This is a genomic window from Pseudomonas sp. CF161 (assembly GCF_000416215.1).
In the GTDB taxonomy this organism is placed as follows: domain Bacteria; phylum Pseudomonadota; class Gammaproteobacteria; order Pseudomonadales; family Pseudomonadaceae; genus Aquipseudomonas.
On record NZ_ATLP01000057.1, the window covers coordinates 1 to 55,711 of the forward strand.

Annotated in this window: 58 protein-coding genes and 2 tRNA genes (1 of these 60 cut by a window edge); 23 read left to right on the top strand and 37 right to left on the bottom strand. The window is 61.5% G+C overall.

Going from position 1 to position 55,711, the window contains the following annotated elements; translation table 11 throughout:
- Both CF161_RS10340 and pdeM read left to right on the top strand, forming a co-directional pair.
- On the top strand, nt 1–2,221 hold a 2,221-nt coding region (locus CF161_RS10340; RefSeq protein ID WP_020296525.1), incomplete at its 5' end, for a ligase-associated DNA damage response DEXH box helicase.
- Nucleotides 2,218–2,874, top strand: a complete 657-nt coding sequence (gene pdeM / locus CF161_RS10345) for a ligase-associated DNA damage response endonuclease PdeM (RefSeq protein WP_020296526.1) — start codon at nt 2,218–2,220, stop codon at nt 2,872–2,874. The genes CF161_RS10340 and pdeM, both read left to right, overlap by 4 nt.
- 37 nt (nt 2,875–2,911) lie before the next feature.
- On the opposite strand, the gene CF161_RS10350 is transcribed toward pdeM, so the two are convergent.
- Together CF161_RS10350 and dcd are read right to left on the bottom strand one after the other, a co-directional pair.
- The gene (locus CF161_RS10350) at nt 2,912–3,121 is read right to left on the bottom strand and encodes a hypothetical protein (RefSeq protein ID WP_020296527.1); all 210 of its coding nucleotides are present in this window, start codon (nt 3,119–3,121) and stop codon (nt 2,912–2,914) included.
- 105 nt (nt 3,122–3,226) lie between these two features.
- The gene (dcd, locus tag CF161_RS10355) at nt 3,227–3,793 is read right to left on the bottom strand and encodes a dCTP deaminase (protein WP_017129950.1); all 567 of its coding nucleotides are present in this window, start codon (nt 3,791–3,793) and stop codon (nt 3,227–3,229) included.
- A 352-nt stretch (nt 3,794–4,145) separates the two neighbouring features.
- On the opposite strand from dcd, the gene CF161_RS10360 reads away from it, so the two are divergent.
- Nucleotides 4,146–4,355 (top strand): cold-shock protein, encoded by a 210-nt coding sequence (locus CF161_RS10360; RefSeq protein ID WP_002554837.1) that lies wholly within the window; start codon nt 4,146–4,148, stop codon nt 4,353–4,355.
- A 123-nt stretch (nt 4,356–4,478) separates the two neighbouring features.
- Here CF161_RS10360 and CF161_RS10365 read toward each other — a convergent pair whose 3' ends face one another.
- Entirely contained in the window at nt 4,479–5,486 is a 1,008-nt protein-coding gene (locus CF161_RS10365; protein ID WP_020296528.1) for a DUF481 domain-containing protein, read from the bottom strand.
- Nucleotides 5,487–5,647: 161 nt separating this feature from the next.
- Here CF161_RS10365 and CF161_RS10370 point away from each other — a divergent pair, with 161 nt between their 5' ends.
- The 4 genes from CF161_RS10370 to CF161_RS10385 all read left to right on the top strand — a co-directional run bounded on the left by CF161_RS10370 (nt 5,648) and on the right by CF161_RS10385 (nt 10,427).
- Complete coding sequence (locus tag CF161_RS10370) at nt 5,648–6,001, top strand: MGMT family protein (protein ID WP_020296529.1); 354 nt, start codon at nt 5,648–5,650, stop codon at nt 5,999–6,001.
- Nucleotides 6,002–6,043: 42 nt separating this feature from the next.
- A complete protein-coding gene (locus CF161_RS10375) occupies nt 6,044–7,609 on the top strand; it encodes an AmpG family muropeptide MFS transporter (protein ID WP_020296530.1) in 1,566 nt (521 codons plus the stop codon).
- Between the two features lie 129 nt (nt 7,610–7,738).
- Nucleotides 7,739–9,454 carry a proline--tRNA ligase gene (locus CF161_RS10380; protein ID WP_020296531.1) on the top strand — a complete coding sequence of 572 codons (1,716 nt, stop codon included), beginning with the start codon at nt 7,739–7,741 and terminating at the stop codon, nt 9,452–9,454.
- Nucleotides 9,455–9,473: 19 nt separating this feature from the next.
- Nucleotides 9,474–10,427 carry a hypothetical protein gene (locus CF161_RS10385; RefSeq protein ID WP_020296532.1) on the top strand — a complete coding sequence of 318 codons (954 nt, stop codon included), beginning with the start codon at nt 9,474–9,476 and terminating at the stop codon, nt 10,425–10,427.
- Nucleotides 10,428–10,476: 49 nt separating this feature from the next.
- On the opposite strand, the gene dinB is transcribed toward CF161_RS10385, so the two are convergent.
- Complete coding sequence (gene dinB, locus CF161_RS10390; protein ID WP_020296533.1) at nt 10,477–11,538, bottom strand: DNA polymerase IV; 1,062 nt, start codon at nt 11,536–11,538, stop codon at nt 10,477–10,479.
- Nucleotides 11,539–11,833: 295 nt separating this feature from the next.
- Between dinB and CF161_RS10395 the strand changes: the two genes are divergently transcribed.
- The 5 genes from CF161_RS10395 (at nt 11,834) to CF161_RS10415 (ending at nt 17,143) form a co-directional block, all read left to right on the top strand.
- Nucleotides 11,834–11,910 (top strand) — tRNA-Met (locus CF161_RS10395).
- A gap of 207 nt (nt 11,911–12,117) precedes the next feature.
- Nucleotides 12,118–12,194 (top strand) — tRNA-Met (locus CF161_RS10400).
- A gap of 281 nt (nt 12,195–12,475) precedes the next feature.
- On the top strand, nt 12,476–15,124 hold the full coding sequence (mprF, locus tag CF161_RS10405; protein WP_020296534.1) for a bifunctional lysylphosphatidylglycerol flippase/synthetase MprF: 2,649 nt from the start codon (nt 12,476–12,478) through the stop codon (nt 15,122–15,124).
- Nucleotides 15,124–16,407 (top strand): virulence factor family protein, encoded by a 1,284-nt coding sequence (locus CF161_RS10410; protein WP_020296535.1) that lies wholly within the window; start codon nt 15,124–15,126, stop codon nt 16,405–16,407. Before mprF ends, CF161_RS10410 begins: the two co-directional genes overlap by 1 nt.
- Nucleotides 16,408–16,867: 460 nt before the next feature.
- Nucleotides 16,868–17,143, top strand: coding sequence for a DUF3077 domain-containing protein (locus CF161_RS10415; protein WP_020296536.1), 276 nt, complete (start codon nt 16,868–16,870; stop codon nt 17,141–17,143).
- 166 nt (nt 17,144–17,309) lie between these two features.
- Here CF161_RS10415 and CF161_RS10420 read toward each other — a convergent pair whose 3' ends face one another.
- A complete protein-coding gene (locus CF161_RS10420; RefSeq protein WP_371106521.1) occupies nt 17,310–19,151 on the bottom strand; it encodes a potassium transporter Kup in 1,842 nt (613 codons plus the stop codon).
- Nucleotides 19,152–19,519: 368 nt separating this feature from the next.
- On the opposite strand from CF161_RS10420, the gene rimO reads away from it, so the two are divergent.
- From rimO to tsaA, 6 genes are all read left to right on the top strand, one after another.
- Nucleotides 19,520–20,857 carry a 30S ribosomal protein S12 methylthiotransferase RimO gene (gene rimO, locus CF161_RS10425; RefSeq protein ID WP_020296539.1) on the top strand — a complete coding sequence of 446 codons (1,338 nt, stop codon included), beginning with the start codon at nt 19,520–19,522 and terminating at the stop codon, nt 20,855–20,857.
- Nucleotides 20,858–20,977: 120 nt separating this feature from the next.
- Nucleotides 20,978–21,451, top strand: coding sequence for a GNAT family N-acetyltransferase (locus CF161_RS10430; protein WP_020296540.1), 474 nt, complete (start codon nt 20,978–20,980; stop codon nt 21,449–21,451).
- Between the two features lie 82 nt (nt 21,452–21,533).
- On the top strand, nt 21,534–22,244 hold the full coding sequence (locus tag CF161_RS10435; protein WP_020296541.1) for an rRNA pseudouridine synthase: 711 nt from the start codon (nt 21,534–21,536) through the stop codon (nt 22,242–22,244).
- Between the two features lie 72 nt (nt 22,245–22,316).
- Nucleotides 22,317–22,784, top strand: a complete 468-nt coding sequence (locus CF161_RS10440) for a DUF1456 family protein (RefSeq protein WP_020296542.1) — start codon at nt 22,317–22,319, stop codon at nt 22,782–22,784.
- Nucleotides 22,785–22,914: 130 nt separating this feature from the next.
- A complete protein-coding gene (locus CF161_RS10445; RefSeq protein WP_020296543.1) occupies nt 22,915–23,685 on the top strand; it encodes an SDR family oxidoreductase in 771 nt (256 codons plus the stop codon).
- 73 nt (nt 23,686–23,758) lie between these two features.
- Nucleotides 23,759–24,454 carry a tRNA (N6-threonylcarbamoyladenosine(37)-N6)-methyltransferase TrmO gene (gene tsaA, locus CF161_RS10450; RefSeq protein WP_020296544.1) on the top strand — a complete coding sequence of 232 codons (696 nt, stop codon included), beginning with the start codon at nt 23,759–23,761 and terminating at the stop codon, nt 24,452–24,454.
- Between the two features lie 67 nt (nt 24,455–24,521).
- Here tsaA and fpr read toward each other — a convergent pair whose 3' ends face one another.
- The gene (fpr, locus tag CF161_RS10455; RefSeq protein ID WP_003443014.1) at nt 24,522–25,301 is read right to left on the bottom strand and encodes a ferredoxin-NADP reductase; all 780 of its coding nucleotides are present in this window, start codon (nt 25,299–25,301) and stop codon (nt 24,522–24,524) included.
- A gap of 135 nt (nt 25,302–25,436) precedes the next feature.
- Here fpr and CF161_RS10460 point away from each other — a divergent pair, with 135 nt between their 5' ends.
- The gene (locus CF161_RS10460; RefSeq protein ID WP_043229099.1) at nt 25,437–26,363 is read left to right on the top strand and encodes a LysR family transcriptional regulator; all 927 of its coding nucleotides are present in this window, start codon (nt 25,437–25,439) and stop codon (nt 26,361–26,363) included.
- Here CF161_RS10460 and CF161_RS10465 read toward each other — a convergent pair.
- A complete protein-coding gene (locus CF161_RS10465; RefSeq protein WP_020296546.1) occupies nt 26,360–26,722 on the bottom strand; it encodes a diacylglycerol kinase in 363 nt (120 codons plus the stop codon). The two genes, CF161_RS10460 and CF161_RS10465, sit on opposite strands and share 4 nt — an antisense overlap.
- Before the next feature lie 77 nt (nt 26,723–26,799).
- Nucleotides 26,800–27,450, bottom strand: a complete 651-nt coding sequence (gene erdR, locus CF161_RS10470; RefSeq protein WP_020296547.1) for a response regulator transcription factor ErdR — start codon at nt 27,448–27,450, stop codon at nt 26,800–26,802.
- Between erdR and CF161_RS32805 the strand changes: the two genes are divergently transcribed.
- Nucleotides 27,443–27,664, top strand: a complete 222-nt coding sequence (locus tag CF161_RS32805) for a hypothetical protein (RefSeq protein WP_156882676.1) — start codon at nt 27,443–27,445, stop codon at nt 27,662–27,664. The two genes, erdR and CF161_RS32805, sit on opposite strands and share 8 nt — an antisense overlap.
- A gap of 25 nt (nt 27,665–27,689) precedes the next feature.
- Nucleotides 27,690–28,601 (top strand): DMT family transporter, encoded by a 912-nt coding sequence (locus CF161_RS10475; RefSeq protein WP_020296548.1) that lies wholly within the window; start codon nt 27,690–27,692, stop codon nt 28,599–28,601.
- Here CF161_RS10475 and CF161_RS10480 read toward each other — a convergent pair.
- Nucleotides 28,573–29,295, bottom strand: coding sequence for a tRNA-uridine aminocarboxypropyltransferase (locus CF161_RS10480; RefSeq protein WP_020296549.1), 723 nt, complete (start codon nt 29,293–29,295; stop codon nt 28,573–28,575). The two genes, CF161_RS10475 and CF161_RS10480, sit on opposite strands and share 29 nt — an antisense overlap.
- Nucleotides 29,296–29,483: 188 nt before the next feature.
- Here CF161_RS10480 and CF161_RS10485 point away from each other — a divergent pair, with 188 nt between their 5' ends.
- Entirely contained in the window at nt 29,484–29,909 is a 426-nt protein-coding gene (locus CF161_RS10485; RefSeq protein ID WP_020296550.1) for a PA3611 family quorum-sensing-regulated virulence factor, read from the top strand.
- Nucleotides 29,910–30,460: 551 nt separating this feature from the next.
- Nucleotides 30,461–31,579 carry an LOG family protein gene (locus tag CF161_RS10490; RefSeq protein ID WP_020296551.1) on the top strand — a complete coding sequence of 373 codons (1,119 nt, stop codon included), beginning with the start codon at nt 30,461–30,463 and terminating at the stop codon, nt 31,577–31,579.
- 43 nt (nt 31,580–31,622) lie between these two features.
- On the opposite strand, the gene recX is transcribed toward CF161_RS10490, so the two are convergent.
- The 28 genes from recX to CF161_RS10630 form a co-directional block, all read right to left on the bottom strand.
- Nucleotides 31,623–32,087: a recombination regulator RecX gene (gene recX / locus CF161_RS10495; protein WP_020296552.1), complete on the bottom strand. Its 465-nt coding sequence runs from the start codon at nt 32,085–32,087 to the stop codon at nt 31,623–31,625.
- Nucleotides 32,088–32,095: 8 nt separating this feature from the next.
- Nucleotides 32,096–33,148 (bottom strand): recombinase RecA, encoded by a 1,053-nt coding sequence (recA, locus tag CF161_RS10500; protein ID WP_020296553.1) that lies wholly within the window; start codon nt 33,146–33,148, stop codon nt 32,096–32,098.
- An 83-nt stretch (nt 33,149–33,231) separates the two neighbouring features.
- Nucleotides 33,232–33,732 carry a CinA family protein gene (locus tag CF161_RS10505; protein ID WP_020296554.1) on the bottom strand — a complete coding sequence of 167 codons (501 nt, stop codon included), beginning with the start codon at nt 33,730–33,732 and terminating at the stop codon, nt 33,232–33,234.
- 83 nt (nt 33,733–33,815) lie between these two features.
- A complete protein-coding gene (locus CF161_RS32170) occupies nt 33,816–34,352 on the bottom strand; it encodes a lysis system i-spanin subunit Rz (RefSeq protein WP_084471697.1) in 537 nt (178 codons plus the stop codon).
- Nucleotides 34,334–34,897, bottom strand: coding sequence for a glycoside hydrolase family 19 protein (locus tag CF161_RS10520; protein WP_020296556.1), 564 nt, complete (start codon nt 34,895–34,897; stop codon nt 34,334–34,336). The genes CF161_RS32170 and CF161_RS10520 overlap by 19 nt, the downstream gene beginning before the upstream one ends.
- Before the next feature lie 47 nt (nt 34,898–34,944).
- Nucleotides 34,945–35,307, bottom strand: coding sequence for a tail fiber assembly protein (locus CF161_RS32175; protein ID WP_084471699.1), 363 nt, complete (start codon nt 35,305–35,307; stop codon nt 34,945–34,947).
- Nucleotides 35,304–37,091 (bottom strand): phage tail protein, encoded by a 1,788-nt coding sequence (locus CF161_RS32180; protein WP_020296558.1) that lies wholly within the window; start codon nt 37,089–37,091, stop codon nt 35,304–35,306. Before CF161_RS32180 ends, CF161_RS32175 begins: the two co-directional genes overlap by 4 nt.
- 282 nt (nt 37,092–37,373) lie before the next feature.
- Nucleotides 37,374–37,730 carry a tail fiber assembly protein gene (locus CF161_RS32185; RefSeq protein ID WP_084471701.1) on the bottom strand — a complete coding sequence of 119 codons (357 nt, stop codon included), beginning with the start codon at nt 37,728–37,730 and terminating at the stop codon, nt 37,374–37,376.
- Nucleotides 37,727–39,562, bottom strand: a complete 1,836-nt coding sequence (locus CF161_RS32190) for a phage tail protein (RefSeq protein WP_084471703.1) — start codon at nt 39,560–39,562, stop codon at nt 37,727–37,729. The genes CF161_RS32185 and CF161_RS32190 overlap by 4 nt, the downstream gene beginning before the upstream one ends.
- Nucleotides 39,563–39,576: 14 nt before the next feature.
- The gene (locus tag CF161_RS10545; RefSeq protein ID WP_020296562.1) at nt 39,577–40,176 is read right to left on the bottom strand and encodes a YmfQ family protein; all 600 of its coding nucleotides are present in this window, start codon (nt 40,174–40,176) and stop codon (nt 39,577–39,579) included.
- Nucleotides 40,164–41,204, bottom strand: a complete 1,041-nt coding sequence (locus CF161_RS10550; RefSeq protein WP_020296563.1) for a baseplate J/gp47 family protein — start codon at nt 41,202–41,204, stop codon at nt 40,164–40,166. The genes CF161_RS10545 and CF161_RS10550 overlap by 13 nt, the downstream gene beginning before the upstream one ends.
- On the bottom strand, nt 41,194–41,592 hold the full coding sequence (locus CF161_RS10555) for a phage GP46 family protein (protein ID WP_020296564.1): 399 nt from the start codon (nt 41,590–41,592) through the stop codon (nt 41,194–41,196). Before CF161_RS10555 ends, CF161_RS10550 begins: the two co-directional genes overlap by 11 nt.
- A gap of 2 nt (nt 41,593–41,594) precedes the next feature.
- On the bottom strand, nt 41,595–42,146 hold the full coding sequence (locus tag CF161_RS10560) for a phage baseplate assembly protein V (RefSeq protein ID WP_020296565.1): 552 nt from the start codon (nt 42,144–42,146) through the stop codon (nt 41,595–41,597).
- A gap of 126 nt (nt 42,147–42,272) precedes the next feature.
- The gene (locus CF161_RS10565) at nt 42,273–43,313 is read right to left on the bottom strand and encodes a phage baseplate assembly protein (RefSeq protein ID WP_020296566.1); all 1,041 of its coding nucleotides are present in this window, start codon (nt 43,311–43,313) and stop codon (nt 42,273–42,275) included.
- Nucleotides 43,314–43,316: 3 nt separating this feature from the next.
- Nucleotides 43,317–44,561: a DNA circularization protein gene (locus tag CF161_RS10570; RefSeq protein ID WP_020296567.1), complete on the bottom strand. Its 1,245-nt coding sequence runs from the start codon at nt 44,559–44,561 to the stop codon at nt 43,317–43,319.
- Complete coding sequence (locus CF161_RS10575) at nt 44,554–46,278, bottom strand: hypothetical protein (protein ID WP_020296568.1); 1,725 nt, start codon at nt 46,276–46,278, stop codon at nt 44,554–44,556. The genes CF161_RS10570 and CF161_RS10575 overlap by 8 nt, the downstream gene beginning before the upstream one ends.
- Nucleotides 46,279–46,408: 130 nt before the next feature.
- A complete protein-coding gene (locus tag CF161_RS10580) occupies nt 46,409–46,705 on the bottom strand; it encodes a phage tail assembly protein (RefSeq protein ID WP_020296569.1) in 297 nt (98 codons plus the stop codon).
- Entirely contained in the window at nt 46,702–47,049 is a 348-nt protein-coding gene (locus tag CF161_RS10585; RefSeq protein WP_020296570.1) for a phage tail tube protein, read from the bottom strand. The genes CF161_RS10580 and CF161_RS10585 overlap by 4 nt, the downstream gene beginning before the upstream one ends.
- A 66-nt stretch (nt 47,050–47,115) precedes the next feature.
- Nucleotides 47,116–48,612, bottom strand: coding sequence for a phage tail sheath subtilisin-like domain-containing protein (locus CF161_RS10590; protein WP_020296571.1), 1,497 nt, complete (start codon nt 48,610–48,612; stop codon nt 47,116–47,118).
- Nucleotides 48,612–48,794 (bottom strand): DUF2635 domain-containing protein, encoded by a 183-nt coding sequence (locus CF161_RS10595; protein ID WP_020296572.1) that lies wholly within the window; start codon nt 48,792–48,794, stop codon nt 48,612–48,614. Before CF161_RS10595 ends, CF161_RS10590 begins: the two co-directional genes overlap by 1 nt.
- The gene (locus CF161_RS10600) at nt 48,791–49,375 is read right to left on the bottom strand and encodes a hypothetical protein (RefSeq protein WP_020296573.1); all 585 of its coding nucleotides are present in this window, start codon (nt 49,373–49,375) and stop codon (nt 48,791–48,793) included. Before CF161_RS10600 ends, CF161_RS10595 begins: the two co-directional genes overlap by 4 nt.
- 187 nt (nt 49,376–49,562) lie before the next feature.
- Entirely contained in the window at nt 49,563–50,201 is a 639-nt protein-coding gene (locus CF161_RS32195; RefSeq protein WP_084471705.1) for a hypothetical protein, read from the bottom strand.
- A gap of 200 nt (nt 50,202–50,401) precedes the next feature.
- The gene (locus tag CF161_RS10605) at nt 50,402–51,445 is read right to left on the bottom strand and encodes a phage late control D family protein (RefSeq protein ID WP_020296574.1); all 1,044 of its coding nucleotides are present in this window, start codon (nt 51,443–51,445) and stop codon (nt 50,402–50,404) included.
- A gap of 61 nt (nt 51,446–51,506) precedes the next feature.
- Nucleotides 51,507–51,713, bottom strand: a complete 207-nt coding sequence (locus CF161_RS10610; RefSeq protein WP_020296575.1) for a tail protein X — start codon at nt 51,711–51,713, stop codon at nt 51,507–51,509.
- Complete coding sequence (locus tag CF161_RS10615) at nt 51,688–52,533, bottom strand: phage tail protein (protein WP_020296576.1); 846 nt, start codon at nt 52,531–52,533, stop codon at nt 51,688–51,690. The genes CF161_RS10610 and CF161_RS10615 overlap by 26 nt, the downstream gene beginning before the upstream one ends.
- Before the next feature lie 9 nt (nt 52,534–52,542).
- Nucleotides 52,543–55,104 (bottom strand): phage tail tape measure protein, encoded by a 2,562-nt coding sequence (locus CF161_RS10620; RefSeq protein WP_020296577.1) that lies wholly within the window; start codon nt 55,102–55,104, stop codon nt 52,543–52,545.
- Between the two features lie 141 nt (nt 55,105–55,245).
- Nucleotides 55,246–55,551 (bottom strand): phage tail assembly protein, encoded by a 306-nt coding sequence (locus tag CF161_RS10625; protein WP_020296579.1) that lies wholly within the window; start codon nt 55,549–55,551, stop codon nt 55,246–55,248.
- 13 nt (nt 55,552–55,564) lie between these two features.
- Nucleotides 55,565–55,711, bottom strand: the 3' end of a protein-coding gene (locus tag CF161_RS10630; protein ID WP_020296580.1) for a phage major tail tube protein. It continues 363 nt past the right edge of the window; 147 of the gene's 510 nt are visible here — the last part of the coding sequence; the start codon falls outside the window, past its right edge — the gene reads right to left on this strand; its stop codon occupies nt 55,565–55,567.

The following is a 55,711-nucleotide window of genomic DNA, read 5'->3' on the forward strand; positions in this document are numbered from 1 at the left end:
CGCCGACAGCGCCCGTGCGCTGCAGGCGCCCCTGCCCGCCCTGGGCATTGCCTGGAGCGTCGGCCTGCGCACCGGAGATACCAGCCCCGGCGAACGCGCACGCCAGGGCCGACGCCTGCCCACGGCGCTGATCACCACCCCGGAAAGCCTGACCCTGTTGCTGGCCCGCGCCGATGCCGAAAGCGCGCTGGCGACCTTGCGCATGGTGGTGGTGGATGAATGGCACGAATTGCTTGGCAACAAGCGTGGCGTGCAGCTGCAACTGGCCCTGGCCCGCCTGCGCCAATGGCACCCGGAGCTGATCGTGTGGGGCGTTTCCGCGACCCTGGGCAACCAGGCTTATGCCGAACAGGTGCTGATCCCCCAGGGGCCGGCCCTCAGCGTGCAAGGCGACAACCGCAAGCCATTGCAGGTCGACACCCTGTTGCCGGCGGTCATCGAGCGCTTCCCCTGGGCCGGGCACATGGGCCTGCGCCTGCTGCCCCAGGTGGTGGCAGAAATCGACACCAGCCCCAGTTGCCTGGTGTTCACCAACACCCGCGCCCAGGCCGAGGTCTGGTATCAGGCGTTGCTGGAAGCACGGCCGGACTGGGCCGGGCTGATCGCCCTGCACCACAGCTCCCTGGCCCGGGAAACCCGCGATTGGGTCGAGCGCGCGCTCAAGGATGGGCAACTCAAGGCGGTGGTCTGCACCTCGAGCCTGGACCTGGGGGTGGACTTCCTGCCGGTGGAGCGGGTGCTGCAGATCGGTTCGGCCAAGGGCGTGGCGCGCCTGATACAGCGCGCCGGCCGCTCGGGCCATGCGCCGGGGCGCGCCTCGCGGGTGACCCTGGTGCCGACCCACAGCCTGGAACTGATCGAAGCCGCCGCCGCACAGGACGCCGTGGCCCAGCGCCGACTCGAGCCGCGCACCTCGCCGCACAAGCCGCTGGACGTGTTGGTGCAGCACGTGGTGAGCATGGCCCTGGGCGGCGGTTTCGAGCCGGCGCAACTGCTGCGGGAAGTGCGCAGCACCTGGGCCTACCGTGACCTCAGCGACGCTGAATGGGCCTGGGCCCTGGCCTTTGTGCGCCACGGCGGGCTGTCCCTGACCGCCTATCCCGATTACCGCCGGGTGGAGCCGGACGAACAGGGCATCTGGCGCGTGCCGGATGCACGCCTGGCCCGCCGCCATCGCATGAGCATCGGCACCATCGTCAGCGACGCCAGCCTGCAATTGAAGTTCTGGAGCAAGGGCGGTGGCGGCAAGACCCTGGGCAATGTCGAGGAAGGTTTTATCGCCCGCCTGCGCCCGGGAGATGGTTTTTTGTTCGCCGGCCGCCTGCTGGAACTGGTGCGGGTGGAAAACATGACCGCCTATGTACGTCGCAGCACCGCGAAAAAGGCCGCCGTACCACGCTGGAACGGCGGGCGCATGCCGCTCTCCGGGGAGCTGGCAGCCGCCATGATCCAGCGTTTTGGCGAAGCCGCCCAAGGCCAGTATCGCGGCCCGGAAATGCAGCGGGTGCAGCCCCTGCTAGAGCTGCAGCAACGCTGGTCGAGCCTGCCGACGCCGCAGACCCTGCTGGCCGAAACCCTGAAATCCCGCGAAGGCTGGCACCTGTTTCTTTACCCCTTCGCCGGCCGCCAGGTGCACCTGGGGCTGGCCAGCCTGCTGGCGTGGCGCATCAGCCAGCGCCAGGCCATCACCTTTTCCATCGCGGTCAACGACTACGGCCTGGAACTGCTCAGCGCCACGCCCATCGACTGGCATCACTCATTCAACGATGAGTTGTTAAGCCGTGAGCACCTGCTGCCCGATGTGCTGGCCAGCCTCAATGCCGGGGAGCTCGCCCAACGGCGCTTTCGCGAAGTGGCGCGCATTGCCGGCCTGGTGTTCGCCGGCTACCCCGGCGCGCCGAAAAGCACGCGTCAGGTGCAGGCATCCAGCAGCCTGTTCTTTGAAGTGTTCAAGCAATACGACGCCGGCAACCTGCTGCTGGCCCAGGCTGCCGAGGAAGTGCTGCGCGAAGAACTGGATGTGCAGCGCCTGGAGCAGACCCTGGCCCATATCAGCCAGTTGCGGCTCGACCTGCATGCCATCAAACGCGCGACGCCCCTGGCCTTTCCGTTGCTGGTGGAGCGTTTCAGGGAAAGCATGAGTTCGGAAAAACTCGCCGACCGTATCGCGCGGATGGTCAGCGATCTGGAAACCTCGGCTGACCGCGCAGGCCGATCATGAGCGCGCATTGCCCGGTCACCCTGGCTGGCGAAAGCCTGTGGTTGCTGGCGGAAAAAGCCATCTACTGGCCCGCCCAGCGTTGCCTGCTGATTGCCGATGCGCATTTCGGCAAGGCCGCCGCTTATCGCAGCCTGGGCCAGCCGGTGCCCCGGGGCACCACCGCGAGCAACCTGCGGGTGCTAGAAGGCCTACTGGCCAAGCTGGACTGCGAGCGGCTGATCTTTCTCGGCGACTTTCTGCACGGCCCGGGCTCCCAGGTCGAAGCCACCCTGGCGCCCTTGCGCGCCTGGCGTCAGCGGCATCCGGCATTGCGGGTGACCTTGATCCGCGGCAACCACGACCAGCGGTCTGGCGACCCGCCGGCCGACCTGGGTATCGAGGTGGTCGACGAACCGCTCAGCCTAGGGCCGTTCGCGCTGTGCCACGCCCCCGTCCCACGCCCCGGCCAGCATGTACTCGCCGGCCACGTGCACCCGGTTTATCGCTTGCAGGGCAAGGGCCGGCAAAGCCTGCGCCTGGCGTGTTTTCAACTGGGGCCTGAGGTCAGCCTGCTGCCGGCGTTCGGCGCCTTTACCGGCGGCCATCGCATAGCGCCGATGCCGGACAGCCGGATCTACGTGGTGGGTGAGCAACGGGTCTGGCCAGTCAGTTGAGCGTGCGACGCAGCGCCTGACTGGCCATCGACCGGCCTCAGGCCACAGGGACGGGAGGCGGTTCGTCCGGCAGGGTTGGTTCGCCGGGTTCGGTGGGCTGGTTGGGTTGCGGGGTATCGGGATCAGGCTGGCCAGGGATGCCGCCTGCCATGTTGGCCGGATGGGCCAGCAGAGACCAGGCCAGTACACCGACCTGATTGGGTTCAAGCCTCGCCAATTCGGCGCTTATTCGCGGATCGATCTTCATAGGACACTCCTGAGCTAAGCGCGGCCCGCCTTGCGCGAACCGGGGCAGTACACCCATAGAGTGCCTGCCGGCTCAGGAATTCCCACAGCTCGTCAGATCAATGCCTCAAGTACGCGGCAGGGTCACGCCACGCTGGCCCTGGTACTTGCCGCCACGGTCCTTATAGGACACTTCGCATTCTTCATCGGATTCCAGAAACAACATCTGTGCCACGCCTTCGTTGGCGTAGATCTTCGCCGGCAGCGTGGTGGTGTTGGAGAACTCCAGGGTCACGTGGCCTTCCCACTCGGGTTCCAGCGGGGTCACGTTGACGATGATCCCGCAGCGCGCGTAGGTGCTCTTGCCGAGGCAGATGGTCAGCACATTGCGCGGGATGCGGAAGTATTCGACGGTGCGCGCCAGGGCGAAGGAGTTCGGCGGGATGATGCAGACGTCGCTTTTGATATCGACGAAGCTCTTTTCATCGAAGTTCTTCGGGTCCACGGTGGCCGAATTGATGTTGGTGAACACCTTGAATTCATCGGCGCAACGCACGTCGTAGCCGTAGCTCGAGACACCGAAGGAAATCACCCGGTCGGCGCCTTCGCCACGCATCTGGCGCTCGACGAAGGGTTCGATCATCCCGTGTTCTTGCGCCATGCGGCGAATCCACTTGTCCGATTTGATGCTCATGGCGGGTGTCCTGAAATAGCGAGGTGGAAAAATTCTGTCCGGCATCTTACCGGGGCAGGTCGCCGGGTTCAAAGTCTCGGGCGTTTTTCTCGCTAATCCCCGCAATCCCTGGGGCTTGCAGGACTTGCCCGACACCGTCAGTCACGAAAACAGAGAAACCTTCGCAAAGACCATTGGCACGTTCCGGAAAAAGGGTTAAGGTGGCGCCACTGTGCTGCTTGTGTCACTGAGAATCTCTACACGATGTTGAATTTCGATCCAACCATCTCCAAGAATTTTTCCTGCTCTTTGCACTCAGTCTCGGCCAGGGCTTTTCCTGAGTCGCAGTTAACTTTGTCCAAGGAGATACACCATGTCTAATCGCCAAACCGGTACCGTTAAGTGGTTCAACGATGAAAAAGGCTTCGGCTTCATCACTCCACAATCCGGTGACGACCTGTTCGTACACTTCAAAGCAATCCAATCCGACGGCTTCAAAAGCCTGAAAGAAGGCCAACAGGTTTCTTTCATCGCTACCCGCGGTCAGAAAGGCATGCAAGCTGAAGAAGTTCAAGTTATCTAACTTGTACTGATCCAGTAAAAAGCCCCGCCCTCAAAAGCGGGGCTTTTTTGTGCCCGTCTGTTTTGTCTGCAGTGCTGCAACTCAAGACGGACCGAACCCTCAGGCCCGCCTTGAATCAGCGAACTACCAGGTGACGCCAAAGCCTGCGGTGTACCGAGTCTTGCTCAGGTCGCTGTCTTCGGTGCCACTGATCACATCTTTCTCAGCCTTGAGATTGAGGGAAGCCCAGTCGGTGACCTTGTACCGCAACCCCATCTCGGCATCCAACGCGTAATCCGCCACGCCCGACAACGGCCTGCCTACCTCGCCCGTGGTGAAGAACTCGACGCGCTTGCCGATCAGGAAGCGGTTGTAGTCCCACTTCATGGCCAGGGAATAGAAGTTGTCCTTGCCGCCATCGGAATATTCGTAATCGGTACGGTTGAGCAGCGAGCCCAGGGAGAATGCACCCAGCTCGTCATCCCAGAACTGGTAACCCGGACCGGTACCCACCACCCGCTGACGAGACAGGTCTTCAACCTTGTCGCGCTTGTAAGTCAGCCGCCCCTGCCAGAACCACTGGTCCGTGATAAAGCGATCCAGCGCGTACTCCGCCCGCCAGTTGTCCGTGGTCACCACGTCATCCTGGAACTCGCGGTTGTACTCGCCTTCGGCGGTGTGCCGCCATTTGCCATGACGGGCCGAGGTCTTGAAATCGACGTCGTAGTCGTCGGTATCCTTCTCCGCGCGCTGATAATCCAGGGCCACGTCGACATGCCCTTTCCAGATCAGATCCTCAACCACCGGCTTGGGCTTCACGATCTGCTGGATACTGGCCAGCTCGACCGTGCGCGGCGCCTCTCCATTGGCTAATACCACCTTGCCATCATCGGCAGGTTGCAGCGATTTGGCCTTCTCGCCGGTGTAGGCGTCCTGTTTGACCAGCAGCTCCTGATCGCTTTCCAGGGTCTTGACCTGTTTCCAGTCGATCGGGATCGCCCCGGCGTAGTCGGTCTGGATCAACAGCTTTCCGCCGTCGAACACCTTGATCTTGCCGCTTAACCGGTCACCGTTCTTCAACCAGACGGTGTCGGCCAGCAAGGGCGTGGAGGCGCTGAAGACAGCGAGGCACAGCAGGGTTCTTGGCAACATAAGCAAATACAGGGCTCGAGTTTGCGAAAAAAAGCGGCATTATCCCGTTGGATCAGGCCTTAGCTAGGACTGACCCAGGCATTTATAGTGAGTTCAATTCTCACTCTCTATTAAATGACTGCCCCGACCAACGACCGGCAGGCAGATCAGGAACCACAAACGTGACCGAACCGAGCGAAGCCGCTGAAAGCCCCGCGCAAATCCGACGCACGGCACTCTACCTGACCCTGGCCCAGGTGCCAGCCGGCAAGGTCGTGAGCTACGGCCAACTGGCGGACCTGGCCGGCCTGGGGCGAGCGGCGCGCTGGGTCGGACGCACCCTCAGTCAATTGCCGGCCGACACCCGCCTGCCCTGGCACCGGGTATTGGCCGCCGGCGGGCGTATCAGTTTGCCAGCAGGCAGCCCCTCGGGCGATGAACAGCGTGCACGCTTGCGCGACGAAGGTGTCGTTATCCTGAACAATCGGGTGGATATTCGGTGCCATGGCTGGCGCCCGGTAGAGCACAGCGGTTAGAGTGCGCGCTTTGTTTCCGCAACCTGAGGCAGACTCCAGCCCATGCCCCGTAAAACCTGGCGCGCCGCGCTCGCCGCCTATGCCAGCCCCTCGACGCTCGTGCTGTTGCTGCTTGGTTTCGCCGCCGGCTTGCCATACATGCTGGTGTTTTCGACCCTTTCCGTCTGGCTGCGTGAGGCCGGTGTGGCCCGCGAGACGATCGGCTATGCCAGCCTGATTGGCCTGGCCTATGCCTTCAAGTGGGTGTGGTCCCCCCTGCTCGATCAATGGCGCCTGCCGCTGCTGGGTAAACTGGGCCGCCGCCGCTCCTGGCTGGTGCTGTCCCAGACCCTGGTGATTCTCGGCCTGATCGGCATGGGCTTCTGCGACCCGCAAAAACATTTGTCCTGGCTGATCGCCATTGCCGTGGTCGTGGCCTTCGCCTCGGCCACCCAAGACATCGCAGTCGACGCCTATCGCCTGGAAATCGCCGATGACAGCCGCCAGGCCGCCCTGGCTGCCAGCTATATGTCCGGCTACCGAATTGCCGCGCTGCTGGCGACCGCCGGCGCGCTGTTCTTCGCCGAAGGTTTCGGTTCCACCGGCTTCAACTACAAGCACTCGGCCTGGACCGGCACCTACGTCCTGTTTGGCTTGCTGATGGTGCCGGCCCTGCTGACCACCCTATTCATGCGCGAGCCCCCGGTGCCGCTGCGCACTCAGCTGTCGGCCGGGCGCTACAGCTTTGTCCATCAACTGATGTCGGTGTTCGTGCTGATCGTGCTGCTGGTCTCGGTGCCGGCCATGTTCACCCAGCTGTACAACACCGACTTCGCCAGCGTGTTGTTTGGCGGCGCCAGCCCGCTTGACCTGCTGCTGGACGACCGCGCCTTCCTGCGGGCGATTCTTTACATCATCCTGACCACCCTGTGCCTGTCCACCATGGGCCGCCGTGGCCTGGCGCCGGTACTGACACCGGTCAACGACTTTATCCTGCGCTACCGCTGGCAGGCCTTCCTGCTGCTGGGCCTGATCGCCACCTACCGCATGTCCGACACCGTGATGGGCGTGATGGCCAACGTGTTCTACATCGACCAGGGCTTCACCAAGGACCAGATCGCCAGCGTGAGCAAGATTTTCGGGCTGATCATGACCCTGGTTGGCGCCGGCATGGGCGGCCTGCTGATCGTGCGCTTCGGCATTTTGCCGATCCTGTTCATCGGCGGCGTCGCCTCGGCGGGCACCAACCTGCTGTTCCTGATGCTGGCCGACATGGGCGCCAACCTGCAGATGCTGGTGGTGACCATCTCTCTGGACAATTTCAGCTCGGGCATGGCCACCTCGGCGTTCGTCGCCTACCTGTCGAGCCTGACCAACCTCAAGTTCTCCGCCACCCAGTACGCCCTGCTCAGCTCGATCATGCTGCTGTTGCCGCGCCTGATCGGCGGCTACTCCGGGGTCATGGTGGAGAAGTTCGGTTACCACGACTTCTTCCTGATCACCGCCCTGCTCGGCGTGCCGACCTTGATCCTGATCGCCCTGCACTGGTTCCAGGAAAGCCGCCGCTCCGGGCCCACTGCCACGCCGGAACCCGCCACGGCACCTGCCGCCGCCAGCGAAAATCCATAGCAAACCCCGGGGGTTGCGGGCTTTGGCCAGCCTCCCCCGACCGGCCCGGCCACACGCCTGTACGCCAGCGGATCTCGCCCGTACAATGCTCCGTCATTTCTCGTCATCAGCAACCGACAACGGCCAACCATGCGCACCAGTCAATTTTTGCTCGCCACACAGAAAGAAACGCCTTCCGACGCGGTCGTCATCAGCCACCAGCTGATGCTGCGCGCCGGCATGATCCGCAAACTCGCCTCGGGCCTGTACACCTGGCTGCCGATGGGCTTGCGAGTGATGCGCAAGGTCGAAGCCGTCGTTCGTGAAGAAATGAACGCCGCCGGCTCGCTTGAAGTGTTGATGCCGAGCACTCAGCCGGCTGAGCTGTGGCAGGAATCCGGGCGCTGGGAAGAGTACGGCCCCGAGCTGCTGCGCTTCAAGGATCGTCACGGCCGCGACTTCTGCGCCGGCCCGACCCATGAAGAAGTGATCACCGATCTGATGCGCAACGAGTTGAGCAGCTATAAGCAGCTGCCGATCAACCTGTACCAGATCCAGACCAAATTCCGCGATGAGATCCGCCCACGCTTCGGTTTGATGCGCGGCCGCGAATTCATCATGAAGGACGCCTACTCCTTCCACGCCGACCAGGCATCGCTGCAAGTCACCTATGACCGCATGCACCAGGCCTACTGCAACGTCTTCACCCGCCTGGGCCTGAAATTCCGCCCGGTTGAAGCCGACAACGGCTCCATCGGTGGCGCCGGCTCCCACGAGTTCCACGTACTGGCCGAATCCGGCGAAGACGACATCGTCTTCAGCAACGGTTCCGACTACGCGGCGAACATCGAGAAAGCCGAAGCCGTGCCACGGGAAACGTCCCGCCCCGCGCCAAGCGAAGAGCTGCGCCTGGTCGACACCCCGGAGACCAAGACCATCGCGGCCCTGGTGGACAAATTCAATCTGCCGATTGAAAAGACCATCAAGACCCTGATCGTGCACGCCGAAGAAGAAGGCAAGCTGATCGCCCTGGTGATCCGTGGCGACCACGAACTCAACGAAATCAAAGCCGCCCAGCAGCCAGGCGTGGCCAGCCCGCTGGTCATGGCCTCGGACGCCGAACTGCGTGACGCCATCGGCGCCGGCGCCGGTTCCCTGGGCCCGCTGAACCTGCCACTGCCGATCATCATCGACCGCTCGGTCGAGCTGATGAGCGACTTCGGCATCGGCGCCAACATCGACGACAAGCACTACTTTGGCGTCAACTGGGAACGCGACCTGCCGGTTCCGACCGTTGCCGACCTGCGCAACGTGGTGGCCGGCGATCCGAGCCCGGATGGCAAGGGCACCCTGGAAATCAAGCGCGGCATCGAAGTCGGGCACATCTTCCAGCTGGGCAACAAGTACAGCAAGGCGATGAAGTGCGAAGTGCTGGGCGATAACGGCAAGCCGGTAACCCTGGAAATGGGCTGCTACGGCATTGGCGTCTCCCGCGTGGTAGCCGCTGCCATCGAGCAGAACAACGACGCCAACGGCATCATCTGGAGCGACGGCCTGGCCCCGTTCCAGATCGCCCTGGTGCCACTGCGCTACGAAACCGAACAGGTGCGTGAAGCCACCGACAAGCTGTACGCGGAACTGACCGCTGCCGGCTTCGAAGTGCTGCTGGACGACCGCGACAAGAAAACCAGCCCGGGCATCAAGTTCGCGGACATGGAGCTGATCGGCATTCCGCACCGGATCGTGGTCAGTGACCGCGGCCTCGCCGAAGGCAACCTGGAATACAAGAGCCGCACCGAAGCCGAGGCACAAGCGTTGCCGGTGGCTGACGTACTGTCCTTCCTCCAAGCCCTTATCCGTCGCTGAAACCAGATCAAGAGAAGTCATGTTCAAGCGAAACACCTTAAGCCTCGGTGGTGCCGCCCTGTGCGGCACCCTGTTGCTCAGCGGCTGTGCCAATCAGATGTCACAACGCAGCGAGCACGAGGAGCGGGTCGAGCGTAAATTGCTCGATCACAGCCTGCAGATCGATGTCGGTGAGCCTAAGGTGCTTGAGCTGCCGCAACGCCGGGTTCGTATCCACGAGCAGAAGACCTTCGAAGTCACCGAATTCGAGGTCACCCGCCGCTATGATCGCTACACGCCCTACCAGCCCTGGCGCGAACTCTACGAGATCCCGGCAGGCCTGGTGGCGATCGTCGCCGGCGTCGGCGCCAATGTGGTCAACGTCTTCGCCCTGGGCAACCTGCCGGACAGCGTCACCAAGGACTGGATCAGCTACGGCGTAGCCGGGATCAACCCGTTCATGAACGTGCAGTCTCACGGTCGCGCGCAGCAGAACCTGGCGGGCATCGATGAAGTCCAGCGCGACAAGCGCGTGGAGTATTCGAGCCTGCCATGGAGCGAGCGTCCGGTGCAGGTCACGGCCGGCAAGCTGACCCACGATCTGAGCACTGACCGTAACGGCGTGTTGCGCCTGAACCTGCTGGACAGCCCGTTCTCCGAACAGGATCTGAACCACATCGGCAAGCTGCTGATCCGTGTCGAAGATGCCCAGGATGACGTGCACACCGACTCCTCCCTGGCCATCAGCGGCAACCTGCGCAACAAATTGCTCGAAGCGCACACGCTGATCTACGACGACCTGGAAGACGACGAAGTGAGCCAGTGGGTACACCGGGTCAAGCGTCTGTCGGAACTGGGCCTGGAAGAAGAAGCCAGCGAGCTGGAACAAAGCCTGATCGAACTGACCCGCAACGACCCGGAACTGCAAAGCGAATTTCTCAAGTCGCTGACCAAGAACGCCGGCCGCCTGGTCGCCGACCCTGGCGCCAACTGATCCCCTGCTCAACCGATCGCCGACTTACCGGTGATCGGCTTGCCCGCCTTCAGCGATTGAACAACTCCAACTGTTCATGCCCGCCGCGCAAATCCTGCAATCGCACGCCAATCCCCAGCAAACGCACCGGCTTGCCGCCGCGCTTGAACGCCTGGGTCAGCAACTGTTGATAACTTTCCAGATCCCTGCCGGCCCCCGCCTGCTCCAGCGTGGTTTGGGTGAAGTCGTGAAACTTCACTTTGACGAACGGCTTGCCCGGTCGATAGCTGCTGTCGATCCGTTCGATGCGCCCGGCCAGGGTCGCCATCAGCTCGGGCAGTTTGTCCAGGCAGGCCTCCAGATCCGGTAGATCGACGTCGTAGGTATTTTCGACACTGATCGATTGCCGGCGGCTGTCGTTCTGCACCGGGCGCTCATCGATGCCCCGCGCCAGCCCCCACAGGCGCTCGCCAAAACTGCCGAACTCGCGCACCAGCGCCAGCTTGGTCCAGTCGCGCAATTCCTCGCAGTTGACGATACCGAGCCGACCCAGCTTGTCGGCGGTGACCTTGCCCACACCGTGCAACTTGTTGACCGGCAGCGCCGAGACAAAATCCTCGACCAGGTCCGGGGTGATCACAAACAAGCCGTTGGGCTTCTTCCAGTCACTGGCGATCTTGGCCAGGAACTTGTTCGGCGCGACCCCGGCCGAGACCGTGATGTGCAACTGATTGGACACCCGGCGCCGAATATCCTGAGCGATGCGCGTGGCACTGCCGGCGAAGCTCTGGCTGTCGGAAACATCGAGATAGGCCTCATCCAGCGACAGAGGCTCGATCAGGTCGGTGTAATCGCGAAAGATCGCCTGGATTTCCTTCGACGCCTCGCGGTAGGCGTCCATCCGCGGTTTGACGATGGTCAGGTCCGGGCACAGGGTCAGGGCGTGCCGCGAAGACATGGCCGAACGCACTCCATAGGCCCGCGCCTCGTAGTTGCAGGTGGCTATCACCCCCCGCCGCTCCGCCGAGCCGCCCACCGCCAGCGGCTTGCTGGCAAGCGTCGGGTCATCGCGCATTTCGATGGCGGCGTAGAAGCAATCACAGTCGATATGGATGATTTTGCGCTGCGTCATATAAAGGCAGAGTTCACGGACAGAGGTAACAATAAACCGGGCCGGCAGTATCTCACTGACACCTGTATATAGCACCAGTGCTTTGATTCCTCTGATATGAATGTAGGAAAAATCCGCGATGAATTTATTTCTTCAATCGTTCCTCCCCCTTCAATAGAGCTGAAAGCCCCGTGCGACAGGCCTCGCAGCCCCTTGCAAGGCCCCGCCAGAGGCGCTAAGCGATTGAAGGAGAAGAGGTTTTCTTGAATTAGCATTTGACAGCCAGGCATTCCTCTGTAGAATGCCGACACACAGACGCGGGATGGAGCAGTCTGGTAGCTCGTCGGGCTCATAACCCGAAGGTCGTCGGTTCAAATCCGGCTCCCGCAACCAAACATCAAAAAAGGCTACTCGAAAGAGTGGCCTTTTTTGTGTCCGCAGGTTTTACCCCCTTCCCGGCTCAGCCCGTCCGATGCAAAAGCAAAACCCCTTGCTGGACCATGACTTACCCGCCCTGATAACCGTTCACCGCTTATTTGACCCGTTTCTGCATTAACGGTTGACACTCAAGCGTTCGCCTGTAGAATGCCGCCACACAGACGCGGGATGGAGCAGTCTGGTAGCTCGTCGGGCTCATAACCCGAAGGTCGTCGGTTCAAATCCGGCTCCCGCAACCAAACATCAAACAAGGCTGCTCGAAAGAGTGGCCTTTTTTGTATCTGTCGAAAAAGTTCTTTCGCAACAATGATCTGGCAATGTATGGCGATGCGTCAGCCAGCGCCCCCGACTCCTCTTATGCAGACTATGCTCAGTCGCAAACGACACCCTTTTGACACGCAAGGGTGCACAGTCGTCGACCATGGCAAGACGCGTTAATATTTGAAATTATTTTTTCTACAGGGATTGGTAACTTGGCTGGATACCTCCATCCTGTCGCGCACAATCCAAGAGGTGATTGATGCGCGCCAACTCGTCTGATTCACAAGACACCGATACCGTTACAGCGACCCAACCGATCACAGTCACTCGTTTGCGCTGGCTGGACCTGTTGAGCAAATACCGCCAGCCCATCGGCCTGGCCGTGACCCTGCTGCTGTTCGCCATTGCCCTGATCGCCTGTCGCCACCTGCTGAGCGAGCTCGACCTCTACGCCCTGCATGACTCGATTCTGGAAGTGCCGAAACCAGCGCTGCTCGGCGCCTTGGGCGCAACCATTGTCGGTTTCATCATCCTGCTGGGGTATGAATGGTCCGCCAGCCGTTATGCCGGCGTCGACCTGCCGGCGCGGACCCTGGCCCTGGGCGGCTTCACCGCCTTTGCCATTGGCAATGCCATCGGGCTATCGCTGCTGTCCGGCGGTTCGGTGCGCTACCGGCTCTATGCCCGGCACGGCGTGGGCGCCTCAGATGTAGCCCATATGACCCTGTTCGCCAGCCTGTCCCTGGGCTGCGCGCTGCCGCCGCTGGCTGCATTGGCCACCCTGAGCAACCTGCCGGCGGCCTCCGTGGCCCTGCGTCTGCCGCAAAGCCTGCTGGGCGGGATCGCCCTGGCGGTCCTGCTGCTGGGCGCCGTGCTGTGCATCGGCATCTACCGTCGGCGCCTGCCGGAACAACCGCTGCGCGACAACCTGCTGGTCAAGGCCGGGCGTCGTACCCTGCGCCTGCCGGGCCGACGCCTGACCCTGCTGCAATTGCTGATCACCGCGCTCGACGTCGCCGCCGCCGCCACCGTGCTCTATCTGCTGCTGCCCGAGGCACCGCCCTTTGGTGCGTTCCTGCTGGTGTACCTGCTGGCCCTGGCCGCCGGCGTGCTCAGCCATGTACCCGGCGGTGTCGGGGTGTTCGAGGCGATCCTGCTGGCCGCCTTCGCCGACCAACTGGGTGCCGCGCCCCTGGCCGCCGCCCTGCTGCTGTACCGGCTGATCTATGTGGTGCTGCCGATGCTGGTGGCGTGCATTCTGCTGCTGATCAATGAAGCGCAACGGCTGTTTCAGTCTCGCCAATCGCTGCGGGTCGCCTCGGGTCTGGCCGCGCCGATCCTGGCGGTACTGGTATTCCTGTCCGGGGTGGTGCTGCTGTTTTCCGGGGCCACGCCGGAGATCGACACCCGCCTGCAACACATCGGCTTTCTGATTCCCCATCGCCTGGTGGATGCCTCGCACTTTGGCGCCAGCCTGATCGGCGTGCTCTGCCTGCTCTTGGCCCAGGGCCTGCGCCGCCGCCTGTCGGCAGCCTGGATGCTGACCACCATTTTGCTGCTGGTGGGCGCCCTGCTCTCGCTGCTCAAGGGCTTCGACTGGGAAGAAGCCTGCCTGATGACCCTGACCGCCAGCCTGCTGGCGGTGTTCCGTCGCTCGTTCTATCGCCCGAGCCGCCTCACCGAGCTGCCGTTCTCGCCGCTGTACCTGGTGGCCAGCGTCTGCGTCTTGGGGGCGTCGATCTGGCTGCTGCTGTTCGCCTATCAGGACGTGCCCTACAGCCATCAGCTGTGGTGGCAGTTCACCCTGGACGCCGATGCACCGCGCGGCCTGCGCTCGCTGCTGGGTGCCGCGGTGTTGCTGGTGGTGGTCTCGCTGACCTGGCTGCTGCGCACCGCGCGCCCGGTCATCCACCTGCCCACCCCCGAAGAGCTGGATAAAGCCGCCAAGATCCTCATGGCCTCCTCCCAGCCCGATGGCGGCCTGGCCCTGACCGGTGACAAGGCGCTGCTGTTCCACCCCAACGATGACGCCTTCCTGATGTACGCCCGTCGCGGGCGCAGCCTGGTGGCCCTGTACGACCCGATCGGGCCGACCCAGCAACGGGCCGAGATGATCTGGCAGTTCCGTGACCTGTGCGATATCCACCATGCGCGCCCGGTGTTCTACCAGGTGCGTGCGGAGAACCTGCCGTACTACATGGACATCGGCCTGACCGCGATCAAGCTCGGCGAAGAAGCCCGAGTCGATCTCAAGCGCTTTGATCTCGAAGCCAAGGGCAAAGAGATGAAGGACCTGCGCTACACCTGGAACCGTGGCACCCGCGATGGCCTGTCGCTGGAGATCCACGAACCGGGTCTTGCGCCCATGGACGAGCTGAAAGTCATCTCCGACGCCTGGCTGACTGGCAAGAACGTGCGCGAGAAAGGCTTCTCCCTCGGCCGTTTCAGCGATGAGTACCTCAAGCACTTTCGCATCGCCATCATCCGCTTTGAAGGGCGCCCGGTGGCCTTTGCCAACCTGCTCGAGACCTACGGCCATGACCTGGCCAGCCTCGACCTGATGCGCGCCCACCCCGACGCGCCCAAGCTGACCATGGAATTCATGATGGTCGGCTTGATCCAGCATTATAAAAACCATGGCTACGCCCGTTTCAGCCTGGGGATGGTGCCGTTGTCAGGCCTGCAACCGCGTCGCGGCGCACCGCTGACCCAACGCCTGGGTTCGATGGTGTTCCGCCGCGGCGAGCAGCTGTATAACTTCCAGGGCTTGCGCCGCTTCAAAGACAAATTCCAGCCTGACTGGGAACCCCGTTACATGGCCGTGCCCGCCGGACTCGATCCGCTGGTTGCCCTGGCCGATACCGCCGCCCTGATCGCGGGCGGCTTGACTGGATTGGTGAAACGCTAATGATTCAACGCTCTTGGCGGTATGTACTGGCCACCCTGGTGGTGCTGGCCCTGATAGCGGGCGGTGGTTACTGGTTCTGGAATCGTCCAGCCCCCGAGCCGACCCTGGAACACCTGAGCCAAGCCGATGGCTCGACCCTGACCCGCGTCATCCCCGGCACCACGCCCAAGGCCCAGGTGGCCGTGGCGGTCCTGGCCGACGCGACCCTGAGCGACAACCAGCTGCTGGCCCTGAGCCGGGGCGGTGCCGCGCAGATCGTGCAAGTGATCGTGCCCAAGGACGATTGCAAGGCCCAGGAACACGCCCTGCAAAACGCCCTCGGCCAACTCAACGGCCCGGCCACCCTGGTCAGCGGCATCGGCCCGGGTGCAGCCCTGGCCTGGCGCTGGGTAGCGGCCCAGAACAATGACAAGGCCCAGGCCGTGTCGGTGGGCTTCACCATCAACGAGCCAGGCTGCAGCGACCCGCTGCCGAAAACCCTGGCCCACGGCCATTGGCTGGTGGCCTGGAACGACAACCCGGACGACGAAAGTGCCGGTTTCGTACGCGACACGCCGAACGCCACCACCAGCATCAGCGACTACGACATTCACCTGCCCCAGGTGCTGAACAACGAACTGCGCAAACTGCTGGTGGGCTCGGAAAACGGCGGCCTGAACATTCCGGTGGTGGAAGTCCCGGCCGGCCAGGCCAAGGACACCGTGACCCTGTTCCTCTCCGGTGACGGCGGCTGGCGCGATCTGGACCGCGATGTCGCCGGAGAAATGGCCAAGATCGGCTTCCCGGTCGTGGGCATCGACACCCTGCGCTACTACTGGCAGCACAAGACCCCGGAACAAAGCGCCACCGACCTCACCGAGCTGATGCAGCACTACCGGCAAAAATGGGGCACCAAGCGCTTTGTGCTGACCGGTTACTCGTTCGGTGCCGACGTCTTGCCGGCCATCTACAACCGCCTGCCGGAAGCCGAGCAACAGCGAGTGGACGCCATTATCCTGCTGGCCTTCGCCCGCACCGGCAGCTTCGAGATCGAAGTCGACGGCTGGCTCGGCAACGCCGGCAAGGAAGCCGCCACCGGCCCGGAAATGGCCAAGCTGCCCGCCGCCAAAGTGGTGTGCATCTACGGTGCCGAAGAAGTCGACGAAAGCGGCTGCACCGACAAGACCGCGGTGGGCGAAGCCATGAAACTGCCCGGCGGCCACCACTTCGACGAGAACTACCCAGCCCTGGCCAAGCGCCTGGTGGATGCCATCGAGAAGCGCCAGAGCAAAGCCGAGGAGTGATCCTGACGCTGCGCAAACAGCCTCCGCCGCCTTAGGGTTGCGGGGGCTTTTTTACGCCTGCTGCGGCCGGGAACCGAGGGTCGACAGCAACATGCCGTACCGTTTGGCGGCGCAATACTGGATGACTACCGATGACCTCGTAGGCAAACTCCGAGAGTTGTGTAAGGGGTGCGTTTTGGGCACTTTGCCGCCTTGTTGGCCTGCGCTTCGACGGGCCAGGCTCCGGGTGTCGCTGACCCTTCAGTGACCGGGCTTGGAAACCCGAAGAGTCTGGGCAACTAGCACCCCATAGTGATTGCAGGCGAATTTAGCACCTGCAATCCATCTGTTATGGCGGCTGTGCGTGGGAGACCTTCGGGTCTGCCGGTTTCCTGGATTCCCGGTTTTCCAACCTGCGTACAGCTGCCACCCATTCGCTTGGAAACGAACGTGGTAGCTCCTCAAATTCAGGAGTTGGACCATGAACAATGCGAACCTGCCTCAACTGTCAGATCTGAAAACTATCGGCTTAAGCACTTTCCTTTACTGCTCGGAACGCCCGCTGTTCCAGGTCAGCCCCGGCCTGCCCATTGGCGACGCCCTGGCCCAAGCCTCCGACCTGCTGTCCCTGGCCAAAGCCTTTGCCGAGGACGCCGCCTATAACAAGGACAGCGACCGCCACGCCTGGGCAGCGCACTACCTGACCGCCATGGGTAAGGCGGTGGTGGACGATGTGGTGCAGGCGCTAGCCGCGTAAAGACCAAGGGCGATCTCGGGGCCGGTGGGCTCCGGGAGAAACCGCTCAGTCATCAGCCTGGATGTCGATGGCCAGTCCGTCATCGCGGGCAAGCCCGCTCCTACAGAACCGTAAAAACAAAAAAGCCCCCGCTGCCGCAAGGCAACGGGGGCTTTTGGCAGCCGGGTTAAATCTCGACCTGGGTGCCCAGTTCGATCACCCGGTTCACCGGCAGCTTGAAGAAGCGCAGGTTGCCGTTGGCGTTTTTCAACATAAAGGCGAACAGCGCTTCGCGCCAGCGGGCCATGCCTTCGAGCTTGGAGGCGATCACCGTCTCGCGGCTGAGGAAGTAAGTGGTGCGCATCGGGCTGAAGTCCAGGTCGTCCAGATGGCACAGCTTCAAGGCTTCCGGCACGTCCGGCTCGTCGGTGAAACCAAAGTGCAGGATTACCCGGAAGAAGCCTTCGCCATAAGAGTCGACCTCGAAGCGCCGCTGCGCCGGCACCCGCGGAATATCCTCATAAACCACCGTCAGCAACACCACTTGCTCGTGCAGCACCTGGTTATGCAGCAAATTGTGCAGCAAGGCGTGGGGCACGGCGTCCGGGCGCGCAGTGAGGAACACCGCCGTGCCCTGGACCCGGTGCGGTGGCTGCACGCGGATGCTGCCTATAAAGATCGGCAGCGGCAGGCCGCCTTCGTCCAGACGGTCCACCAACAGCTCCTTGCCGCGCTTCCAGGTGGTCATCATGATGAACAGCACAATCCCCGCCAGTACCGGAAAGGCACCGCCCTGAAGGATTTTGGGCACGTTGGCGGCAAAGAACAGCCCGTCCACCAGCAAGAACCCCACCAGCACCGGCACGGCCAGTACCGGCGGCCATTTCCACAGCAGCAGCATCACCGCCGACACCAGGATGCTGGTAATCAGCATGGTCCCGGTCACCGCCACGCCGTAGGCCGAAGCCAGGGCCCCGGAAGACTCGAAACCGAGCACCAGCAGGATCACCCCGACCATCAGCGCCCAGTTCACCGCGCCGATGTAGATCTGCCCCTGCTCGGCGCTGGAGGTGTGCTGAATGTACATGCGGGGGATGTAACCCAACTGGATGGCCTGACGAGTCAGGGAGAACGCCCCGGAAATTACCGCCTGCGACGCGATGACCGTGGCCAGGGTAGAGAGCACCACCAGCGGAATCAGGGCCCAGCTCGGCGCCAGCAGGTAGAACGGGTTACGTGCAGCCTCCGGGTTCTCCAGCAGCAGCGCGCCCTGGCCGAAGTAGTTCAGCACCAGGGCTGGCAGCACCAGGGCGAACCAGGCACGGGCGATGGGCTTGCGCCCGAAATGGCCCATGTCGGCATACAGGGCTTCGGCACCGGTCAATGCCAGCACCACCGCGCCGAGAATTGCCACGCCCATGCCCGGATGGACGATGAAGAAACGCACACCCCACACCGGGTTCAGCGCCTGTAGCACTTCCGGGTGTTGCAGGATGCCGTTGATCCCCAAGCCGCCCAGGACCAGGAACCACGCCACCATCACCGGGCCAAACAGTTTGCCGATGCGGTCGGTGCCGTGTTTCTGGATCAGAAACAGCGCCACCAGCACCACCAGCGCCAAGGGCACGACCCAGCGCTCCAGGCCACTGAACGCCAGCTCAAGACCTTCCACCGCCGACAGTACCGAGATCGCCGGGGTGATCATGCTGTCGCCATAGAACAGCGCGGCGCCGATCAGTCCGAGGATCACCAGCACCGAACGCAAGCGTGGATAGGACCCCGCTGCACGCCGCGCCAGCGCGGTCAGGGCCATGATCCCGCCCTCGCCCTGGTTATCGGCCCGCAGGATGAACAGCACGTACTTGATCGAGACGACCCAGATCAACGACCAGAAAATCAACGCCAGGATGCCAAACACGCCATCGTGATTGACCTGAACCCCGTAGCTGCCGGAAAACACCTCTTTGAGGGTGTAGAGCGGACTGGTACCGATATCGCCGTACACCACCCCGACCGCCGCCACCAGCATCCCCAGAGGCTTGGCCCCGGAATGCTCGCCGCCCACCGCCTGACTACTTGCCTGACCCATCTACCACCACTCCTACTACCCAGACCGGGGCTTTATATGAAAAGCCTGGCAACAAGAACACGCCAAGCCTTAAAACCTGCGCAGCATGCGCTGTTTTACCTGTTGTTACAGACGAACGGTTGACTGCGTCATTTCACTAGCAAGCAACGGCGCGAAGCATAGCGCAGCACTCGTCGTATTTCCCTGCATAAAGCTGGTCAAGTGCTTTCAGCATCGCTAGAATTGCGCACTTTTTGATCAGAGGCGCAGCCAGCGCCCAACCGTCGCACTTGCCCCCCAAGTGATTCGACACCATACCGAGGTTAGACATGTCCACCCCCTCCACGCCGGCCAACCCGAAAGTCGGCTTCGTTTCCTTGGGCTGCCCGAAAGCCCTGGTCGACTCCGAGCGCATCCTTACCCAACTGCGCATGGAAGGCTATGACGTGGTGTCCACCTACCAGGACGCTGACGTCGTGGTCGTCAACACCTGCGGCTTTATCGACTCGGCCAAGGCTGAATCCCTGGAAGTGATCGGCGAAGCCATCAAGGAAAACGGCAAAGTCATCGTCACCGGCTGCATGGGTGTGGAAGAAGGCACTATCCGCAACGTGCACCCCAGCGTACTGGCCGTCACCGGCCCGCAGCAGTACGAGCAGGTGGTCAACGCCGTGCACGACGTGGTGCCACCGCGCCAGGACCACAACCCGCTGATCGACCTGGTGCCGCCCCAAGGCATCAAGCTGACCCCGCGCCACTACGCCTACTTGAAGATTTCCGAAGGCTGCAACCACAGCTGCAGCTTCTGCATCATCCCGTCGATGCGCGGCAAGCTGGTCAGCCGCCCGGTGGGCGATGTGCTCGACGAGGCCCAGCGCCTGGTCAAGTCCGGCGTGAAAGAGCTGCTGGTGATCTCTCAGGACACCAGCGCCTACGGCGTCGACGTCAAATACCGCACCGGGTTCTGGAACGGCGCGCCGGTGAAAACCCGCATGACCGAGCTCTGCGAAGCCCTGAGCAGCCTCGGCGTCTGGGTCCGCCTGCACTACGTGTACCCGTACCCGCACGTGGACGAACTGATCCCGCTGATGGCCGCCGGCAAGATCCTGCCGTACCTGGACATCCCGTTCCAACACGCCAGCCCGAAAGTCCTCAAGGCCATGAAACGCCCGGCCTTCGAAGACAAGACCCTGGCGCGGATCAAGAACTGGCGCGAAATCTGCCCCGAGTTGATCATCCGCTCGACCTTTATCGTCGGCTTCCCGGGTGAAACCGAAGAAGACTTCCAGTACCTGCTGAACTGGCTGACCGAAGCCCAGCTGGACCGCGTCGGCTGCTTCCAGTACTCGCCGGTGGAAGGCGCGCCGGCCAACGACCTGGACCTGGACGTGGTGCCCGATGACGTCAAGCAGGACCGTTGGGAGCGCTTTATGGCGCACCAGCAGGAAATCAGCTCGGCGCGTCTGCAACAGCGCATCGGCAAGGAAATCGAAGTGCTGATCGATGAAGTCGACGAGAATGGCGCGGTCGGCCGCTGCTTCTTCGACGCCCCGGAAATCGACGGCAACGTCTTTATCGACGGCGCAGGCGACCTGAAGCCGGGCGACAAGGTCTGGTGCCGGGTCATCGACGCCGACGAATACGACCTCTGGGCCGAAACCCTGTAACGGGTAAAAAAATCGAAAAGCCCTGCTCTCTTCCCGAGATGCGGGGCTTTTTTAGGTCTATCGTTTTCTCAACACACGGCCTCCATCACGGCGGCCAGGCACAACACAGGACCCGGCGGCATGCGCCAGCACGTGATCATCCACACCCCGAAAAACAGCGACTACGTGGAACTGACCCGGGTCTGGGAGGCGTCGGTGCGCGCCACCCACGACTTCCTGCCAGACAGCTACATCGAACTGCTGAAAAACCTGGTGCTGACCCGCTACCTGGATGCGGTGATGTTGATCTGCACCCGCGATCATCGCTTGCAGATCACCGGGTTCGCCGGGGTGGCCGCGGGCAAGATCGAGATGCTGTTTATCGACCCGGCCCATCGCGGCCAGGGCCTGGGCCGGCAGTTGCTGAGGTACGCCGTCGAGCACCTGAATGCCTGCCAGCTGGACGTCAACGAGCAGAATCCCCAGGCCCTGGGGTTCTATTTCAAGCAAGGCTTCGAAGTCATCGGCCGCACGGAACACGACGGCATGGGCCAACCTTATCCGCTGCTGCACATGCGCTTGAAACAGCCGCACCTGCAAGCCGGACGCGGCTAAAAGCCACAGCCGGCAAATGGACCCGGGATTAACCGGCGCCAGGCAGGTACAATGCCCACCCCCTTTTACTGCGGCCCCTGTCATGACTGACCCGATTCGTCTCTCCAAACGCCTCATCGAACTCGTCGGCTGTTCCCGCCGGGAGGCTGAGCTGTTCATCGAGGGCGGCTGGGTCACGGTGGATGGCGAGGTGATCGACGAGCCACAGTTCAAGGTCGAGAACCAGAAGGTCGAGCTCGACCCGGAGGCCAAGGCCACCGCGCCGGAGCCGGTGACGATTCTGCTGAACGTGCCGGTGGGCATGGACGCAGACAGCGCCATGGCCAGCATCAGCGCCGACACCCTGAGCGAGGAGCATCGCTACGGCAAGCGCCCGCTCAAGGGGCACTTCCTGCGCCTGACCGCCAGCAGCGACTTGCAGGCCAACGCCAGCGGCCTCTTGGTGTTCACCCAGGACTGGAAGATTTTGCGCAAGCTCACCGCCGATGCCAGCAAGATCGAGCAGGAATACGTGGTCGAGGTTGAAGGCGACATGGTGGCCCATGGCTTGAACCGCCTGAACCACGGCCTGACCTACAAGGGCAAGGAGCTGCCGCCGGTCAAAGCCAGCTGGCAGAACGAAAACCGCCTGCGCTTTGCCATGAAAAACCCGCAACCGGGCGTGATCGCTCTGTTTTGCCAGGCCGTCGGCCTGAAGGTCGTCGCCATCCGTCGGATCCGCATCGGCGGCGTGTCCATCGGCAAAGTGCCCCTGGGGCAATGGCGCTACCTGTCCGGCAAAGAGAAGTTCTAAGACCTCTGCCGCCTTACATTTCGGCGCCGCAGCCTCTGCGGCGCCCACTGCTGAATATCAGGATTGCACACCATGATTCATAACGACGTACTGCGCAGCGTGCGCTACATGCTCGACATCAGCGACAAGAAAGTCATCGAGATCATCAAGCTCGGCGGCATGGACGTGGCCCTGGCTGATCTCGTGACCTACCTCGACAAGAAAGAGGAAGACGAAGAAGGCTTCGTCCGCTGCCCGGATGAAGTCATGGCGCACTTCCTCGACGGCCTGGTGATTTTCAAGCGTGGCAAGGACGAAAGCCGTCCGCCGCAGCCGATCGAAGTCCCGGTGACCAACAACATCATCCTGAAAAAGCTGCGGGTGGCCTTCGAACTCAAGGAAGACGACATGCACGCCATCCTCAAGGCCGCCGAGTTCCCGGTGTCCAAGCCTGAGTTGAGCGCGCTGTTCCGCAAGTTCGGCCACACCAACTACCGTCCGTGTGGCGACCAGTTGCTGCGCAATTTCCTCAAGGGCCTGACCCTGCGCGTCCGTCCCTGAGCACCTCGGAGGCGGCTGACTGCGGTCACCGCCTCCGCGCATGACGCCGTATTCCCTGTAAAAATAGTGGCTCCGCTGCACCCGCCTGACGACTAGGGTAAGCCCCTACTCCAAGCCCTCAGGACTCGCCATGCATCCCTACTTCTCTCTGCAAGGCCGCACCGCCCTGGTGACCGGCGGCACCCGTGGTATCGGCAAAATGATCGCCAAGGCCTTTGTCGAGGCCGGCGCCAGCGTTTACGTGTGCGCGCGCGATGCCGAGGCCTGCCGGCAAACCGCCGAAGAGCTCGGCGCCCTGGGGCAATGCCGGGGCCTGGCCGCCAACCTGGCCACCGAAGAAGGCGTGCAGCAATTGGTTGCGCAGCTGGAGCAGGAGGTCGCACAGCTGGACATCCTGGTGAACAACGCCGGCACCACTTGGGGCGCTCCCCTGGAGAGCTACCCGGTCAAGGGCTGGGAAAAGGTCATGCAGCTCAACGTGACCTCGGTCTTCACCTGCATCCAGCAATGCCTGCCGCTGCTGCGCAAAGCCGGCTCGGCGCAGAACCCGGCGCGGATCATCAATATCGGCTCGGTGGCGGGCATTTCTTCCTTTGGCGAACAAGCGTACGCCTACGGCCCGAGCAAGGCCGCCCTGCACCAGTTGTCGCGGATTCTGGCGCGCGAGCTGGTCAGCCAGCACATCAACGTCAATGTGATCGCTCCAGGGCGCTTTCCGAGCAAGATGACCCAGCACATCGGCAACGATGAGCAGGCACTGGCGGACGACACCGCGCTGATCCCCATGGGGCGCTGGGGCCGCGAAGAGGAAATGGCCGCGCTGGCCATCAGCCTGGCCAGTACCGCCGGGGCCTATATGACCGGCAACATCATCCCGCTGGATGGCGGCTTCAGCCTCTGAACCAGCGGCGTTCGCGGGCGCTGGCCGCCGGGTGCGCTATCATGCGCGCCTCACCCGGCCTCGACCCCTGACCATGACCTACAGCGTTTCCCCCATCGGCTTCGTGCGTTCCTGCTTCAAGGAAAAATTCGCCATCCCGCGCCAGCCACAACTGGCCCCGGCCGCGCGCGGCGTGCTGGAGCTGGTGGCGCCATTCGACCAGGGCGACGCGGTCCAGGGCCTGGAGCAGGTCAGCCATGTGTGGCTGCTGTTTGTGTTCCACCAGGCGCTGGAGGACAAACCGCGGCTCAAGGTGCGTCCGCCGCGCCTGGGCGGCAATAAATCCATGGGCGTGTTCGCCACCCGCGCCACCCACCGCCCCAACGGCATCGGCCAGTCGGTGGTCAAGCTGGACAAGGTTGAAGCCGGCCGCCTGTGGATCTCCGGCATCGACCTGCTGGACGGCACGCCGATCCTCGACATCAAACCCTACGTGCCCTACGCCGACATCATCGACAGCGCCCACAACAACATCGCCAGCACCGCGCCGCACCTGATCCCGGTGCACTGGGCCGACGAAGCGCTGCAGCAGGCTCATACGCACGCTCAGCGCCTGCAGGAACCCTTGGTCGAGCTGATCGAGCAGTGCCTGGCCCAGGATCCGCGGCCGGCCTATCAGGCACCCACGCCGGAGCGCCAGTACGGCGCGCAATTCTGGGACCTGGATGTGCGCTGGCATTACCCGCAGCCCGGCCTGATTCGGGTACTGGAAGTGGTCCCCGCCGCCTGAACCGCAGAAACAAAAAAGCCCGCGCTACCTTCTCAGGCAACGCGGGCTTTTTAGTGGAGCGAGGCGCTTACTTCTCGACGAAGGCGCGCTCGATCAGGTAATCCCCCGGCTCGCGCATACGCGGCGACACCTTGAGGCCGAAGCTGTTGAGCACTTCGCTGGTCTCGTCGAGCATGCTCGGGCTGCCGCACAGCATGGCGCGGTCGTCCTGCGGGTTGATCGGCGGCAGGCCGATGTCGCTGAACAGTTTGCCGCTGCGCATCAGGTCGGTCAGGCGGCCTTCGTTTTCGAACGGCTCGCGGGTCACGGTGGGGTAGTAGATCAACTTGTCACGCAGCGCCTCACCGAAGAACTCGTTCTGCGGCAGGTGCTCGGTGATGAATTCGCGGTAGGCGACTTCGTTGACGTAGCGCACGCCGTGGCACAGGATCACTTTTTCGAAACGCTCGTAGGTTTCCGGATCCTGGATCACGCTCATGAAGGGCGCGAGGCCAGTACCGGTGCTGAGCAGGTACAGGTGTTTACCCGGCTTCAAATCGTCCAGCACCAGGGTGCCGGTCGGTTTTTTGCTGATGATGATCTCGTCGCCTTCCTTCAAGTGCTGCAACTGGGAAGTCAGCGGACCATCAGGAACCTTGATGCTGAAGAACTCGAGATGCTCTTCCCAGTTCGGGCTGGCAATCGAGTAAGCGCGCATAAGCGGGCGGCCGTTGGGTTGTTGCAGGCCGATCATCACGAACTGACCGTTCTCGAAGCGCAGGCCCGGATCACGGGTGCACTTGAAGCTGAACAGCGTGTCGTTCCAGTGGTGAACACTGAGGACACGTTCGTGGTTCATGTTGCTCATGTACGGGGAACTCCTGGAAAGTTGTCTGCGCAAGCTCAGTGCACAATGAGCTGAGCACAATTGCATAGCATTCTAATGGCGGCGACAATATCTGTTAAATGGATTATTAAGATAAGGGTTATCGGTTATATCGATATGCGATTTACTCTCCGTCAACTTCAAGTATTCGTCGCCGTTGCCCAGCAGGAAAGCGTGTCCCGCGCAGCCGGGTTGCTGGCCCTTTCCCAATCCGCCGCGAGCACCTCGATCAGCGAGCTCGAACGGCAATCGAGTTGCCAATTGTTCGACCGCGCGGGCAAGCGCCTGAGCCTCAACGCCCTGGGCAAACAGCTGTTGCCACAGGCGGTGGCGCTGCTGGACCAGGCCAAGGAAATCGAAGACCTGCTCAACGGCAAATCCGGCTTCGGCTCGCTGTCGGTGGGCGCCACCCTGACCATCGGCAACTACCTGGCCACCTTGCTGATCGGCAGCTTCATGCAGGTCCATCCGGAAAGCCAGGTGAAGCTGCATGTACAGAACACTGCGCATATCGTGCAACAGGTCGCCCACTACGAAATTGATCTGGGTCTAATTGAAGGCGACTGCAGTCATCCTGATATTGAAGTCCAGACCTGGGTCGAAGATGAGCTGGTGGTGTTCTGCGCGCCCCAGCACCCCCTGGCCAAACGTGGGCACGCGACCATGGCGGAGTTGACCCACGAGGCCTGGATCTTGCGGGAACAGGGTTCAGGCACACGCCTGACCTTCGACCAGGCGATGCGCCATCACCGTAGCGCGCTGAATATCCGTCTGGAACTGGAACACACCGAGGCCATCAAGCGCGCGGTGGAGTCTGGTTTGGGGATTGGCTGCATCTCCCGCCTGGCCCTGCGCGATGCCTTCCGCCGTGGCAGCCTGGTGCCGGTGGAAACCCCGGACCTGGACCTGGCCCGGCAGTTCTACTTCATCTGGCATAAACAGAAGTACCAGACCTCGGCCATGCGCGAGTTCCTGGAACTGTGCCGCGCGTTCACCGCCGGCGTGCAACGCAGCGACGAGATCGTGCTGCCGAGCATTCCCTAGATCAGGATCACCGCCCATACGGCGGCAATCATGCTCAGTGCCACGAACTGCGCGGCGCTGCCCATGTCCTTGGCGTTTTTCGACAGGGGGTGGCGATCCAGGGAAATCCGGTCGATCGCTGCTTCCACCGCCGAATTGAGCAACTCGACAATCAGCGCCAGCAGGCAGACCGCAATCAGCAACGCGCGCTCGACCCGGCTGACGGTCAGCAAGAAGCTCACCGGAATCAAAATGACGTTGAGCAGCACCAGTTGACGGAATGCGGCTTCGCCGGTGAAGGCGGCACGCAACCCATCGAAGGAGTAGCCGGAGGCGTTGAGGATGCGTTTAAGACCGGTTTGACCCTTGAAAGGCGACATAAGGTAGGCAACTGAGCAAAAAAAGAAGTGGGAAAACTAGTTCAACAAGAGTCAAAAAAGCGTGAACAAACCAACCATCAGTGGCTGGAAATTGACTCAAGTTGTTGCAAGAGCAAGGCGGCCTGGGTTCGGGTACGTACCCCGAGCTTACGGAAAATGGCCGTGACGTGGGCCTTGATCGTCGCTTCCGACACGCTCAGTTCGTAGGCGATCTGCTTGTTCAGCAACCCTTCGCAGACCATGGTCAGTACCCGAAACTGCTGCGGTGTGAGGCTGGCCAGGCCTTCGCTGGCGGCCTTGGCTTCGGCAGAAACGCTGACCTGTTCAAACGCCTGCGGCGGCCACCAGACGTCACCGTCGAGCACGCTGCGTACTGCTTTCTGAATGACTTCCAGTGGGCTGGATTTGGGAATGAAACCGCTGGCACCGAACTCACGGGAACGCACCATGACCGAGGCTTCTTCCTGGGCCGAAACCATCACCACCGGGATTTGCGGGTACTGACCGCGCAACAGCACCAGCCCGGAAAAACCGTAGGCACCGGGCATGTTCAGGTCCAGCAGCACCAGGTCCCAGTCGGCCTTCTCGCTCAAGCGCGATTCCAGCTCGGCAATACTCGCCACCTCCACCAGCCGCACATCAGGGCCAAGGCCCAGGGTCAGCGCCTGATGCAGTGCACCACGAAACAGTGGATGGTCATCAGCTATCAGGATTTCGTATGTGGCCATTTTTCAAATGATCCTGTTTTTTATGGCTGAACCGATGCATTCGGCCCTCACCAAAACAACACAGATGCGCGCCAGAATGCGCCACCTGAAAACAGCACGATCAACGCCAAGAGCCCGGGAAAGCGGCGTTTCAAACTTCGGTCGCGCCCTAATCGGCGCCAAGCATGCCCAGCGAAGCCGGGGTGGTCAAGTTCCAAGCTTTGCGGCATCGTAGCCGGCTAACTAATAAGAGAGCCATCATGCGAAGCCGAGCCTTGCGTGCCGATGTCCTGATGCTGGTCACCGCCATTATCTGGGGCTCGGCCTTTGTCGCCCAAACCACGGGCATGGACCACATCGGTCCTTTCCTTTATTCCGGCCTGCGCTTTGCCCTCGGCTCGCTGTGCCTGCTGCCCTTGGTCCTGCGCCGCCCGCGCGGTGAACCCAAGGCTGAGCCACTGCTGACCCGGGGCCTGTTACTCGGTGGCGGCCTGATGGGGTTGGCATTGGCCTTGGGCATCAACCTGCAACAAGTCGGGCTGATGTTCACCAGCGTCACCAACGCCGGCTTCATCACCGGGCTCTACGTCATTGTAGTGCCACTTTTGGGGCTGCTAATCGGGCATAAGACCGGGTTGGGCACCTGGCTCGGCGCAGTGCTGGCGGTGGTGGGGATGTTTCTGCTGAGTGTCAGCGAGGGCTTCACGGTGGCCTCCGGGGACTGGCTGCAGTTGATCGGCGCCTTTGTCTGGGGTGGGCACGTGGTGCTGGTCGGCATCTTCGCCAGCCGTCACGACCCGATTCGCCTGGCCTTTCTGCAGTTCGCCACCTGTTCGATGGTCAGCCTGATCCTGGCCCTGTGCCTTGAGCCCATTGAATGGGCCGCGATCGTCGCTGCCGGCCCGGCCATTGTGTATGGCGGGGTGATTGCGGTGGGCATCGGCTACACCTTGCAGGTGATCGCGCAACAGGACGCGATCGCCTCCCATGCGGCGATCATTCTGTCGCTGGAAGCGGTGTTCGCCGCCATTGCCGGCGCCTGGCTACTGGATGAATCCCTGCAGATGCGCGGCTATATAGGCTGTGCGCTGATGCTCAGCGGCATGCTGGTGGCGCAACTCTGGCCCAGAAAGCCGCAAGCGCTTACGGCGCAGACGGCAGAAAGGGCTTGATCCGGTTATGGACCTCGTCATCGGGGTCGATGACCTGTTGATATTTAGCCGCCAGATAATGAGTGCTGAACACGTCCAGATAAGCGTCCAGCACCTCACTGGCAAGCGGGTCCTGGGCCAGTTCCAGGCATAACGCGGCCACCTCCGCCGTGCAAAAGTGGTCGTCGCGCTTGGAGCGTCGCAATTTATAGCGCGACAGTTGCTCAGGTTCCAGGCTGAGCACCGGCAAGTGTTCCAGGTACGGGCTCTTGCGAAACATCTTGCGCGCTTCGCTCCAGGTCGCGTCCAGCAGAATAAACAGTGGGCGCTTGCCCTCCTCCAGACGAACCTCGCTCACCACCCGCTCTGACGCCACGAACTCCCCCGGAAAAACGATGTACGGCTGCCATTGCGGATCGGCAATCAGCGCCAGCAACTCGGGATCGACTTCGGTCCGCGACCAGGGGAATGCGCTGGTCTCATCGATCACGTCAGCGATCAGCCAGCCGGTATTGCTGGGTTTGAGCGGTTCCACATCATGCATTACCAGGCACATGGCCGATTTGGCCGAGACCTTGGGCCGCCAGGCACACAGGCAATGGGAGGGAATAACCCGGCAGCCGGGGCAGCGTTCGGCCCGCGAACCTCGTGCAACGAAGGGTTTGACGGCACGGGCCAGGCGCTGGGCGCGCAAACGGGAAACAGCGTGGCTCATCGCAAGCAGCCCCGGCAAAGCAGAAGAATCGACACGAAAAGCACTCAGCAGGGTAAAAGTCGCGCAAGTTTATCAGAGCTATCTGCGCAAACCTGTACCGCCTTCCTAGCACTCCCCTATAATTCGCGCCACTGAACGCACAGCCCAGCGGCTGGTCGAAGCATCAGTCACTGCACCAGGAGAGTTTCATGTTGCGCTTTATCGTCCCCACCGTTGCCCTGCTGCTGGCCCTGCCCTTCAGTGCCCAGGCTGCGTCGTTGCAAGACTTCGAACTGAACAAAACGCTGCAGAAAGTGGCTGAAGAAAGCAATGTCGGTACACCCCGGGAAGTTAACGAGAACATCCTGGACCAAGGCTACACGGTTGAAGGTAAAGAGCTGATCAACCACCTCAGTGTGCAAGCCGACCACGCGGCAAAAATGCGTGAGAACCCCAAAGCGGTCTATCTGCAATTGGGCGCCAGCGTTTGCCGTAATCCGAACTACCGCAAGTTGATGGCCAGGGGCGCAATCATGCGTTACGAGTTCACCGAGAACCGCACCAACCGCCCAGTGGCCTCGGCGCGCTTCCAGGAATCCGACTGCCCCGCAGCCACCCCCGCCAAGAAAAAGTAATTACCCACTGGCTGGCGCAGCTGCCGATCATCGATCCGCAGCTCGACCGGCAAGCCTGCACTGACGTCCACGGCGCTCCCATCCAGCAAGCGCCGCCGATGCCCTCAAGCTGACAGCAATCGACTTCTCCTATCTCCTTCTGCCGTTCCCTCTGACGCTGACACCTGCATGTCTTGTTGGCGCGATAGGGTGCTTATCCGCCCATAGCGGGTTGGCGGCGCTCATTGATCTGTCGCTGAATCACCTGGCAAATCGCCAATATCCTGTTGCCAGGCAAGACTTTGTGGGCACATGATCGAGTCATTCAGAACGTACTGCCGTTAACTGCCTCGGGCAGCGGAGGAGCCCGATAACGTCTTGCCGTGCAACTGTTGTCTCAAACAAGGAAAAGCAGAATCGGTATTCTGCTCGCCAGGCCACTCAGTGACGGCCGCGGCCAGTCAGAAAGCTCAGGCAAAAAAGGTCTGGGCGAATAGCGACACATGCAGTGTCGTGGCGCTGGTGAATACCTCGCCCGTGCCGAAGGTTCTGTGCAGAAGGAGAAGTTTTTAATGCCTTACGAACCGAGTGACCTACTCAGCCGTCATTTTCAGAACGAGGGTATCGACCTCACCAGCAAGGTCGAAGAGCAACTCAGCCTGATTGCCCCCAACAGCCCGAATATCCCTCTTTATCGCGACATGATCCTGACCGTGCTGCGCATGGCCCAGGATGACCTGAACCGCTGGAACGCCAAAATCACCTTGCAGGCCCTGCGCGAACTCGAGCATGCGTTCCGCGTGCTGGAACAGTTCAAGGGTCGACGCAAAGTCACGGTATTCGGCTCGGCACGCACGCCGATCGAACACCCGCTCTATGGCATGGCCCGGGAATTGGGGGCCGCCCTCGCCCGCTCCGACCTGATGGTGATCACCGGCGCCGGCGGCGGCATCATGGCAGCCGCCCATGAAGGTGCGGGCCTCGATCACAGCCTGGGGTTCAATATCACCCTGCCCTTCGAGCAGCACGCCAACTCAACGGTCGGCGGCACCCACAACCTGTTGTCGTTCCACTTCTTCTTCACGCGCAAGCTGTTTTTCGTCAAGGAAGCCGATGCGCTGGTGCTATGCCCTGGCGGTTTTGGCACCCTGGATGAAGCCCTGGAAGTCCTGACCTTGATCCAGACCGGTAAAAGCCCGCTGGTGCCAGTGGTGCTGCTGGACGTTCCCGGAGGCAGTTTCTGGCAAGGCGCGCTGGACTTTATCCAGCAGCAACTGGAGGCCAATCATTACATCCTGCCCACCGACATGAAGCTGATGCGCCTGGTGCACAGCACCGAGGAGGCAGTGGCGGAAATCAACCAGTTCTACGCCAACTTCCACTCCAGCCGCTGGCTGAAGCACCAGTTTGTGATCCGCATGAACCACAAACTCAGCGATGGGGCACTGGAACAGATGCAGGCCACTTTTGCCGATTTATGCCTGAGTGATCACTTTCATCAGCATGCCTACAGCGGCGAAGAGCACGACGAACCCCAGTTCAGCCACCTGGCTCGCCTGGCATTCACCTTCAATGCTCGCAACAACGGTCGCCTGCGAGAACTGATCGACTTTATCAACCTGCCGGAAAACTGGGCCAATACTCAGACCAAGACGCAACATCGAGTCAGGGAGCCGATCAAGGTCACTTGATCAGCACGGGGTGGCCCGAGCCTTTCAGGGCAGGGCCACATTATCAGTCGTCTGAGCGACCGCTGAACAAGCGGTTGATCAGCTCCATCGAATACCCCCGATAACTCAAAAAGCGCCCCTGCTTGGCGCGCTCACGGGCATCGATCGGTAAATGGCCAGCAAACTTGCGGCGCCAGACGTCCTGCAACTGTTCTTGCCAGTCAATCCCCGACTCGCGCAAGGCCAGTTCGATATCGCCGCGCTGCAAGCCACGCTGACTCAGCTCTTCGCGAATACGCAAAGGGCCGTAACCAGAACGGGCACGGTAGGAGACAAAACTTTCGAGGTAACGAGTTTCGGAGAGCAGACCATCTTCGGTCAGACGGTCAAGTGCCTCTTCGATCATTTCAGGAGGGGCGCCGCGCTGACGCAGTTTACGCGTCAGCTCGACTCGACCATGCTCGCGTCGCGCGAGCAGGTCCATTGCAGTTCGCCGCACCGCGACGAGGGTATCGAGTACGGCGGTCATTGGCTCAATCAGCTATCAGCATCAGCCAGGTCAGCAACGCTTTCTTTGGCTGGCGAAGCTTTGACATCCGGAGCCGGGGTCAGCAGCTTGTCGCGAATCTGCTTCTCGAGGGCCGCCGCGATATCCGGATTGTCCTGCAGGAACTTGGCCGAGTTGGCCTTGCCCTGGCCGATCTTGTTGCCGTTGTAGGCATACCAGGCACCGGACTTCTCAACGAAGCCATGCAGCACGCCAAGATCGATCATCTCGCCGTTGAGGTAGATGCCCTTGCCGTAGAGAATCTGGAACTCGGCCTGACGGAACGGCGAAGCCACCTTGTTCTTCACGACTTTGACGCGGGTTTCACTACCAACGACTTCATCACCTTCTTTCACCGCGCCAGTACGACGGATATCCAGACGAACCGAGGCATAGAACTTCAGCGCGTTACCACCGGTGGTGGTTTCCGGGCTGCCGAACATCACGCCGATTTTCATACGGATCTGGTTGATGAAGATAACCAGGCAGTTGGCGTTCTTGATGTTACCGGTGATTTTACGCAGCGCCTGGGACATCAGACGGGCTTGCAGGCCCACGTGCATGTCACCCATTTCGCCTTCGATTTCAGCCTTTGGTACCAGAGCGGCTACGGAGTCGACGATGATCACGTCAACCGCGTTGGAGCGCACCAGCATGTCGGTGATTTCCAGGGCCTGCTCACCGGTATCCGGCTGGGAGACCAGCAGGTCGTCGACGTTGACGCCCAGTTTGCCGGCGTACTCAGGGTCCAGGGCGTGCTCGGCGTCGACGAATGCGCAGGTGGCGCCGGCTTTTTGCGCCTGGGCGATCACCGACAGCGTCAGCGTGGTTTTACCGGAAGATTCCGGACCGTAGATTTCAACGATACGGCCTTTTGGCAGACCGCCAATGCCGAGCGCGATGTCCAGACCCAGAGAGCCAGTGGAAATAGCCGGGATCGCCTGACGGTCCTGATCGCCCATACGCATTACGGCACCCTTGCCGAATTGACGTTCGATCTGACCCAGGGCCGCAGCCAAGGCTTTCTTCTTGTTGTCGTCCATTAAAGTCCTCACGTAATCAATAAGGCCTGACGGCCAACACCTGTATAAGTAGCCAGTATTATTCCACAGCGCTTGAGGATCGCCTACCCCTGATTTGAGATTTCTGCCGCTGCATGTTGCAGCAGCCCCTCTAGCGCGGCCTTCACCGTTTGTCGGCGGACCTCATCCCGGTTACCGGAGAAGTGCCGCAGCTCACTGACCAGCGTCTCTCCCGCGCCCCAGGCAAGCCAGACGGTGCCCACCGGCTTCTGTGGCGAGCCCCCGTCCGGCCCGGCCACCCCACTCACCGCCACGGCGAAATGGGCCAGGCTTTTATCCTGGGCGCCGCGCACCATGGCCTCGACCACCTCGCGGCTGACCGCGCCCACCGAGGCGAAAAGCTCGGCAGGCACTTCCAACTGCTGGGTTTTCTGCCGATTGGAATAGGTGACATACCCGGCCTCGAACCAGGCCGAGCTACCGGGAATACGAGTGATGGCTTCGGCGATTCCGCCGCCGGTGCAGGACTCGGCCGTCGTGACATGGGCATTGAGCAGCTGCAGGCGCCTGCCAAGTTCAGCGGCGAGTTGAGTGATTTCTTTCACGGAGGCCTCTCCTGATGGGGCTGGCAAGTGACTTACCGTACACCAGCAGGTTGCGCTTGCAAGACACAGTCTGGATCAAAATGTCAGTGACGGATCGCCCTGATATAGGCCTGGCATGCCTGCAGGGCAATCAGTCCGCGGTCTCCGGCGTCGGTGATGGCGATAATTCGTTGAGCATGCGCCGGGTCAAGTCGGGCTCGTGAGCCTGCATGAACCAGGCCGCCGCTGGTGGCGGAGGCTGGCACTGGGCAGCCGGCGTGTGGATCGTCGGCGTCGAGTAAGACTGACAAGCGCAAATCAGCAGTGGCAAGGCGATCGCGCAAGCGACCTTGATCACGTTGTGCATCGGTTAATGCTCGGTAATGAACTTGCTCGCTGGCCTGCAGCTGTTGCTCCAGCACCAGGCGTTTATCCTGCTCGGCGCGCTGTTGCGTTGCAGCCGACAGGGCCAGTTGATCCAGGGTCTCACTGTGCAATCGAGCCTGTTCTGCCAATTGCCCGGCGTAACGCCAACCCTGAATACGCCAGGCCAGCGCCGCCGAGCCGCCGGCCACGACGGCCAACAGCACGACAACCCCTAGCACCCGATAAGTTGCGAGGTTCAGACCGAGGGCTGGCATAACACCGCCCTCGCCCGAGCCCAGAGCTGCAAGCGATCCTGCAGCCCATTCAAACCGCCGTTGATGCGGCGGGTAATGCTGTTGAACTCGTCGCGATCGGCCAGGGCATTAAGCCCGCCCTGTTCCCAGAACCAGGCCGCCGACTCGGCGGCCCATTGCGGCTGCTCCAGCAGTTGCGGCAGCTCCAGCAGGCGCTCATCGCCGAACAGCGCCAGGCTGCAACGACGATAATTGCTGCGCCCGGTGACCTGAATCAGCCCGCGCCCGCGAAAACGCTGGCCATCGCCATCGGCTTGCGGCGTATTGCCCAAGCGCGCGGCGAGGGTGCCGGTGTCGTATTTGCTCAGGTATTGATCGCTGCCCAGTTCACGCACGTATTGCAGTTGCCCGGATTCATGCCCGATCTGAGCGAGAAAGGCCGCCTGACGCTTCGGCGTATCGATCTGCCGACGGGCCATGGCGGTGTTGAGTGGAGAAACAAAAACGCCCGCTTGGCGGCGGGCGTTGGGGAGGATTTGTTGCAGTTGTTGTTCGGTGATTTGCATGGGTGAGGTTCGAGTCTCATAAAAAATGCCCCGTCAGTACGGGTCGCTTAGAGGTTTGGAATTCCGTCGGGTGTGACCGGCCAATCAATCACCTGGGGAAAGCCATCCTGTTTATCGATCCGATTCAGGGCGATACGGTATTGCTTCCAGAGTTTCAGATATTCAAGTTCATCAACTGTGGCGTTGTCGGTGTCAACGGCGTCCTGCAATGGCCCCATGCGGTTTGCAGCGATGGCGAGAAGCTTATCTCTGTCATCCTTGGCCTTCATTTCCAACTCTTTGAAAGTGAGTGGTAGTGAAACCGGATCAGGAGGATTATCTAGGCAATACCACTCATCAACGCCCACATCATCTTTCCCATCAACTGCGCGCCATCCTTGGCCATCATTTCTAACTGCATAGCCGCTCATAAACTATCTTCCCATCCAAGAATAATTATCTTTCCGTTTGCAGCTCTTGAGTTCCAAGCCATACCCATACTATGAAGCATCACATTTGCTTGGAAGCCACCCGAGAGATAGCCAAAAAGCGAAGGACCATTTATTCCAGAGTAATCATTGTTTGCGTAGCCAACTACAGGGGCTACAGAAATATCGGAATACGCTTCCGACGTAGTCAATGCGGCTACAATTTTCACAGTGGTTGCAGTTGGCGGTACAAATGCCGCCAAACTAATTGCGGTCATTACCCAACCAGTCCCGCCGCTGGCGGCAACCGGAAACTCCGCTACGTTAGTTGCTGACAGCTTTGCATACTCTGCAGTTTTCCCATTCTGAATAAACCTCAGCGGATACCTGTTAGTCGTCGAGTCTGTAAGAAACGCCCCCACACGAACAGCGACAAATCCAGCAGGTAAAACTGGATCATAAACAAAACGCAAAATGCTATTCACGGCAGTAGCATTCGCAACTACGCTGACAGTAATCTGCCCCTCAGAATCCACAGACTTTATAAATGCACCTGACGGGAAACTCGTTCCACCAAAACGCATTCCCGGACGCATTGAACTTGTGCTGGCAATGCCCGTTACCACTGAAGAGCCAGCGGTAGTAACGCACTGAATAACCGGCATCAGCGCAGCAATACCTGCCACTTGAGCGCCATTTGTCACAACCCAGGAGCTATACCAACTTGAAGCCGCCAGTGAGCCAACATCAAGACCATTCAACCCCGGTGTTTGAAGGTTGATGTTCACATCTACGCCATTCAAGGCCTGCGCGGTGGCGCCACTTCCAACAATAAGGCCTGTAGCCTTGACGGAGATAATCGCATTGGTGCCAGTAGCGGAAACCACCAATCCTTTATGGCCGCCGAAACCGGACAATGCTCGAAGCTTCTGCATCTCCAACACTAGCGCCGCCACATCGACCTGGCCCTGATTGATAGGGGCGTTCCAGGCCTTAATGCACCACATGACCGCTAGGTTCCGTGGACGGGTTTCGGAAGCGGTTCGCGGCGAACCATCGACGCCATTATTAATTGCTTCTCGTACTCCGTTTGTTGTTGGATTTCCCGTCCCAAAACGGGCGAGGTAGTCACCTGTGGTTCCGCCAGTCGAATATGGTCTAGCTGTATCGGCTGCGCTAGCGTGGTAGTGCCCCTGAAACGCATCCGCCTGCCAACTGCCAACAGACCGCCCCGCATCCACTCCCCGCCCATGATCCCACCCACGCAAAAACTCCCCACGCGACTCCGGCAAGCGAAAGTTGCCCGCCCCCTCACCACCGGTGTTGAACGCAGTCCCCAAATACGCCGCCAGATCCGGCAATGCCGCAATGCTCTGCACACTGCCATCCACTTCCAGGAACCCCGCCGGCACCGTCCCCTTGGGAAACGGCACCATGGCTCCCACCGGCAACGCCGACATGTTCTTCAACAATGCTTCGATCTCGGCCTTGGTGTAGGTCACCGACTTGGTGTACGCATCGGTAATCCCGTACGCCGCCAATGTCGTCCTGATCTTTTCCGGTGGAATGGAGTCTTTGACAATCGCCTTGATCGCCGCCAATAGCTGGTCATGCTCGGCCTCGAGCGGCTCATCGCCGCCGGCACGAATCACGTTCAGCAACTCGTCGGTCACCGCATTGCCCCACTCGGAGGAAATCAGTGATCCGACCTGGCCCGTGACCGGGTTCTCGTCGACAAACTTGCCATTCACCAGCCCAACGCTGGGTACACTCTTCGGGTAATCCATTCGTCTGTCCTTTGGTTATCATTGATATGCGCCGATCAAAGTTCGACGCAGTGCCATAAATCAGATAATTCGGGTTGCAGCGTTTTACTCGGAGACTGACGTCCGTACATTGCTAACTGACAGGATTCACTCCGCTATGTGTAGCGCGACGGGAGGCTTCAATTACCGAGTTTTCAACGATTGGGATAAGAGTTACAACCAGTATCAAATCGACACCGGAATACTTGGAGCTTAACAACGATGCGGAAGCTGAAGATGGATACTTAAGTCAAACCGTTAAAGTTACTGAAACTGGTCTGGAGACATTGGCCACTCCACATCCACTGGAAACTTCTCCTGCATCTCGATTCGGTTAAGCGCAATCCGGTAGCGCTTCCACCTGAGCAAGCTTTCTACTTCTTCCTCAGTAGCACTTTCGGTATCGATTGCGTCTTGTAAAGGCCCCATACGGTTTGCGGCGATAGCCAGCAACTTGTCACGCACGGCCTTAGCATCGACACTTAGCTCCTTACTGCTCGGAAGGACAGGGACTGGATCAGGTGGTAAGCCCGTGCAGTACCACTCATCGGCAGCAATATCGTCTGGGCCGCCAATAGCCCTCCAACCATGACCGTCGTTTCGAACTGCATACTTACTCATAGAGTGTCCTCCCAGCCCTGACAAGCCAGTACGTTGTAGTTATTACCGCCTCCTCCACACCAATAGATGTGAGATCCTTCAAGCATAAAAACGAATGGAAAGGAGCCTGCTAGACTATTTGCGGTGATGCTCATTGGCATAGGATTGACAAACGTCGGCACAGCACCCGGCGTTGTTAAATTATTGGGGGCTACCGAAATATTCCCGCTATTGGATCCTGCAATAGAAGCAACAAAACCCACAATAGAGGATGCAGTTGGAGGGACAAAAGCATCAGTCGAAATCGCAGTCCACGCACTTAGGACTCCTGATGTTTGAGCAGCCATGCGCGGGTAAACCGTCATATTCGAACCTGCTGCCAGTCTGTACTGGAGGCGGCAACCGATCTGGACGAACGACAATGGGAACTTCGACGTCGAATCGGTAAAAAATGCATTCACCCGCACAGCCACATAATCAGCAGGCAAAACCGGCTCATACACAAAACGCAGCGTAGTGCTCGCACTGGTCGCGGTCGCAGGCATGCTGGCAGTAATCTGCCCCGCCGAGTCCACGGACTTGATAAAAGCCCCCGGCGCAAAATTCACCCCGCCAAACGGCATGCCCGGGCGCATCGACGCGGTACTGGAAATGCCGGTGACAATCGCTGAACCCGCCGTGGTGGAGCAGGAGATAAGCGGCATCAGCGCTGCAATCCCCGCGACTCGGGTGCCGTTGGTGACCACCCAGGTGCTGTAGCAACTGGACGCTGCCAGCACGCCTGTATCCAGGCCATCCAGTCCAGTGGTCTGAAGATTGATACTCAAATCCACGCCGTTCAAGGCCTGAGCGGCACCGCCGCTGCCCACGATCAAACTGCGGGCCTTGACCGAGATCAGCGCGTTGGTTCCGGTAGCAGAAACGCAGAGCCCTTTATAGGGGGCGCCCGAAAGGTTCTTAAGCCTTTGCACCTCTGCCGCCAGCGTGGCGATATCAATATTTCCCTGATTGATCGGCGCGTTCCAGGCCTTGATGCACCACATCACAGCCAAGTTACGTGATCGGGTCTCTGTTGCGGTACGAGCCACCCGGGATGCGTCGAAGGTTAACGACGCAGCCTGAATGTCTCCGACAAGGCCGACATCTGCAACACCATTCGAATTTCTCGTTGTAAGCTTAAATGCGCCAGAGGTGCTTAGCCCTTCACCAAGAAACTGGTAACTGTTATTCGGATTCGCATCCAGACCCGCCACGATGTTTTGCAGAGCATCAGCCTGATAGGTTCCAATGCCGCGGCCGGCATCCACCCCCCGCCCATGATCCCACCCCCGCAAAAACTCCCCACGCGACTCCGGCAAACGGAAATTACCCGCCCCTTCGCCCCCCGTGTTGAACGTCGTGCCCAGATACGCCGCCAGATCCGGCAACGCCGCAATGCTCTGCACACTGCCATCCACTTCAAGAAACCCCGGCGGCACGCTGCCCTTGGGGAACGGCACCATGGCGCCGACCGGCAATGCCGACATGTTCTTGAGCAAGGCCTCAATCTCGGCCTTGGTGTAGGTCACCGACTTGGTGTAGGCGTCGGTGATCCCGTATTGCGCCAGCGTGGTTCTGATTTTTTCCGGGGGGATGGAGTCTTTGACGATGGTTTTGATCGCGGCCAACAGTTGGTCGTGATCCGCCTCGGAGGGTTGCTCACCCCCGGCACGAATCACGTTCAGCAGCTCATCGGTCACGGCATTGCCCCACTCGGAGGAAATCAGCGAACCGACCTGGCCAGTGACCGGGTTTTCATCAACAAACTTGCCATTCACCAGCCCTACGCTGGGTACACTTTTTGGAAAATCCACTCGTTTTCTAATCTCTAGTCATAGTTGATGTACACCCGCGTATGCGCCGGTGCACTGCGATGAATCAGGCATTCCAGGGCGCTGCCCGGGTTGGTGCCAAAACGTTCTCCCCAGTAGCTGGCGCCGAAGCGCCGGCCCAGTAGCAGGCGGCCGCCGGTGTTGAGGGTCCACATGAAATGCGCCTGCCAGGTGCCGAAGTGCGCGTCGCCAAAACGCGAGCGGCCCATGCGCGGGGTGCGCAGTTCAGTGACGCTGGCGTTGGGGTAGCCCTGGCTACGGGCGATTTCGACGAAGTAGCTGGCACGCTGGCTGCCGACGGCCAGCAAGCGACGACGCACCGCCAGGCGGCGGTCGTCGAACAGCGGGGTCAGGCCCAGGCAGGGGTCAGGCAGGTTCATGACCTTTTCCCAATCCGGCACCAGTTCGCTGACGCTCGCCGGGTCCATTTCGTTTTGCAGGTCGACGGCGCGGGCGTCGATGCGCGCCAGTTCCTGGGCCACGCCTTGCAGCACCTGCTGCAATTCCGGCAGGCGCTCCGGGTCCCAGGCCGGGCCGCTGGGCAGCAGGCTGCGCAGTTGGCCCTGGTATTGCGCGGCGCTTCTTATTCCAGCCATACACAACCTCCGAACACCAACAGTTGGTTGTTGGCCGCGGGCACATCCTGGGTGGGTGCCAGCAGCCGGTGATCGCGCTCGCCGGTGGCGCTGCTGATGGCCTCGCTGATGTGGGTCAGCAGCAGGCTTTCGCCAAGCCCGGCTTCGCGGCTGTGCAGGTCGCGCAGTTCAGCCTCGACGGCGGCGCGCACGGCGCTGGTGTCGGGGGTCAGGCGCAGTCGGTAGGTCACGGGTTGCATCACCGGCGCCAGCACATAGAGCTCGGCGGTCACCGGGCGCAGCGGCTCGATGTAGGCCTGAACCTGCGCCAGTTGCTCGGCATTGGGGATCGGCTGCGGGTCGTCGTCGCGCATCACAAACAGGCCGACGGTGCCCGGGCCCAGGTAGTTGCGGCGGCACCAGGCACGGGTGATCCCGGCGCATTCCAGGGCCCAGGTCTCGTAGTCGTCGGCGGCGCCGCCATGGGGAATGATGCGGTACGAACGAATCACCCGAGCCCGCAGCGACTCAAGGCTTTCCTCGGCCACGCCGCCACTGACGCCCGGCGCCAGCACCGTGAAACTGTTGCCGATGCCCTGGATCGGCTGCACCGGAATCAGGCTCAGCCCCTCCTCGGCATTGCCCAGGGTGCCGGCGTCCACGGCCTGGATGCGGGTGCTGTTCAGGCCGGCGCTGGTGGTGCGCGCCGCGGTCACTTTGTAACTGCGGCCGTCACTGCTTTGCAGCAGGGTATCGACATCCAGCACGGCACCGGCCACGGCACTGAAGCTGACACTGCCACTGGCGGCCTGGGCCGCTTTGCGCGGCTGGTTCAGGCGCAGCGCGGCGATGCGTTCCAGGGTCGACTCATCGGCCTTGTCCGGCAGGATCTGCTCGGCGATCCAATCCAGGTAGCCATACAGGCCAAAGGCGGCGCCGCTGAGGGTGCGGGCCAACACTTGCGCATCGGACTGGCGCAGCGCATCGCTGGCCAGGTCGCTTTGGGTGCGCTTGATCAGCACCGGCAGCGAAGGCGTTTCAAACGGCATAGGTCACCTGCCAACTGTGAGTGGGGTTGATGTCCAGGCGCTCGCCATCGGCCAGGGTCAGCACCGTGCGCAGGTTCAGGCGCTGGGCGTCGAGGCGTTCGCTGATGATGTCGATGGCGCTGCAGTGGCCGTCGTCGATCAGCCATTGCAGGGCTTCGCGGGCATAGAATTCAGCGTCGAGCTGGGTCTGCCGGGTCAGCTTGACCCGCCGTAGCAACCACAGGCGCGAGCCGATGCGGTCGTCGGCGACACTGGGAAAGCTGTCGCCCCACCAGCCAAAACGCTCGTCGTCATCGAGGGCGTCGTCATCGGCGGCGCGGCGCCAGGTAAACAGGCTGATCAGCACCGAACGGGTCAGCGCGGCTTTCAGGTTCAGAGAGGTCAACATACTCAGCCCCCCACCGGCATGCCGGTCTGCCCCAGGCCCGGCTGCACACCGGAATGCACGTGCTGGATCTGGCTGATGCCGCCTGCGATCTGGTCGCCCTGGGAGACGATCTTGCCGCTCTGGGTCAGGGTCGGCGTGTCGATGTTCACCGCGCTGCTGGCGTAGATGTTCAGGGTCGCGGTGTCGATGTTCACCCCACTGCTGGCGCGGATGTTCAGGGTCGTGGTGTCGATGTCGATGATCCGCCCGCGCTTGAAGTGGATCTTGTCGCCCTCGTCGGTGTAGATCGCCACCTCGCCTTCGGCCAGGGCCTTGAGCCGGTAGCGCCGGTCGGCGACCACCAGCACCACGGCATGGGAACGGTCGCCGCCGAGAAAGGTGGCGATGCCTTCGGCGCCGGCCAGGGGGTTGCTGGTAAAGCCGTAGGGTTCGAAATGCTCCATGTCATCGCTCACCTCACCGGCGGTCAGGCGCATTTGCAGCGATTGCAGTTTATTGGCCGAGTTGGCGAGCACGACGGTGCCGCGCGCCAACAGGCGTGTCAGTAGGCTCATGGTGGAATCCTTTGCAGCAGGTCGCCGCGGGTGAGAAGCCGATGGGCTGGCCATGGATGCTGAGCAGGACCGATTGAACGTCAGTGCCGGCAAGCGGCCTCTACAACGCTCAATCGGGCCAGGGCTTCAGCGTTTCGTCGGCACCGGGTTGGCGTCGAAGGTGGCGGGCGGCGCCACTTGCAAGGTGGTGATGGAACCGCGCTCGGACAGCGAGTAAGTGACCTTGGAGATCAGCATCTCCTGATCGAAGCCCAGCACCTTGTCGATCACCCGCACCAGGCAGTTATGACGCCACAGGTCGCCATTGGCCTGGCGCCAGCCTTGCACGCTGTAGGTGGTGGTCAGCGCTTTGCCCTGGCGGCTGGCGCTTTCCCAGTCGGCCCGCTGCTGGGCCAGTTCCGGGGTCAGTTGCGCCGCCTCGCTGATCACCGTGACTCGCTTGCGGGTGGTCTGCGCATCGCTCGCCACCCCGGACACTTCACTGACCGCGCTGCCGCTTTTCTGGTCGCTGCCCTTGTGCTGACCGATCACCCGGTACTCGGAAAACACCGCAGAGAAATCCATCGCTGCATTCGCCGACAGGATGTTCTTGCCCAGCTCCAGCACATCACTGGCGCGCCCGCCGCTGCCCGGTGCCGCCAACAGCAACGCGCCTTCGACATCGTCGGTGGAAAACACCCGGTACAGGGTCAGCAAGCGGTCGATGGAAGCGAACACCGTTTCCCCCGGGACGATGCTGTGGGTGTGCAACTTGCTGGTGGTGGGGATTTCGCTGCGCACGGTCACCCCATAGGGCTGGGCCAGGGCGCGCACGATGCTCAGCAGGTCCTGCTCGCGCCATTGGCTGGGGCGATTGATGGCGGCGCAATCCACCAGGTCCTGGGTCAGCGAACTGCCCTGGATACTCAGGCTGATTTGCTTGCCGTCGTAACTGATGGGCGCCTTGTACACGTGCCCGGTGAGCACCAGGTCGCAGCCGATACGCACCTGGCAGCGCGCGCCGGGCTTGATCCGCACCTGCTGGTCCTGCCCTGGCCACTGCCAGGTGATGTTCATGCTGAAGGTGCGAAACTGACGCTCCAGATCGGCGACGATTTCCACGTTTTTCCAGCCGCTGTAATCCAGACCGTCCACGGTCAGGGTCACGGTATTCTGCAGTTCGGTCATGGCTTACTCCCGGGCGACTTTAAGGCCTTTGGCCGGCAGGAACCCGGGGTGCGCTGCGCCATTGCGCTGGATCACTTCGCCGACCCGCGTCGCATCGGCAAAACGTTGATAGGCCAGGACCAGAGCCGGCTGGCTCTGCGTGGGCGACAAGGTAATCAGGCGCACCCCGGAAGACGCCACCGCGGTCAGGTGCCCGAACAGCTGCTGGCGCAGTGCATTGAGCACCTCGTAGTGCCGGGCATCGGCCTTCAGCGCAGCGCCCCAGATCACCTCATTCAGGGCATCGCGCAGGGTCAGCACATCATCGGCCACCGGCACCTCAAGGCGCTGCACCGGTTGTACCGCCTGCTGCCCGACTGCCGGCGTGGAGTTGAGCTTGACCACCGGCGTCGCCACCGGCATCTGCGCCACCTTGTAGCCCAGCTTCACCAGCAGTGCGTCCTGCACCAGGTTGGCCATGGCCTGGGCTGCCGCCGTGGTGTCCTTGCCGGTGGTGAGCTTGGGCGTATCGATCTGCTTGGCTGCCTCGACCTGTTGCGAAGCGTTGGCCAGAATCCCGCGATAGCCCTCGCGGGCGAAATCCTTGAGCTCGCGGATATCCCCCAGCAAGCCTTCGAACTCGGCGCTGACTTCACGCGGCAGTTCCTTGATCGAACGCACCAGCAGGCTGAGGTCGCGGTAGGTGTCGAGCACTTGCTTGAACTCATGCTCGATCACCTGATAGACGTCCTTGAGGCTGTCGCGCAGCTCCTTGACCCCAATCCGCACCGCCTTGATCAGGCTGACCGCCTCTTCAAAACGGCTCACCGCCGAACCCAGCAGGCTGTCGGAGGCCACCAGCAACTGCTGCTGGGTGTTGACCGCTGCCGAAGGAAAGCGCAGCGGCTGATCCGGGTAGAACTTCAGGCTGAAGGTCACCAGTCCGCCGTCCTGGCGGGTCTGGGTCATCTCGCACTCGCCGACCTTGACCTGCATCCGCCCGAGCCACGGGTGCACCAGCTCACCGGCGCCCTCCTCCAGGGCCTTGAGCAGTTTGTCGCGCTGCTCCAGGCAATCGGCGCCGACGATAAACGCCGTCAGGTCATGGATCTTCGCCTGCTGCCCCAGGCCCTCGAAAAACGGCTGGTCGCGCTGTGGGTACTCGTGCAACTGGCCCTTCTGGCCGACCGGGGTTTTCGCCTGGTCCACCCAAAACGCCACGCCGCGAAATGACGCCGGCAATAAACGATCACGCCAGGAATCAGACATTGGAACCTCCCAGGGAAAGCGAGCGATAGCCGACGGTGGAGGCCACGGTCAGGCCTGGCTGGTTGGTTTGGGCTTGGTCGACGCGTAGGCCGGCAGGGGCGTTGGCGAAGCTCACCATCAAGCCGCCTTCGAGTTGGGTACGGTTATTGGCGGCGGTTTGCTGGATCAGCGCACTGGAGTTTTGCGTCAGGGCGCCGCCCTGCATTGAAGCCAGCCCGTTGCCCGCGGCATTGATGGTTCTTTGTGCCTCGGTAAGACCTTCAACCTTGCCGGTGACCGTAGCGATCAGCCCTCCGAAACCACCTTCGAATAGCGTCGCGAACGCTTGCTTGATTGACTCGAAGGTCGGTCGCAATTTGTCCCACAGCGAACTGAAGAAATCAGTGACCGCCCCCCAATTGTCGTAAAGCATCACCAGTGGAGAAAAATCAAACAGGGTTTGAAACACATTCTTCACTGCTTCCACGCCAGGTTGCAGCGCAGCCCAGATCGAACTGAAGAATTCAGTAACCGCCCCCCAATTGTTGTACAGCATCACCAACGGATTGAAGTCGAACAGGGTTTCAAGGCCCTTCTTCACGAACTGGACACCTGGTTGAAGTGCGGCCCAGATTGAGCTGAAGAAGCCTGTGACTGCGCCCCAGTTGTTGTAGAGCATCACCAGCGGAGAAAAATCGAACAGGGTTTGGAACACCTTCTTCACTGCATCCACGCCAGGTTGCAGCGCAGCCCAGATCGAACTGAAGAAGCCCGTGACCGCGCCCCAGTTGTTGTAGAGCATCACCAACGGCGACCAGTCAAACAGGCTCTTGAGAACCCCCATAACCGGCACCGCCAACGCCTTGAGCAGATCCCAGATCGCCGAAAACAAGCCGGTCAGCCCGCCCCAGTTATCCATGACCAGCCCCAACGGCGACCAGGAAAACACCGCCTTCAGGAAATCGACAACCGAGCCCGCCAGCGCTTTGACCCCGTTCCACAGACTGGAAAAAAACGCCGTGATCGAGCCCCAGTTGTTAATCACCATGCCCAGCGGGGTCCAGCTGAACACTGTGCTCAACACATCCATCGCCGTCGCCGCGGCGCTTTTGACGCCCTCCCAGAGGCTGACAAAAAAGGCTGAAATCGGAGTCCAGTTGGCCACGATCACGCCGGCGGCCAGGGCGATGCCCATGGCGATCAACATCACCGGGGAGGCGCTGAGCACGGTGCTCATCAGGCCAAACACCTGAGTCGCCCCAGTGACCGCCGTCTGCATCGCCGAGAAAGCAATGGCACCAGCGGCCAACCCTTCAACCAGCGCCGGGTTGTCGTTGAGCAGGCTGCCCACGCTGTTGAGCATGGGCTCCAGGCCCACCACCAGTGCACCTACGGCCGGCAACAAGGCCGCATCGATGGCGGCTGAAACCTTCCCCATCGACTGGCTGAACACGTTCATGTTTTGCGCAGCGCCCGGCATATCGGTGCCGCTGGCCGAATCGCCGACCTCGGCCAACTTGCCCTTGAATGCATCGCAGGCCTTGATCCCCTCCACGAACGGCGTCATCAGGCTGCCGCCCTTGAACAGACCGCTGATGTCCAGCTTGCCCAGCCCCGTCTGCTCAAGGTTCTTCTTGAACGTGTCGACCTTGCCCTGAAGAGACGCGAGTTTGGGGGACAGCTCATCGATGCCGCTGAGCAGCACCGATTTCTTTTCTACGGTTTGTGTGTCTGCCATCACTGCACCTGCTGCATCGCATTGATCCGTTGCGCGTGCTCCAGGGATTCCCGGAGCACATCCAGTGGCCTGGCCAGCATCTGTTCGGGGTCTACCTTCCAGAACCAGGCCAGGTCATAGGCGACAGCGATCAGGTCGGCGATGGCTGCGATGCCGCACTCATGAAAAAACTCGCCACCGCCCAGCTCAAGGCATTGAGGTCAGCCAGGTCCAGTTGGTTGACCGAGGACGGCGGAATGCCGGCGCAGACCGCGATGTATTTGGCCGCGACGTCCATGTCCAGGCTGACTTCCTCGCCTTTGTCGATCTTGTACGGCAGCGCCTTGATGGTGCGCACTTCCTGCACCGTTGGCCGGCGCAGGGTGAGTTCCAGCAACGGCTCGCCGTGAGCTTCGATCGGCACGTGCAACTTCACCAGGCTGCTCATTGCCAGGTCCCCTTCTGCCCTTCGAAGCTCAGCTCGATGGTGGCGTCATCGCCCTTGGCCACCGGTTCGTCCACCAGGTAGGCACCGGCCAGCACGTAGACCTTGCCGTTGGCGAACTCGCAGGTGACGGTCATGTCGGAACCGGCAATCAGCTGCTTGAGCGGGAAGTCCGGGGTGTGCAGCGCGGTGACTTTGAACGACGGGGTGAGGTCGGTTTCCTTGTAGAAACCCGGGACCACGGTTTCCCGCTTGACGGCCATCAGCGGTGCTTCGCAGCCGCCGTTGATGGTCAGTTGCGCGCCGTCCACTTTGACGTAGCAGGTGCCTGCAATCAGTTGACCCATGATATTTCTCCGAAAAAATAAGCCCGCTCGAGGCGGGCTGAAAAAACGCTATGCAACAGGCCCGATTCAGGCCGCCGCGTCGTACTGCAGGCGGAACTGGTTGAGCAGCGCGAACACCCGCAGGCCATTGATGTAGTCCGGCGGGAACAGCACGTTGACCCGGCTCGGGTCCTGCACGTCGCGCTCGACGATCAGGTGCTCGGCGAACAGCTCGGCGTTCTCCACGTGGCCTTCCATTTCCAGCTTGGCGTACTGGGCAATCAGCTCGCCGCGAATGGTGCTCGGGGTCACGATCGGTTGCCCGGCGCCGAAGCGGGTGCCATCGGAAGCCAGCTTGTGACGCCCGTATTTGCTGGTGATCACGCTTTGCAGGCGGCGCACGATAAACGCCGACTGGTGCATGGTTTCGCTGTCCAGGTAGGAGTTGTCGGCCTGGCCGTAGGCGTTTTTCTGGTAGGTGGTGATCGAACGCTGGATCCGCACATAGCCGCCTTCGTAGTAGGCGGTGGCGATGCCGTAGTTGAGCAGCGACTGACGCTCGGTCAGGGTGAAACGCTCGCTGGCCGGTGCCGGATCGACACCCGGCAGGCTGCCACTTTGAGTCGGGCGGCTGGCGTCGGCGGAGATAAACACCGAGGTCCGCGCCGCCAGGGCGGCGGCTTGCACCCACACCGGTTGCGGCACACCGGCTTCCAGGGCCTGGATGGTCATGTGCTGGTCATTACGCGCCTGGCCCGCTGCTACCAGCGTGCCGACGGTGCCGCGTTTGGCGCTGTAGACATGGCCGAACAACTGCTTGGCCCAGGACCAGCGACCGGTGCTGTCATCCATGACGGCTTGCCAGGCGTTGAGGGTCGAAGTGTCGGTCCAGGGCATGCAGATAAACTCGAAAGGCTCGTCGCCCAACGCTGCCAATGCCGCGACCTGATCCGGCACACCGGTGCCGCCGGCCATCTTGCCCAGGGTCAGCGACAGACCGGCCGGGGTTTCCTCGCCATTGCTCTTGCCCAGGCGATTGAGCTGCAGGCTGATGTCATTGCCCGTGTCGCCGGTCCACTTGGCGCTCAGGGTGACAGTGCCATCAACGGCCGCCGCCGTGACCGGCAGATCGACCGCGGCGTTGATCTTCAGCGCCAGCGCAGCGGCGGCCTGAGTGGCCGTGGCGCCGGTGACGATCGAGGCCTGCACCCGCACGCCGCCGACATACAGATTGAGCAAGCCGCTCTGGGTCGCAGCGCCGGTGAGTTTCAGCTCGGCCTTGGCCAGGCTGCCCTCGGTGCTGTGCAGCGGCAGGCACCAGATCTCGCCGACCGGGTCGGTCTTGCGCCAGGTTTCGTACATGGCGGCGAGCATCGAGCCGCTACCGCCGATGCTTTTTGCCAGGGCCACACTGGATACCAGCACCAGGCTGCCGACTTCGGTGCTGGTGGCATTGTCGTTGACCTGGGCCACGATCAGGCGGCGCATGGACGACGAAGCGCTATTGGCTGCCGAATTGTCCATCTCGGCGTAGAACAGCGGTACACGAATGTCCGCAGGGATATTGCTGAAACCGATCGCCATTATTTGGCTCCTTGTGATTTCGCCGCTTTCACGGCTTTGCTGGTGATATCGCCATCGGCCAGACGTCGACGCCACCAGGCGTTGTCCGGTACTTCACGGCCGGTGACGGGCAACAGATCGCCCGCTTCCGGGTCCGGCACCGCGCGGCCAACGGCCGGCAGCACAGTGATGCGTTTAGTCATGGGGTTACGTCTCCTGAAAAAGTCAGCTCCAGACGCCCGTCGGGCCCCGGACGTTGCAGATTGGGGTCGGCCGGATCGATGGCATCGACCCGCACCGTGACCCCGGTAAAAGACGGCAAGCCGTCCAATTCACGCTCGCCCCAGGTTTCCGCCGGCTGGCTGGCAAGGTTGCGACCGAGCTGGAACTCGGCGAAAAAGCGCAGGCGATAGAGCAAGCGGGTGGCACTGAGCGACACCAGCTCGCCGCCGTCGTATTCGATGGGGTTGTAGTCGAGGCCGGGTTTGAAACCGACCAGGGCCCGCCAGACTTCGGCGCGCAGGTCGTGCATCAGATCCAGCGCTTTTGTGGCATCGGTGGCATCAAGCACCAGCAGCACTTCAAAACGATCGCGGATGATTTGACGGCCAGCGTTCTGCGCCGCACTGCGACTCGCCACATCGGTCAGGGGCGCGATGTACGCTGCGGGGAGCTGCAACGAGGTATCGGCCTCCAGAGAAGGCAGGTCGATGCCGACAGCGATGCGGTTGGTGAGGTTGGGGCAGTGAGTGCGGAGCTGGGTGGAGATGGGGGTGATTTTCATGGGGTCACCGGGCAATAAAAAGCCCGCGGGGTGGCGGGCTTACAAAAAGGTCCGAATCATCGGAAGCCCGCATCCTTGCAGGCCGGGGTCGAGGTTATCGCCCCTTAGTTGCCACTCCGCTGGGCTTTATTTTGTTCTCACTCACTTGGTATGAACTGTATTCGGGTAAACCGAAACGTTGTGTCGACTAGTTGGCGATCAACATGTCGATAGTGCTGGTATCGCATGAAAAGTTAGCTTTCTTATCAAGCACAAAATAAAGAGAAGATGATTTGGTAACCGGCACTTTGGTTGCAGAAAACACAGCCCCCTTACCTTTAGCCAAACTGCCAGACTGAATAACGGCTCCGTCCAGACTTAACGACCAGGTAACACCATCACTACAAGTTTCATGGACATGGTTGACACGCCCTAGAACATTAACTTCCCCAACGATTGGACTGGCCCAGCGGATGATCGTTTGACTATTCTGACCAGGATGAAAAACAACATCACCCGGCGCGATAACAAAAGTTCCGTTCCCTGTGAATGTATAAGTCTTGAAATGGACCGTTACATGAGAACCAGATGCTGGATCTTGCCAGCATGTAGCAGGCTTGCCACCACAAGCATCCGCTTTGAAAAAAGGCAACAGCGTATAGTTTTCAGGATTATTCAACCCCGACGCATTCTGCATAAATGCCCAAGGAGAGTTTGGCGCAGGACTCTCCTTGATAAAAACAACATCCCGCGCCAGGTTCCAAGACATCGCATCCGCCCAGGTATTCAGGGATGTACCCATCAACGAAAACAGACTCAACAGCAATAAGGCTTTAATCTTTTCCATAAGATCTCCGACAGTGCTTTTGCGAGCTTACGTGCTCATTTTCAAAGCGAACTTGCGCAGAAAGACGGCCGCAACTCCTTACAACGAGCGATCAATCAATCGCCCCTAGCGCTTCATCACGGACTATTAGTACTCATGGATTCCAAGAGTGAACCCACCGCAGATCAAGTTCAGTCCACGCCAAAGTTGGGCGCAATGACTTAAAGCTGCACCACCTTAAGTGGCCGGGCTGCTGGCTTTTTCTTGCCCGCGGCCTTGGCCTTGCCTTGCTTGCCGCCATTGCACTCAACCGTGGTACTCCAGCCAGATTGGGTGAAGAGCTGCTCGACCGAATCCACCAGGTAGTCGCCGTCGAGTCCGACCTTGAAGCCCTGGGCAGTGATGATTCGCTCGGCAAACAGGTCCGTACGCCCAGGCATATCCAGGCGCAGGCTGGCGGTGCTGCGGTTGAAGGCCGCCAGACGCGCCTTGGCAGCCTGCTCGGCGGCCTGTTTGTTCGGATACAGATGCCGATCGGTATTCACCGTCGGCACGCCCTTCGCTGCATGTTCATTGCCCAGGTCGATGACTTTGAGCGCTCCACTCTTTTTGTCCTGATGCCGGGTCTGCACCGCCTTGTGGGTACTGCCATCACTCAGGCGGAACTGATAGCGGCTGACGTCACCACGGGTGAGGGTGACGACGCCCAGAGCCTTGCCGCTGGCGCTCTGCCCGGCCTGCCGGGGCAGCACCAGCAGCTTGCCTTCGGCCACTTTGGCGGTGCAGTCGTATTGCCTGGCCAGGCGGGTGATGAAGTTGAAATCGGACTCATTGAGCTGATCGATGCGTGGCACCTTGGTCGCCAGCGGGCAGATCGGTATCCAGCCGTTGCGCGCCGCCAGGTCACGCACAATCAGTTGCAGCGAGACGTTCTCCCAACTGCCGCTGCGCGTGGTTTTACCGCTGCCGCGCATGTCACTGGCCTTGCCGCGAATCTCGAGGGTGTCGGGCGGTCCGTTCACCACCACCTCATCCACGGTATAGCGCCCCAGGCGGGTCAGTTCCTGGCCTGCGTAACCGAGGAAGACTTCAATGCTTGCACCACGCCCGGGCAACGCCACGGCCCCGTCGCGGTCATCGATGCGCAGCTCGAATTCGTCCGACTCCATGCCGGGTTTGTCCGTAGTACGCAGGCTCAGCAACCGGTCGTTGAGCTGTGCGGTGATGTCCCGGCCATCGGCAACAATGCGAAACGTCGGGGTCATGAGCCGTGCTCCAGAAAGTGCAAACCCCGTACTCGACGGGGCTTGTTGATGGGGTTGGGGATCAGTCCCATAGCTGGACCATGGCCTCGGCCCGAACCGGCAGTTGCGGCAGCCGGATCAGGACCCCGGCGCGAAACGGCTGGGGCTCGTCGGCCAGCCCCTGATTGGCATCCAGCACGGCCTCGACACTGCCGTTGAGGTGGCCGTAGTACTGCTGACACAGGGTATCGAGCAGGTCCCCGTCAGACGTTCTGCAGGTCGTCGCCATAGCTTACGAACTCCAATGAAAAACCTTGTTTGCGGGGGATACCACCGGCCAGCAGGTGGCTCTGGTCTTCCTCGATGCTGGTCAGGCACCAGGTGCCCAGCACTTCGCCGTAGCCGGTGGTCAGGCCCAGCGGCTGCAAGCGTCGGCCGATACTGCGCAAAGTCTGCAACTGCCCCAGCCCTCCCTTGAACCCCGGAAAGATCGCGCCCTTGAGGGAAATGCGCTCTTCACCCTGGCCCACCGCCTGCTGGGCGACACTGCGGTTCAGGCGCTCCTGGCCGGCCCAGCGGAACCCGGTCTGTCGGCGCAGGTCCTCAAAAGCCGCGGTGTCGACATTGAAGTAGTAAGGCTGCCCACCGGCCCCCAGCGGTTGCAGGATCAACAGGTGTGGAAAGGGCTTCACCGCCTCGGCCGCCGGTGTGGCCTGTTCGGCAAACGCGGCCGTCGGGAAAATATTGCCCAGGGCGGGGCTGATCTGCCCGCCGATGCGGTTGATCGCCGCGCCGGCCTTGGCCACCTGTTCCTGCAACGCGCCAAGACGCTGCTGCACCTGCCCCGCCACCGTCACCGCCTGGCTGTACTTGGCCGCCACTTCACCGACGACCGACTGCGCGGCACTGATACCGCGCATCGTGCGCTGCAACTTGGCGCCCAGGGCCGGCCCGACAAAGGGCAGGTTCTCCAGCTCCAGGGCGGCGCCGGTGATATCGCTGATGGCGCCGTTCATGGGCCCCAGCATCTCATCCGCACTGCGCCGCCCCGCCTCCGCTGCCGCCACCAGGGCGCCAAGCCCCGATTGCAGCTGTTCCATGTAAGCCATGGGATCTCCTTAAACGTGTGCCGCGTCGAACAGCTGGCGAGCGGCAGCCTGGCGGCTGAACTCGTCGAACTGCCAGCGCAGGTGCGGTTCCAGCTCCCGGGCCAGTTGCGCAGGGTCGCGCACATCGCCCTGGACCGAGATCGACAGGTAAGGCGCGAAGCTGAACTGCTGCTCGATGACCGGGGGGACCTGGGGTTTGAATGAATCCGGCGCAGTGATCGTGGCCAGCGCCGCGGTGGACGACGATGGACTGGCCATCGAGCGCGCCGCCTGTCCCATCAGCGGGGGTGTCTGGCCCGTCTGGAAGGATTTGGCGATGTCGCCCATGACCGGCGGGATGTTCTGCCCGGCGTTGCGCATCATCAGCGGACCGGCTACGGGCATCTGCTTGAGCGACTCGTCGGAGCCGAACATTTTTTTACCCAAGGAGCCACCGGCGACCGAACCTCCCCAATAACCCGCAGCACTCAGAATGCCGCCAATCAGGCCACCTACGGCGGTCCCAAGCCCCGGTACCACCGAGCCAATGAGCGCACCTGCCGCCATACCTGCCGCAGCCCCCGCAAGACCTCCGGCCGCTTGTCCATAACCCTCAGCCTTCTCGTCGCGGGTCTTGGCATTCTGGTAGGTATCTGCCACCTGAATACCGGCACCTAGCACCGACAGAAGACTGCCACCCAACTTGGGTGACAGCTTTGCGCTCTTCAGCAAGGACCCTACCCAGTTCAGCGCCGTGCGCCCCATGCCCAGCGCGCCATTGGCAACGCTGCCTAGACGAGCTGGGCTGAATGCACTTTTCAGTGTCTGGAAAACCCTGCTGAACGTGCCGGGCTTGCCCCGCGCGCCACCGGGGCGCTTGCGACCCTTGTTGCCCTTCTTGTCCCGGCCGCCGTCGATGCCGTAATCGCCCGCCCCCATTCCCAGTGCGTTGGTGACAAATACCCGTTGCACAAACTTGGGATCAATCTTCAGCCCGCCTCGGAAAACATTCAGCAGGCCCTTGCCCATGGTGTAGACGGCCATCAGCTTTTTCACCGCGACATACGCGGCGCCCAGAGCGGTCACTCCCAATACCAATGACGGAGCCGCCTCCGCCAATTGAGTCAGCTTGCCGACTACCAGGGTCAGGCCCTTGGCCGCCAGATCAGTGGCCGGGCGCAGGGCCTCTCCCACGGCACGCATGCCGTCGTCAACGGCATGCCCTGTTTCAGCCCAAAGCTGCTTGGAGGCTTGCCGACGCTCGGCCAGGTTCTTGTCGATAACCCCCGAAGCACTCAACGAGTCCTTCTTCACTTGCTCGTACTGCTGCCGGCCCTGGGTCTGAGCCAGCAAGGCCGCCTTGATCTGCATATCGGTGAACAGGTCACCGGTACGCAGGGACTCTTCCAGAGCCTCAAGCATGGACTTGGCCTTCGCCGGGTCCGTTTCCTTGCTGATTTGCGCCTGAGCCTCGGCCATCTTCGCGGCCTTGGCCGGGTCGATGGCCCTGACATAACGCATGGCCAGGGCAAAGCTCGCCTCCAGGCTCGACATGCCCTTCTGGATACCGGTGTTCAGCGAAGCCTGGTAGTCAATGCCGGCATCTTTGTAAGCCTTGACTGCATCACTGGAACCGATTTTCCCTATCCAGTTCTGCAGTTGTCCGGCGGCCTCATCGGGACTTGCGGCGGTGTTCATCTGCACCTGCAGCATCGAGCCCAACTGGCTTACCGCATCCATACCGGTGAGCCCCTGCCCACCCGCGCTCTCGAGCAGTGCCGGGAGCAAGCGTGCCATGTCGGCGGCCTCGAAATTGCCTGCCTGCCCCTGCAGGGCGATGGCCTCCAGGGCCTGCTCCATGACCTTGGGGTCGCTGATCCCGGCTTTCAGCTCCAGGGCCCGCATCAGGTTCGCCGTGTCTTCCACACCGGCGCCCTGGCCCACCGCGAATCGGGCCGCCAGCGCGGTGTAACCTTGCGCCTTGCTCAGTGACATGCCCTTGGCAGTCATCTGCCCCACCAGAGCGGCCACCTCGTTGCGGGCCATTCCCGTGTCCCGTGAGGTCTGAATGACGGTGCGGCTCAGCTGCGCTTCCTGAGGCTGATTGGCCACACCGGCCTTGATCGCAATGTCGCGGATCAGTGCCTGATAATCGGCACTGGCCTTGACCGGGATGGCCAGCTTGCCGATTCCGTCCTTGGCCAAGCCATAAGCCGCCTTGAAGTCGGCCTTGCCCTGGCCGATCTGCTGCAACCCTCGGGCCTGCAAAGCCGAGCCCCGAGCCACGTTACCCAGCGCCTGGTACTCCTCGCGCAGTTTATGGACCTGCACACCCTGCTGGCGCAGGCCATCACGGCTCTCTTCCAACCGGCGCAACAGCCCGGTGGCGGAAGCGGCGCCGGTGTCATGGGCCTTTTTCCATTCATCCTGCAGACGCAGGGTCTGGCCGATGGTCTTTTCCAGCACCCCGGCCTTGCTGCCCTGTGCCTCCAGTTGCTTGATCCGGCCTTCCACCGTCTTGAAGGCGGCGTCCCACGTCGAACTGAGGGCCGTACCTATCACCACCAGCCCTGATTCCAGTTTGCTCGCCATCTGCTACTCCTGCTCCTTGGGTGATGGGCTCAATCCGTGAGCCACCAGACCATGTCGGAAAACCTCATGGTCATGATTTCCTCGGCGGCGAAATGCAGCTCGCTGGCGAGCCGCTTCGCTGCCATTTTCATCACCTTCGGATCAAAGCTCGTCGTCTTGCACCAGGCGAAAATAGCCGGCCTGCAGGCGCTGATAATCCTTGAGCGCCATGCCCTCCAGGTCCTTGGCGCTGATTTCAGCGAGGCTGGCAAACAGCATCAGCTCACGCTGTTCATCGTCGCCCGCGGCCCCGGCATTGGCCGCACGCACATCGCGCACGGTGGGAGCACGCAAGGTGACCTTGTCGCAGACCACGCCGTTCATCTGCACCGGTTTGCTGAGGCTGATGACAACGTTTTCAGCACTCAGGGCCATCCAGGCCGGGCTCTTGTCGATTGCTTGAGACATGGAGGTGGTTTCCTTACAGGCCCAGGGCCGAACGTTGCGCGGCCAGTTGGTCGACGCCATTGATCACGCGCTTCATGCCCAGGGCATCGATTTCGTAGATCAGGCGACCGTCGACTTCGAGCTTGTAGTAGGTCAGCGCCACGTTGTGCTTGATCTCGGC

Excerpts from the sequence above, each read along its gene's own strand:
- pdeM (WP_020296526.1), top strand. The coding sequence starts at position 2,218 with ATGAGCGCGCATTGCCCGGTCACCCTGGCTGGCGAAAGCCTGTGGTTG.
- CF161_RS10350 (WP_020296527.1), bottom strand. The coding sequence starts at position 3,121 with ATGAAGATCGATCCGCGAATAAGCGCCGAATTGGCGAGGCTTGAACCC.
- dcd (WP_017129950.1), bottom strand. The coding sequence starts at position 3,793 with ATGAGCATCAAATCGGACAAGTGGATTCGCCGCATGGCGCAAGAACAC.
- CF161_RS10360 (WP_002554837.1), top strand. The coding sequence starts at position 4,146 with ATGTCTAATCGCCAAACCGGTACCGTTAAGTGGTTCAACGATGAAAAA.
- CF161_RS10365 (WP_020296528.1), bottom strand. The coding sequence starts at position 5,486 with ATGTTGCCAAGAACCCTGCTGTGCCTCGCTGTCTTCAGCGCCTCCACG.
- CF161_RS10375 (WP_020296530.1), top strand. The coding sequence starts at position 6,044 with ATGCCCCGTAAAACCTGGCGCGCCGCGCTCGCCGCCTATGCCAGCCCC.
- CF161_RS10380 (WP_020296531.1), top strand. The coding sequence starts at position 7,739 with ATGCGCACCAGTCAATTTTTGCTCGCCACACAGAAAGAAACGCCTTCC.
- CF161_RS10385 (WP_020296532.1), top strand. The coding sequence starts at position 9,474 with ATGTTCAAGCGAAACACCTTAAGCCTCGGTGGTGCCGCCCTGTGCGGC.
- dinB (WP_020296533.1), bottom strand. The coding sequence starts at position 11,538 with ATGACGCAGCGCAAAATCATCCATATCGACTGTGATTGCTTCTACGCC.
- mprF (WP_020296534.1), top strand. The coding sequence starts at position 12,476 with ATGCGCGCCAACTCGTCTGATTCACAAGACACCGATACCGTTACAGCG.
- CF161_RS10410 (WP_020296535.1), top strand. The coding sequence starts at position 15,124 with ATGATTCAACGCTCTTGGCGGTATGTACTGGCCACCCTGGTGGTGCTG.
- CF161_RS10415 (WP_020296536.1), top strand. The coding sequence starts at position 16,868 with ATGAACAATGCGAACCTGCCTCAACTGTCAGATCTGAAAACTATCGGC.
- CF161_RS10420 (WP_371106521.1), bottom strand. The coding sequence starts at position 19,151 with ATGCTGGTGGCGGCGGTCGGGGTGGTGTACGGCGATATCGGTACCAGT.
- rimO (WP_020296539.1), top strand. The coding sequence starts at position 19,520 with ATGTCCACCCCCTCCACGCCGGCCAACCCGAAAGTCGGCTTCGTTTCC.
- CF161_RS10430 (WP_020296540.1), top strand. The coding sequence starts at position 20,978 with ATGCGCCAGCACGTGATCATCCACACCCCGAAAAACAGCGACTACGTG.
- CF161_RS10435 (WP_020296541.1), top strand. The coding sequence starts at position 21,534 with ATGACTGACCCGATTCGTCTCTCCAAACGCCTCATCGAACTCGTCGGC.
- CF161_RS10440 (WP_020296542.1), top strand. The coding sequence starts at position 22,317 with ATGATTCATAACGACGTACTGCGCAGCGTGCGCTACATGCTCGACATC.
- CF161_RS10445 (WP_020296543.1), top strand. The coding sequence starts at position 22,915 with ATGCATCCCTACTTCTCTCTGCAAGGCCGCACCGCCCTGGTGACCGGC.
- tsaA (WP_020296544.1), top strand. The coding sequence starts at position 23,759 with ATGACCTACAGCGTTTCCCCCATCGGCTTCGTGCGTTCCTGCTTCAAG.
- fpr (WP_003443014.1), bottom strand. The coding sequence starts at position 25,301 with ATGAGCAACATGAACCACGAACGTGTCCTCAGTGTTCACCACTGGAAC.
- CF161_RS10460 (WP_043229099.1), top strand. The coding sequence starts at position 25,437 with ATGCGATTTACTCTCCGTCAACTTCAAGTATTCGTCGCCGTTGCCCAG.
- CF161_RS10465 (WP_020296546.1), bottom strand. The coding sequence starts at position 26,722 with ATGTCGCCTTTCAAGGGTCAAACCGGTCTTAAACGCATCCTCAACGCC.
- erdR (WP_020296547.1), bottom strand. The coding sequence starts at position 27,450 with ATGGCCACATACGAAATCCTGATAGCTGATGACCATCCACTGTTTCGT.
- CF161_RS10475 (WP_020296548.1), top strand. The coding sequence starts at position 27,690 with ATGCGAAGCCGAGCCTTGCGTGCCGATGTCCTGATGCTGGTCACCGCC.
- CF161_RS10480 (WP_020296549.1), bottom strand. The coding sequence starts at position 29,295 with ATGAGCCACGCTGTTTCCCGTTTGCGCGCCCAGCGCCTGGCCCGTGCC.
- CF161_RS10485 (WP_020296550.1), top strand. The coding sequence starts at position 29,484 with ATGTTGCGCTTTATCGTCCCCACCGTTGCCCTGCTGCTGGCCCTGCCC.
- CF161_RS10490 (WP_020296551.1), top strand. The coding sequence starts at position 30,461 with ATGCCTTACGAACCGAGTGACCTACTCAGCCGTCATTTTCAGAACGAG.
- recX (WP_020296552.1), bottom strand. The coding sequence starts at position 32,087 with ATGACCGCCGTACTCGATACCCTCGTCGCGGTGCGGCGAACTGCAATG.
- recA (WP_020296553.1), bottom strand. The coding sequence starts at position 33,148 with ATGGACGACAACAAGAAGAAAGCCTTGGCTGCGGCCCTGGGTCAGATC.
- CF161_RS32170 (WP_084471697.1), bottom strand. The coding sequence starts at position 34,352 with ATGCCAGCCCTCGGTCTGAACCTCGCAACTTATCGGGTGCTAGGGGTT.
- CF161_RS10520 (WP_020296556.1), bottom strand. The coding sequence starts at position 34,897 with ATGCAAATCACCGAACAACAACTGCAACAAATCCTCCCCAACGCCCGC.
- CF161_RS32175 (WP_084471699.1), bottom strand. The coding sequence starts at position 35,307 with ATGAGCGGCTATGCAGTTAGAAATGATGGCCAAGGATGGCGCGCAGTT.
- CF161_RS32180 (WP_020296558.1), bottom strand. The coding sequence starts at position 37,091 with ATGGATTACCCGAAGAGTGTACCCAGCGTTGGGCTGGTGAATGGCAAG.
- CF161_RS32185 (WP_084471701.1), bottom strand. The coding sequence starts at position 37,730 with ATGAGTAAGTATGCAGTTCGAAACGACGGTCATGGTTGGAGGGCTATT.
- CF161_RS10545 (WP_020296562.1), bottom strand. The coding sequence starts at position 40,176 with ATGGCTGGAATAAGAAGCGCCGCGCAATACCAGGGCCAACTGCGCAGC.
- CF161_RS10550 (WP_020296563.1), bottom strand. The coding sequence starts at position 41,204 with ATGCCGTTTGAAACGCCTTCGCTGCCGGTGCTGATCAAGCGCACCCAA.
- CF161_RS10555 (WP_020296564.1), bottom strand. The coding sequence starts at position 41,592 with ATGTTGACCTCTCTGAACCTGAAAGCCGCGCTGACCCGTTCGGTGCTG.
- CF161_RS10560 (WP_020296565.1), bottom strand. The coding sequence starts at position 42,146 with ATGAGCCTACTGACACGCCTGTTGGCGCGCGGCACCGTCGTGCTCGCC.
- CF161_RS10565 (WP_020296566.1), bottom strand. The coding sequence starts at position 43,313 with ATGACCGAACTGCAGAATACCGTGACCCTGACCGTGGACGGTCTGGAT.
- CF161_RS10570 (WP_020296567.1), bottom strand. The coding sequence starts at position 44,561 with ATGTCTGATTCCTGGCGTGATCGTTTATTGCCGGCGTCATTTCGCGGC.
- CF161_RS10575 (WP_020296568.1), bottom strand. The coding sequence starts at position 46,278 with ATGGCAGACACACAAACCGTAGAAAAGAAATCGGTGCTGCTCAGCGGC.
- CF161_RS10580 (WP_020296569.1), bottom strand. The coding sequence starts at position 46,705 with ATGAGCAGCCTGGTGAAGTTGCACGTGCCGATCGAAGCTCACGGCGAG.
- CF161_RS10585 (WP_020296570.1), bottom strand. The coding sequence starts at position 47,049 with ATGGGTCAACTGATTGCAGGCACCTGCTACGTCAAAGTGGACGGCGCG.
- CF161_RS10590 (WP_020296571.1), bottom strand. The coding sequence starts at position 48,612 with ATGGCGATCGGTTTCAGCAATATCCCTGCGGACATTCGTGTACCGCTG.
- CF161_RS10595 (WP_020296572.1), bottom strand. The coding sequence starts at position 48,794 with ATGACTAAACGCATCACTGTGCTGCCGGCCGTTGGCCGCGCGGTGCCG.
- CF161_RS10600 (WP_020296573.1), bottom strand. The coding sequence starts at position 49,375 with ATGAAAATCACCCCCATCTCCACCCAGCTCCGCACTCACTGCCCCAAC.
- CF161_RS32195 (WP_084471705.1), bottom strand. The coding sequence starts at position 50,201 with ATGGAAAAGATTAAAGCCTTATTGCTGTTGAGTCTGTTTTCGTTGATG.
- CF161_RS10605 (WP_020296574.1), bottom strand. The coding sequence starts at position 51,445 with ATGACCCCGACGTTTCGCATTGTTGCCGATGGCCGGGACATCACCGCA.
- CF161_RS10610 (WP_020296575.1), bottom strand. The coding sequence starts at position 51,713 with ATGGCGACGACCTGCAGAACGTCTGACGGGGACCTGCTCGATACCCTG.
- CF161_RS10615 (WP_020296576.1), bottom strand. The coding sequence starts at position 52,533 with ATGGCTTACATGGAACAGCTGCAATCGGGGCTTGGCGCCCTGGTGGCG.
- CF161_RS10620 (WP_020296577.1), bottom strand. The coding sequence starts at position 55,104 with ATGGCGAGCAAACTGGAATCAGGGCTGGTGGTGATAGGTACGGCCCTC.
- CF161_RS10625 (WP_020296579.1), bottom strand. The coding sequence starts at position 55,551 with ATGTCTCAAGCAATCGACAAGAGCCCGGCCTGGATGGCCCTGAGTGCT.